This is a genomic window from Streptomyces sp. AV19 (genome assembly GCF_015999245.1).
Taxonomy (GTDB): domain Bacteria; phylum Actinomycetota; class Actinomycetes; order Streptomycetales; family Streptomycetaceae; genus Streptomyces.
The window spans coordinates 506,778-552,629 of record NZ_JAEAMR010000010.1; the positions used below are offsets into that span (position 1 = coordinate 506,778).

The 45,852-nt window shown below is 71.8% G+C and carries 42 protein-coding genes; 32 read left to right on the forward strand and 10 right to left on the reverse strand.

What is annotated here, in order from left to right; genetic code table 11:
* Nucleotides 1-192 precede the first annotated feature (192 nt).
* The 3 genes from I5Q34_RS20725 (at nt 193) to I5Q34_RS20735 (ending at nt 4,640) form a co-directional block, all read left to right on the forward strand.
* On the forward strand, nt 193-885 hold the full coding sequence (locus I5Q34_RS20725; RefSeq protein ID WP_199893811.1) for an HAD family phosphatase: 693 nt from the start codon (nt 193-195) through the stop codon (nt 883-885).
* Nucleotides 886-1,294: 409 nt separating this feature from the next.
* On the forward strand, nt 1,295-2,893 hold the full coding sequence (locus I5Q34_RS20730) for an ABC transporter substrate-binding protein (protein WP_199893812.1): 1,599 nt from the start codon (nt 1,295-1,297) through the stop codon (nt 2,891-2,893).
* Nucleotides 2,894-3,047: 154 nt separating this feature from the next.
* The gene (locus I5Q34_RS20735) at nt 3,048-4,640 is read left to right on the forward strand and encodes an ABC transporter substrate-binding protein (protein ID WP_199893813.1); all 1,593 of its coding nucleotides are present in this window, start codon (nt 3,048-3,050) and stop codon (nt 4,638-4,640) included.
* Nucleotides 4,641-4,710: 70 nt separating this feature from the next.
* Here I5Q34_RS20735 and I5Q34_RS20740 read toward each other — a convergent pair whose 3' ends face one another.
* Together I5Q34_RS20740 and I5Q34_RS20745 are read right to left on the reverse strand one after the other, a co-directional pair.
* On the reverse strand, nt 4,711-5,382 hold the full coding sequence (locus I5Q34_RS20740) for a response regulator transcription factor (RefSeq protein WP_199893814.1): 672 nt from the start codon (nt 5,380-5,382) through the stop codon (nt 4,711-4,713).
* Between the two features lie 15 nt (nt 5,383-5,397).
* Nucleotides 5,398-6,345 carry a RecB family exonuclease gene (locus tag I5Q34_RS20745; RefSeq protein ID WP_199893815.1) on the reverse strand — a complete coding sequence of 316 codons (948 nt, stop codon included), beginning with the start codon at nt 6,343-6,345 and terminating at the stop codon, nt 5,398-5,400.
* 178 nt (nt 6,346-6,523) lie between these two features.
* On the opposite strand from I5Q34_RS20745, the gene I5Q34_RS20750 reads away from it, so the two are divergent.
* The 3 genes from I5Q34_RS20750 (at nt 6,524) to I5Q34_RS20760 (ending at nt 9,408) form a co-directional block, all read left to right on the forward strand.
* Entirely contained in the window at nt 6,524-7,753 is a 1,230-nt protein-coding gene (locus I5Q34_RS20750) for a site-2 protease family protein (protein WP_199893816.1), read from the forward strand.
* A gap of 49 nt (nt 7,754-7,802) precedes the next feature.
* Nucleotides 7,803-8,702, forward strand: a complete 900-nt coding sequence (locus I5Q34_RS20755; RefSeq protein ID WP_199893817.1) for a tRNA (adenine-N1)-methyltransferase — start codon at nt 7,803-7,805, stop codon at nt 8,700-8,702.
* A 154-nt stretch (nt 8,703-8,856) separates the two neighbouring features.
* The gene (locus I5Q34_RS20760) at nt 8,857-9,408 is read left to right on the forward strand and encodes a hypothetical protein (protein WP_199893818.1); all 552 of its coding nucleotides are present in this window, start codon (nt 8,857-8,859) and stop codon (nt 9,406-9,408) included.
* A gap of 4 nt (nt 9,409-9,412) precedes the next feature.
* On the opposite strand, the gene I5Q34_RS20765 is transcribed toward I5Q34_RS20760, so the two are convergent.
* Nucleotides 9,413-9,745: a ferredoxin gene (locus I5Q34_RS20765; RefSeq protein WP_199893819.1), complete on the reverse strand. Its 333-nt coding sequence runs from the start codon at nt 9,743-9,745 to the stop codon at nt 9,413-9,415.
* 242 nt (nt 9,746-9,987) lie between these two features.
* Here I5Q34_RS20765 and arc point away from each other — a divergent pair, with 242 nt between their 5' ends.
* The 6 genes from arc to prcA all read left to right on the forward strand — a co-directional run bounded on the left by arc (nt 9,988) and on the right by prcA (nt 16,160).
* Nucleotides 9,988-11,754 (forward strand): proteasome ATPase, encoded by a 1,767-nt coding sequence (gene arc / locus I5Q34_RS20770; protein WP_199893820.1) that lies wholly within the window; start codon nt 9,988-9,990, stop codon nt 11,752-11,754.
* A 298-nt stretch (nt 11,755-12,052) separates the two neighbouring features.
* Nucleotides 12,053-13,564, forward strand: a complete 1,512-nt coding sequence (gene dop, locus I5Q34_RS20775) for a depupylase/deamidase Dop (RefSeq protein WP_347343465.1) — start codon at nt 12,053-12,055, stop codon at nt 13,562-13,564.
* A gap of 158 nt (nt 13,565-13,722) precedes the next feature.
* On the forward strand, nt 13,723-13,941 hold the full coding sequence (locus tag I5Q34_RS20780) for a ubiquitin-like protein Pup (protein ID WP_199893821.1): 219 nt from the start codon (nt 13,723-13,725) through the stop codon (nt 13,939-13,941).
* A gap of 37 nt (nt 13,942-13,978) precedes the next feature.
* Nucleotides 13,979-14,572: an endonuclease VII domain-containing protein gene (locus I5Q34_RS20785; protein WP_277965375.1), complete on the forward strand. Its 594-nt coding sequence runs from the start codon at nt 13,979-13,981 to the stop codon at nt 14,570-14,572.
* Nucleotides 14,524-15,369 carry a proteasome subunit beta gene (gene prcB, locus I5Q34_RS20790; protein WP_199893822.1) on the forward strand — a complete coding sequence of 282 codons (846 nt, stop codon included), beginning with the start codon at nt 14,524-14,526 and terminating at the stop codon, nt 15,367-15,369. The genes I5Q34_RS20785 and prcB overlap by 49 nt, the downstream gene beginning before the upstream one ends.
* A 38-nt stretch (nt 15,370-15,407) precedes the next feature.
* Nucleotides 15,408-16,160, forward strand: coding sequence for a proteasome subunit alpha (gene prcA, locus I5Q34_RS20795; protein WP_199893823.1), 753 nt, complete (start codon nt 15,408-15,410; stop codon nt 16,158-16,160).
* A 138-nt stretch (nt 16,161-16,298) separates the two neighbouring features.
* Here the strand turns inward: prcA and I5Q34_RS20800 are convergent, their stop codons facing one another.
* Nucleotides 16,299-17,420, reverse strand: a complete 1,122-nt coding sequence (locus I5Q34_RS20800) for a LacI family DNA-binding transcriptional regulator (protein ID WP_199893824.1) — start codon at nt 17,418-17,420, stop codon at nt 16,299-16,301.
* 54 nt (nt 17,421-17,474) lie between these two features.
* Here I5Q34_RS20800 and I5Q34_RS20805 point away from each other — a divergent pair, with 54 nt between their 5' ends.
* The 12 genes from I5Q34_RS20805 to I5Q34_RS20860 all read left to right on the forward strand — a co-directional run bounded on the left by I5Q34_RS20805 (nt 17,475) and on the right by I5Q34_RS20860 (nt 29,633).
* The gene (locus tag I5Q34_RS20805; protein WP_199893825.1) at nt 17,475-18,734 is read left to right on the forward strand and encodes an MFS transporter; all 1,260 of its coding nucleotides are present in this window, start codon (nt 17,475-17,477) and stop codon (nt 18,732-18,734) included.
* Between the two features lie 9 nt (nt 18,735-18,743).
* Nucleotides 18,744-20,105 carry a Pup--protein ligase gene (gene pafA, locus I5Q34_RS20810; RefSeq protein ID WP_199893826.1) on the forward strand — a complete coding sequence of 454 codons (1,362 nt, stop codon included), beginning with the start codon at nt 18,744-18,746 and terminating at the stop codon, nt 20,103-20,105.
* Between the two features lie 126 nt (nt 20,106-20,231).
* Complete coding sequence (locus I5Q34_RS20815) at nt 20,232-21,272, forward strand: FKBP-type peptidyl-prolyl cis-trans isomerase (protein ID WP_199893827.1); 1,041 nt, start codon at nt 20,232-20,234, stop codon at nt 21,270-21,272.
* Between the two features lie 58 nt (nt 21,273-21,330).
* The gene (locus tag I5Q34_RS20820; protein ID WP_199893828.1) at nt 21,331-21,705 is read left to right on the forward strand and encodes an FKBP-type peptidyl-prolyl cis-trans isomerase; all 375 of its coding nucleotides are present in this window, start codon (nt 21,331-21,333) and stop codon (nt 21,703-21,705) included.
* 122 nt (nt 21,706-21,827) lie between these two features.
* The gene (locus tag I5Q34_RS20825; RefSeq protein ID WP_199893829.1) at nt 21,828-22,817 is read left to right on the forward strand and encodes a YafY family protein; all 990 of its coding nucleotides are present in this window, start codon (nt 21,828-21,830) and stop codon (nt 22,815-22,817) included.
* 21 nt (nt 22,818-22,838) lie between these two features.
* Nucleotides 22,839-23,801 carry a YafY family protein gene (locus I5Q34_RS20830; RefSeq protein WP_199893830.1) on the forward strand — a complete coding sequence of 321 codons (963 nt, stop codon included), beginning with the start codon at nt 22,839-22,841 and terminating at the stop codon, nt 23,799-23,801.
* Between the two features lie 29 nt (nt 23,802-23,830).
* Entirely contained in the window at nt 23,831-24,079 is a 249-nt protein-coding gene (locus I5Q34_RS20835; RefSeq protein WP_234429312.1) for a hypothetical protein, read from the forward strand.
* A 35-nt stretch (nt 24,080-24,114) separates the two neighbouring features.
* A complete protein-coding gene (locus I5Q34_RS20840) occupies nt 24,115-24,330 on the forward strand; it encodes a hypothetical protein (RefSeq protein WP_199893831.1) in 216 nt (71 codons plus the stop codon).
* Between the two features lie 239 nt (nt 24,331-24,569).
* Nucleotides 24,570-24,845, forward strand: a complete 276-nt coding sequence (tatA, locus tag I5Q34_RS20845) for a Sec-independent protein translocase subunit TatA (protein ID WP_199893832.1) — start codon at nt 24,570-24,572, stop codon at nt 24,843-24,845.
* Nucleotides 24,846-24,895: 50 nt separating this feature from the next.
* On the forward strand, nt 24,896-25,849 hold the full coding sequence (gene tatC, locus I5Q34_RS20850; protein ID WP_199893833.1) for a twin-arginine translocase subunit TatC: 954 nt from the start codon (nt 24,896-24,898) through the stop codon (nt 25,847-25,849).
* Nucleotides 25,850-25,872: 23 nt separating this feature from the next.
* The gene (locus I5Q34_RS20855) at nt 25,873-26,766 is read left to right on the forward strand and encodes a diacylglycerol kinase (protein WP_199893834.1); all 894 of its coding nucleotides are present in this window, start codon (nt 25,873-25,875) and stop codon (nt 26,764-26,766) included.
* Between the two features lie 44 nt (nt 26,767-26,810).
* Nucleotides 26,811-29,633 carry an RNA helicase gene (locus I5Q34_RS20860; protein ID WP_199893835.1) on the forward strand — a complete coding sequence of 941 codons (2,823 nt, stop codon included), beginning with the start codon at nt 26,811-26,813 and terminating at the stop codon, nt 29,631-29,633.
* Between the two features lie 163 nt (nt 29,634-29,796).
* Here the strand turns inward: I5Q34_RS20860 and I5Q34_RS20865 are convergent, their stop codons facing one another.
* The 3 genes from I5Q34_RS20865 to I5Q34_RS20875 all read right to left on the reverse strand — a co-directional run bounded on the left by I5Q34_RS20865 (nt 29,797) and on the right by I5Q34_RS20875 (nt 32,613).
* Nucleotides 29,797-30,762 (reverse strand): hypothetical protein, encoded by a 966-nt coding sequence (locus tag I5Q34_RS20865; protein ID WP_199893836.1) that lies wholly within the window; start codon nt 30,760-30,762, stop codon nt 29,797-29,799.
* 14 nt (nt 30,763-30,776) lie between these two features.
* Nucleotides 30,777-31,640, reverse strand: a complete 864-nt coding sequence (locus I5Q34_RS20870) for a siderophore-interacting protein (protein WP_199893837.1) — start codon at nt 31,638-31,640, stop codon at nt 30,777-30,779.
* 67 nt (nt 31,641-31,707) lie between these two features.
* Nucleotides 31,708-32,613, reverse strand: a complete 906-nt coding sequence (locus tag I5Q34_RS20875; protein WP_234429313.1) for a 5'-3' exonuclease — start codon at nt 32,611-32,613, stop codon at nt 31,708-31,710.
* A 234-nt stretch (nt 32,614-32,847) separates the two neighbouring features.
* On the opposite strand from I5Q34_RS20875, the gene I5Q34_RS20880 reads away from it, so the two are divergent.
* The 3 genes from I5Q34_RS20880 to I5Q34_RS20890 are packed head-to-tail and all read left to right on the forward strand — an operon-like array spanning nt 32,848 to nt 36,457.
* Nucleotides 32,848-33,882, forward strand: coding sequence for a glycine betaine/L-proline ABC transporter ATP-binding protein (locus I5Q34_RS20880; protein ID WP_199893839.1), 1,035 nt, complete (start codon nt 32,848-32,850; stop codon nt 33,880-33,882).
* On the forward strand, nt 33,875-35,677 hold the full coding sequence (locus I5Q34_RS20885; RefSeq protein ID WP_199893840.1) for an ABC transporter permease/substrate binding protein: 1,803 nt from the start codon (nt 33,875-33,877) through the stop codon (nt 35,675-35,677). The genes I5Q34_RS20880 and I5Q34_RS20885 overlap by 8 nt, the downstream gene beginning before the upstream one ends.
* A 39-nt stretch (nt 35,678-35,716) precedes the next feature.
* Nucleotides 35,717-36,457 (forward strand): helical backbone metal receptor, encoded by a 741-nt coding sequence (locus I5Q34_RS20890; RefSeq protein ID WP_199893841.1) that lies wholly within the window; start codon nt 35,717-35,719, stop codon nt 36,455-36,457.
* Here the strand turns inward: I5Q34_RS20890 and I5Q34_RS20895 are convergent.
* A complete protein-coding gene (locus I5Q34_RS20895) occupies nt 36,379-37,638 on the reverse strand; it encodes a TDT family transporter (RefSeq protein WP_199893842.1) in 1,260 nt (419 codons plus the stop codon). The two genes, I5Q34_RS20890 and I5Q34_RS20895, sit on opposite strands and share 79 nt — an antisense overlap.
* A 70-nt stretch (nt 37,639-37,708) precedes the next feature.
* On the opposite strand from I5Q34_RS20895, the gene I5Q34_RS20900 reads away from it, so the two are divergent.
* The 3 genes from I5Q34_RS20900 to I5Q34_RS20910 all read left to right on the forward strand — a co-directional run bounded on the left by I5Q34_RS20900 (nt 37,709) and on the right by I5Q34_RS20910 (nt 41,224).
* Complete coding sequence (locus I5Q34_RS20900) at nt 37,709-38,731, forward strand: LysR family transcriptional regulator (protein ID WP_234429177.1); 1,023 nt, start codon at nt 37,709-37,711, stop codon at nt 38,729-38,731.
* Nucleotides 38,732-39,818: 1,087 nt separating this feature from the next.
* Nucleotides 39,819-40,331 (forward strand): RICIN domain-containing protein, encoded by a 513-nt coding sequence (locus I5Q34_RS20905; RefSeq protein WP_199893843.1) that lies wholly within the window; start codon nt 39,819-39,821, stop codon nt 40,329-40,331.
* 98 nt (nt 40,332-40,429) lie between these two features.
* Nucleotides 40,430-41,224: a GNAT family N-acetyltransferase gene (locus I5Q34_RS20910; RefSeq protein ID WP_199893844.1), complete on the forward strand. Its 795-nt coding sequence runs from the start codon at nt 40,430-40,432 to the stop codon at nt 41,222-41,224.
* Here the strand turns inward: I5Q34_RS20910 and I5Q34_RS20915 are convergent.
* Together I5Q34_RS20915 and I5Q34_RS20920 are read right to left on the reverse strand one after the other, a co-directional pair.
* Nucleotides 41,175-41,945 (reverse strand): gamma-glutamyl-gamma-aminobutyrate hydrolase family protein, encoded by a 771-nt coding sequence (locus I5Q34_RS20915; RefSeq protein ID WP_234429178.1) that lies wholly within the window; start codon nt 41,943-41,945, stop codon nt 41,175-41,177. The genes I5Q34_RS20910 and I5Q34_RS20915 overlap by 50 nt on opposite strands.
* 152 nt (nt 41,946-42,097) lie before the next feature.
* Nucleotides 42,098-42,808, reverse strand: a complete 711-nt coding sequence (locus tag I5Q34_RS20920) for a FadR/GntR family transcriptional regulator (RefSeq protein ID WP_199893846.1) — start codon at nt 42,806-42,808, stop codon at nt 42,098-42,100.
* 86 nt (nt 42,809-42,894) lie between these two features.
* Between I5Q34_RS20920 and I5Q34_RS20925 the strand changes: the two genes are divergently transcribed.
* Together I5Q34_RS20925 and I5Q34_RS20930 are read left to right on the forward strand one after the other, a co-directional pair.
* The gene (locus I5Q34_RS20925) at nt 42,895-44,262 is read left to right on the forward strand and encodes a glutamine synthetase family protein (protein ID WP_199893847.1); all 1,368 of its coding nucleotides are present in this window, start codon (nt 42,895-42,897) and stop codon (nt 44,260-44,262) included.
* A gap of 13 nt (nt 44,263-44,275) precedes the next feature.
* Nucleotides 44,276-45,640: an aldehyde dehydrogenase gene (locus I5Q34_RS20930; RefSeq protein ID WP_199893848.1), complete on the forward strand. Its 1,365-nt coding sequence runs from the start codon at nt 44,276-44,278 to the stop codon at nt 45,638-45,640.
* Nucleotides 45,641-45,852: the final 212 nt, after the last annotated feature.

Genomic DNA, 45,852 nt, shown 5'->3' on the forward strand with positions numbered 1-45,852 from the left:
GAGCCCCCGCCTCACCGCGCGGAGCGCGGTGCCGGGCCGAGGGGCGGAGCCCCGGGGAAACGGTGAAAGGGCGGGGCTGGGGCAACAAAAATGGAGGCGCGCTCCGCACCTCCGCGCCGTAGAATTGCTGTCCGGTGAAGGCCGGTCCGCATCATCGCGGGCCGGCCTTCTGTCCCCCCAGGAGGTGTGCGGATGACCAGCGGCATCCCCGCGCTCACGACCCCGTCCACAGGCAGCGCCCTGCAGGCCGTGCTGCTCGACATGGACGGCACGCTCGTCGACACCGAGGGCTTCTGGTGGGAGGTGGAGGTCGCCGTCTTCGCGGAGCTCGGCCACCAGCTCCTGGAGGAGTACCGCGAGATCGTCGTCGGCGGCCCCATGCACCGCAGCGCCGCCTTCCTCATCAAGGCCACCGGCGCCAAGATCGCCCTCGCCGAGCTCACCGCCCTGCTGAACACCCGGTTCTCCGAGATGATCGGCCACGGAGTACCGCTGATGCCGGGGGCCAAGCGGCTGCTCGCCGAGCTGGCCGCGCACGCCGTGCCGACCGCCCTGGTCTCGGCCTCGCACCGGGAGATCATCGACCGGGTGCTGCGCACCCTCGGCCCGGAGCACTTCACGCTCACCGTCGCCGGCGACGAGGTCGAGCGCACCAAGCCGCACCCCGACCCGTACCTCGCGGCCGCCGCCCGGCTCGGCGTGGAGCCGGGCCGCTGCGCCGTCGTCGAGGACACCATCACCGGAGTGACGGCCGCGGAGGCGGCCGGCTGCCGGGTGGTGGCCGTGCCGTCCGTGGGGGCGATCCCCCCGGGCATGGGCCGCACCGTCGTCGGCTCCCTCGAAGAAGTCGATCTCGGATTCCTGCAACGCCTGGTCACCAGCTGAAGATCACAAGCTGAATCGGCACTCTGGAATCCTCAAGGAACTCTCAGCGCCGGACCGACTGTTTTCCGTGACCGATCCCGCGGTAATTGCCAAGAGCCGCAAGGTCATTCACCGAGTGATGTTCATCACCGGACGTGACGCCTCCGGGGTGCCCTCCGCCCCGAGAGTCGCACCCTTGTGTCCGTATTCGATCCGTGGTGCACGAATCGTTCCGCCGTTCCGATATCGGGCAACGCCCCGTCGTTATCGCCACGTGATATCGCATCAGGCAGGCCGCGTTCCGGTCATGGTGGTGGTGCGCACTAATCTCTTCGCGAGTACTTCACGGCCGCCTCCGTGGGGCCCGTGCACAGTGCTTCCGTACGGGTTCCGACGCGCGCCGTTCGCACCACAGGGAGAACACCGCACAATGAACCGCAAGACGTTGGTGCTGCCGACCGTGGTGGGCCTGCTGGCCCCCGTGCTCGTCGCCTGTGGCGGCGGTGACGGAGCGGGCAAGGGCAAGGGCGCCATCGTCATCGGCACCACCGACCGGTTCGAGGAGACGACGGACGCCCCCGCGCCGTTCGACCCCGCCGCGGCCTACGACGTCGGCGTGTGGAACGTGCTGCACAGCACCTTCCAGACGCTGCTCCGGCTGCCCCGCTCGGGTGCCGAACCGGTCGCCGACGCCGCGGAGAAGTGCGGCTGGACCGACCGGCGCAACGAGCAGTACCGCTGCACCCTGCGCAAGGGCCTCACGTTCTCCAACGGGAACGAGATGACCGTCAAGGACGTCAAGTTCTCCATCGAGCGCGCCCGGGCGATCAACTTCGAAAACGGTCCGGTCTCCCTGCTGAGCAACATCGACCGGGTCGAGACGCCCAACGACCGCCAGATCGTCTTCCAGCTCAAGTCGCCCGACGCGACCTTCCCGCAGAAGCTCGCCACCCCGGCCGCGGCCATCGTGGACGGCAAGTCCTACCCCAAGGACAAGCTGACGCCCGACGCCTTCAAGGTCGTCGGCTCCGGCCCGTACACCGTGGAGACGGAGGAGCAGGACAACCGCGTCGTCAAGGCCGTCCTCACCAGGAACCCGGACTACAAGGGTTCGGTCACCGTGCAGAACGACAAGGTCGAGATGCGCTTCTACGACGACGCCAAGTCGATGGAGAACGCGCTCAAGGCCGGCGACATCGACGTCATGAACCGGACCCTGTCGCCGGACCGGATCGCCGGACTGCGCAACGCCGCCGGCCAGCAGGTCAAGCTGCTGGAGTCGCCGGGCCACGAGATCGGCTACCTGGCGTTCAACATGGACGACCCGGCCGTCAAGCCCAAGGCCGTCCGCCAGGCCATGGCCCAGCTCGTCGACCGCCAGGCGCTGGCCCGCGAGGGCTACGACCGCACCAGTGACGCGCTCTACTCGCTGGTCCCCAGCGGCATTCCGGGCCACCAGAACTCCTTCTCCAACCAGTACGGCGACCCCAGCGTCGAGAAGGCCCGCGCCCTGCTCAAGAGCGCCGGCATCAGCACCCCGGTGCGCTTCACCCTCTCCTACTCCTCCGACCACTACGGCGAGGCGACGGCACGGGCGTTCAAGACGCTGCAGAAGCAGCTGAACGGCAGCGGCCTGTTCGACGTGAAGATCCAGGACGTGAAGTGGGCGGAGTTCCGCCCCAACGCGGCCAAGGGCCAGTACGCCGTCTACGGCATGGGCTGGTTCCCCGACTTCCCGGACCCGGACAATTTCATCGCGCCGTTCTTCGGCAAGGACAACTTCCTCCGGTCCCGCTACCAGAACGCGAAGATCAACGACCTGATCCCGCGGAGCCGTCAGACCTCGCAGCGCGACTCGGCGGCCAAGCTCTTCCAGCAGGCGCAGGACATCGTCGCCGACGAGGTGCCGGTGCTGCCGCTGTGGCAGGGCAAGCAGTACGTGGCCGCCCGGAACAACGTCACCGGCGCGGAGTGGGTGCTCAACGCGGCGTCCGAACTCCAGCCGTGGGAGCTCGCCCGCGGCAAGTGACCCAGGGCCCGCCGGACTTCCCCTCGTAGGACCACGCATCACCGAGCAGCACCACGCAACACCAAAGCTCCACCTGCACCACCAGCACCACAAGAACGCCCCAGCGAGCGGACGCCCGTCCGCCCGGACGACTTGAACTGTGAGGAACGTGTACGTGAGGAAACGTGACCAGTGGCTTGCCGCCCCGCTCGGCGCGGGGCTCGCCGCCGCGCTGCTCAGCGGCTGCGGCTCGGACGACGGCAAGGCGGCGGGCACCGGTGAGTCGGTGGTCATGGGGATGTCCGACGAGGTCGTGTCCACCGACCCGGCCTCGGGTTACGACCCGGGATCCTGGCTGGTCTTCAACAACGTCTTCCAGTCGCTGCTGAGCTTCCCCAAGGGCAGCAACTCCCCGCAGCCCGAGGCCGCCAGGAAGTGCGGCTTCAAGGACCGGACCAGCAGTGTCTACGAGTGCGTCCTCAACGACGGGCTGACGTTCAGCAACGGCCACGCCCTCACCTCCGAGGATGTCGCCTACTCGTTCCGCCGCACCATCAAGATCAACGACAAGGCCGGTCCGGCCGCGTCCATGCTCTCCACGATCAAGGAGATCAGGACGCCGGACAAGAAGACCGTCACCTTCCGGCTCAAGCGGCCCGACGCGACCTTCCCGCTGAAGATCGCCTCGGGCGCCGGCTCCATCGTGGACCGCACCGAGTACCCGATGGACAAGCTCCGCACCGACGGCAAGGCCGCCGGCTCCGGCCGCTACACGCTGGACTCGTACGACAAGGACCAGGCCGTCTTCAAGGTCAACGGCTCCTACAAGGGCCCGGCGACCGCCCAGAACAGCGGCCTGACCCTCAAGCTCTTCCACGGCAAGCAGGACGAGCTCAAGGACGCCCTGCAGAAGGGCGACGTGGACCTCGCCTACCGTGGCCTGGCCACGGACGACATCGCCTCCCTGGAGGCGGCGGGCTCCCGCAACGAGCTCAAGGTCGTCCAGGGCGCCAGCGCCGAGGTCCAGCACCTGGTCTTCAACACCAAGGACCCGGTGGCCGGCAAGGTCGCCGTGCGCAAGGCCGTCGCCTACCTCGTGGACCGCAGCGCCCTGGTCCGCGACGTCTACAAGCGCACCGCCGAACCGCTGTACTCCGTCGTCCCCAGCGGGATCACCGCCCACCGCACGCCGTTCTTCGACGTCTACGGCGACCGCCCGCAGCCGGACAAGGCCGCCGGCGTGCTCAAGGACGCGGGCATCAAGAACAAGGTCAAGCTCACCCTGTGGGGCACCCCGATCCGCTACGGACCCGGCACCGTCCCGGAGTTGAAGGCCATCGCCAAGCAGCTCAACGCCAGCGGGCTGTTCGAGGCCGACGTGAAGAGCGTTCCCCTCGCCGAGTACCAGAAGGGCATCGAGGCGGGCCAGTACCCCGTCTACGTCAAGGGCTGGGTCCCCGACTACCCGGACCCGGACAACTTCACCGCGCCCTTCTTCGGTGAGGGCAACGAACTGGCCAACCACTACGAGTCGAAGGAGATCGCCGGCCGCATCCTCCCGGCCACCGCCGCGGAGAGCAGCCGCATCGCCACCGACGCCGAATTCTCCAAGCTCCAGCAGACCATCGCCCAGGACGTGCCGGTCCTCCCGCTGTGGCAGGGCAAGCAGTACGCCGTCGCCAACAACCGGATATCCGGCCTGCAGTGGACCCTGGACGCCTCGACCGTCTTCCGCTTCTGGGAGATCGGCAAGGGCAAGAAGGACTGACCCGCGCAACGACGGCGAAGGGCCCGCCGGTTCGCCCGGCGGGCCCTTCGCCGTACCCGTCGTACGCGGGTCACTGCGCGCCGGGACGCACCAGGCCGCTCTCGTACGCGTAGACCGCCGCCTGCACCCGGTCGCGCAGGCCCAGCTTGGTCAGCACGTGGCCCACATGCGTCTTGACCGTCGTCTCGCTCACGAACAGATCCGCCGCGATCTCCGCGTTGGACAGGCCGCGGGCCACCAGCTTGAGCACCTCGACCTCGCGGTCGGTCAGCGTGTTCAGCGTGTCCGGCAGGGGCTCCTCGCCGGACGGGAGGTGGGTGGCGTACTTGTCGAGCAGCCGCCGGGTGATGCTGGGCGCCAGCATCGCCTCGCCGCCGGCCACCACCCGGATCGCCTGCACCAGCTCATGGGCCGGGGCGTCCTTCAACAGGAAGCCGCTCGCCCCGGCGCGCAGCGCCTCCACCACGTACTCGTCCAGGTCGAAGGTGGTGAGCACCAGCACCTTGGCCGGGCCGTTCCGCTCCGGGCCGGTGATCTGACGGGTCGCCTCCACACCGTCCATGCGGGGCATGCGGATGTCCATCAGCACGACGTCGGGCTGGAGAGCGCGCACCTGGTCGAGCGCCTGGAGGCCGTCGCCGGCCTCCCCGACGACCGCGATGTCCTGCTCGGCCTCCAGGATCATGCGGAATCCCGTACGCAGCAGGGGCTGGTCGTCGACCAGCAGGACACGGATCGCCACAGCAAAACTCCTTCGCTAGACCGCGTCCATTCTGCCCTGACCGGCCCTGGACACGGACACGGGCAGCGGATACGGCGGGGGAGTGCCGCCGAACTCCGGGCACTGCGCCTGGTGGTCGCACCAGCCGCACAGCTTCGTCGGCCGCGGGCGCCAGTCACCCGTCTCCGTGGCCAGCTCGATGGCCTCCCACAGGGCGCGCAGCTTGCGCTCCACCGCCCGCAGCTCCTCCTCCACCGGGTCGTACGTCAGCACGTCGCCGCTGCCCAGGTAGACCAGCTGGAGCCGGCGCGGCACGACACCGCGCAGCCGCCAGATCACCAGCGCGTAGAACGTCATCTGGAACAGGGCGTCGCCCCGGTACCGCGGGGCGGGCGCCTTGCCCGTCTTGTAGTCGACGATCCGCACCTCGCCGGTCGGCGCGACGTCGACCCGGTCGACGATGCCGCGCAGCACCAGCCCCGAGTCCAGCGTCGTCTCCACGAACAGCTCGCGCTCCGCCGGCTCCAGCCGCGTCGGGTCCTCCAGCGTGAACCAGCGCTCGACGAGCCGCTCCGCCTCCGCCAGCCAGGCCGCCAGCCGCTCCTCGTCCGCCCCGCCCTCCTCGCCGGCGAACAGCTCCGCCAGCTCCGGACGGGCCGCCAGCAGCTTCTCCCACTCGCCGGGGACCAGCCCGCGCGCCCGGGGCGCCGTGCGCTCGGCCGCCGGGGCGTCGAAGAGCCGCTCCAGCACCGCGTGCACCACCGTGCCCCGGGTGGCCGCCGGGCTCGGCTTCTCCGGCAGGCGGTCGATCACCCGGAACCGGTAGAGCAGCGGGCACCGCATGAAATCGGCCGCGCGCGAGGGCGACAGCGAAGCCGGCCGGGCGGGGCCGGGCTGCGCCGGGACCATCGGGGACGGCGGGGCGCCGGCCGGTGCCGCGGCGCCCTGCGCCGCGTCGTCGGGAGCGTCGGGAGCGGATTCCATGGCACAGACCCTACGGCCCCCCACCGACAGCCGCTGCTCCTTCCCGGGGGTCCGGGGGTTGCCCCCCGGGAAGGACCAGCAGCGGCATACCATCGACGGCAGAAGCCCTCGCACTGCATGATCGTGGCAGGGCGCGCGCACCGGGCGGTGCGCGAGCGGCATCCGACGAGGGGACACCGTGGACAACACCGGGCAGGGCGGGTCCGGCACCGGGGGCGCCGGCCACCAGGCCGAGCAGCAGGGACCGGGGCCGCAGCGTCCGCGCGAGAGCGGCGGGGGCATCCTCATGGGCCGGCCCTTCGGCGTCCCCGTCTACGTGGCGCCCAGCTGGTTCCTCGTCGCGGCCCTGATCACCTGGGTGTTCGGCGGCCAGCTCGACCGCGTCCTGCCCGAGCTGGGACGCGCCCGCTATTTGGTCTCCCTCTTCTTCGCCGTCGCCTTCTACGCCTCGGTCCTCGTGCACGAACTGGCGCACACGGTCGCCGCGCTCCGCTTCAAGCTCCCCGTGCGCCGCATCCAGCTCCAGTTCTTCGGCGGGGTCTCCGAGATCGAGAAGGAGAGCGAGACGCCCGGCCGGGAGTTCGTCCTCGCCTTCGTCGGCCCGCTGCTCTCGCTGGTCCTCGCCGGCGTCTTCTGGCTCGGCCTGCAGGCCGTCGAGCCGGCCACCGTGCCCGGGGTGCTGCTCGCCGGGCTCATGGTCTCCAACCTCCTGGTGGCCGCGTTCAACCTGCTGCCCGGACTGCCGCTGGACGGCGGCCGGATGCTCCGCGCCGTCGTCTGGAAGATCAGCGGCCGGGCCATGACCGGCACCGTCGCCGCCGCCTGGGTCGGCCGCGCGCTCGCCGTCAGCGTCCTGATCGGCCTGCCGCTGCTCACCCAGGCCGACCGCGCCGAGAGCTTCGGCAGCGTGGACTCCCTCACCGACGCCCTGCTCGCCGCCATCCTCGCCGCGATCATCTGGACCGGGGCAGGCAACAGCCTGCGCATGGCCCGGCTCCGCGAGCGGCTGCCCGGGCTGAGGGCCCGCACCCTCACCCGCCGCGCCGTCCCCGTCGAGGCCGCGACCCCGCTCTCCGAGGCCCTGCGCCGCGCCAACGAGCAGGGCGCCCGCGCCCTGGTCGTCGTCGACGGCTCGGGCGCCCCCACCGCCCTGGTCCGCGAGTCCGCGATCGTCGGCATCCCCGCCCACCGCCGCCCCTGGGTGGCCGTCGGCACCCTCGCCCAGGAACTCACCGACGGCATGCGGGTCTCCGCCGAGCTCTCCGGCGAGGAGCTCCTGGAGACCCTGCGGCTGACCCCCGCCACCGAGTACCTGGTGGTCGAGGAGACCGGCGAGGTCTACGGCGTGCTGTCCACCGCGGACGTCGAGCGCGCCTTCGTCGCCGCCATGGCCCGCACCCCGTCCTGAGCCCGGGGCCGTGGTGCCGGGCCCTCCGTACGCCCGGTACGCTGGTCACATGTCCGAACCGACCGGTGCCGCCCGCCGTCGCGGGCCCTTCCAGGTCGGGGACCAGGTCCAGCTCACCGACCCCAAGGGACGCCACTACACCTTCACGCTCGAAGCCGGGAAGCAGTTCCACACCCACAAGGGTGCCTTCCCGCACGACGAGCTGATCGGTGCTCCCGAGGGCAGTGTTGTCCGTACCACGGGAAACGTCGCCTACCTCGCGCTGCGCCCCCTGCTCCCCGACTACGTCCTGTCCATGCCGCGCGGAGCCGCCGTGGTCTACCCCAAGGACGCGGGGCAGATCCTGGCCATGGCCGACATCTTCCCCGGCGCCCGCGTCGTGGAGGCCGGCGTCGGCTCCGGCTCGCTGAGCAGCTTCCTGCTGCGGGCCATCGGCGACCAGGGCATGCTGCACTCCTACGAGCGCCGCGCCGACTTCGCCGAGATCGCCACGCAGAACGTGGAGCGCTACTTCGGCGGCCCGCACCCCGCCTGGCAGCTCACCGTCGGCGACCTCCAGGACAACCTGTCCGACACCGACGTCGACCGCGTCATCCTGGACATGCTCGCCCCCTGGGAGTGCCTGGAGGCCGTGCGCAAGGCGCTCGTCCCCGGCGGCATCCTGTGCTGCTACGTGGCGACCACCACCCAGCTCGCGCGCACCGTCGAGTCCATCCGGGAGATCGGCTGCTTCGCCGAGCCGTCCGCCTGGGAGACGATGGTCCGCACCTGGCACGTGGAGGGCCTGGCGGTCCGCCCCGACCACCGCATGATCGGCCACACCGGCTTCCTGCTCACCGCCCGCCGCCTGGCGGACGGTGTCGAGCCGCCGATGCGCCGCCGTCGTCCGGCCAAGGGCGCCTACGGCGAGGACTACACCGGTCCGGGCGGGGCTCCCGCCGAGCGCTGACCCCCGCTTCCCCGCGACGGCGTCGTCGGCCGAGTGACGAACTCGGCGGCGGCGCCGTCGTGTTGGAACGGAGAGTCGCTGTTCCGCTTGGCCGGGGCGTGTGCGACGATGCCCATCGTCCCCCGCAATTCCGGCACTTCAGGAGCCAGCGCGCGTGCAGCCCCCGGCAGGACTCCCGCACACCCACTCGCGTCCCGTCCACTGGCTGCTGACCGCCGTGGCCGTGGCCGCCGTCCTGCTCGGCGCGGCCCTCGTGGACCCCGGTGACGACACCGCCACCGCGTCCGCGCCGACGTCCGCCGCGCCCGATCCGGCCGCCGTGCGCTACCCGTTCGACTGCGGCACCGCCGGCGTGGAGGTGGCGCACCGGGCCGCCGCCGACCTCGACGGCGACGGGCGCCCGGAAACGGTCGCGGTCGTGCGCTGCCGCTCGGGCGCGGGCACCGCGCCCAGCGGCGTCTACGTGCTGGCGCCCGCGGCCGAACGCGGCGCCATGCCACGGGTGACGGCGACCCTGGTCGATCCCGCGCAGCGGATGAGCGTCACCGGATTCGCGGTCCGCGGTGACGTGGTTTCGGCCACTCTGCTCGGCTACTCCTCGGCGAACGTGCCCCGCTGCTGCCCCGACCGGCGCCGGGACGTCCAATGGCGGTGGCACGACGGGAAGTTCGCGCTGACGGCACCGCCCGTCGCGGGGCGTGCCTGAACGGTCACTCGGCGTCGGGTCCGTAGACCTCGACCTTGTCCGAGACGCGGCGCACGTGGATGCAGTCGCCGGGACAGTCCTTGGCCGACTCGCGCACATCCACCAGCAGCGGCAGCGGTACGGGCGCGGTCGCCCCCGGTTCCTGCAGGAGTTCGTCGTCGAGGCTCTTGACGTAGGCCAGGCCGTCGATGTCGAGCTCGAAGACCTCCGGGGCGTACTGCGCGCAGATACCGTCCCCCGTGCACAGGTCCTGGTCGATCCAGACCTCTAGGGCCTCCGGGCCCCCGGCCGCCGGGTCCTCGGCGACGGTCGCACGGTCTTCGTTCTGGACGGTCATTGCGTTGCCGTTTCCTGCCTACGTGAATCAATTGGAGCCAGCACTGACGGGTGTTGACCGAGTTCGACAATACAACCGCCCGCTTTCCGATGTTGATGGGTGGGTATTCCCCTGTCGTGAGGACGTGCGCAAGGGTGAAGATCGGACACACTCCGACCGGGTTTGTGATCTAGGGGTTTCAACCTGCACCGGCCCAGGTAGGGTCTGGAAGCGTCCAGCTCCCCTTGGAGGAGGTGAGGACCGTGGCAGCCCACGACGACGACATGAACCGCGGCATCCGGCCGGGACGGGGCGGTGACGACCCCGCCGGCCAGGTTGCCTACCTCGAGCAGGAGATCGCCGTCCTGCGGCGCAAGCTCGCCGACTCTCCGCGGCACACGAGGATTCTCGAAGAGCGGATCGTCGAGCTCCAGACCAACCTGGCAGGGGTGTCCGCACAGAACGAGCGGCTCGCCAACACCCTGCGCGAGGCCCGCGACCAGATCGTGGCCCTCAAGGAGGAGGTCGACCGGCTCGCCCAGCCGCCGGCCGGCTTCGGGGTCTTTCTCCAGGCGAACGACGACAGCACGGTCGACGTCTTCACCGGGGGCCGCAAACTCCGGGTCAACGTCAGCCCGAGCGTCGACGCCGACGAGCTCAGGCCCGGCCAGGAGGTCATGCTCAACGAGGCGCTCAACGTGGTCGAAGCCATGGCGTTCGAGCGGGCCGGGGACATCGTCACCCTCAAGGAGATCCTCGAGGACGGCGAACGGGCCCTGGTCATCGGGCACACCGACGAGGAGCGCGTGGTGAGGCTCGCCGAGCCGCTGCTGGACGTCACCATCCGCCCCGGCGACGCCCTGTTGCTCGAATCCCGTTCCGGCTACGTCTACGAGGTCATCCCGAAGAGCGAGGTCGAGGAGCTCGTCCTCGAAGAGGTCCCGGACATCGACTACACGAAGATCGGCGGTCTGGGCAACCAGATCGAGCTGATCCGCGACGCGGTCGAGCTCCCGTACCTCTACCCCGACCTCTTCAAGGAGCACGAACTCCGGCCGCCCAAGGGCGTCCTGCTGTACGGACCGCCCGGCTGCGGCAAGACCCTCATCGCCAAGGCCGTCGCCAACTCCCTTGCCAAGAAGGTCGCGGAGGTCACCGGCAAGCCCGCGGGGAAGAGCTTCTTCCTCAACATCAAGGGCCCCGAGCTGCTCAACAAGTACGTGGGCGAGACCGAGCGGCACATCCGGCTGATCTTCCAGCGGGCACGCGAGAAGGCCGGCGAGGGCACCCCGGTGATCGTGTTCTTCGACGAGATGGACTCCCTGTTCCGCACCCGCGGCTCCGGCGTCAGCTCCGACGTGGAGAACACCATCGTCCCCCAGCTGCTCTCGGAGATCGACGGCGTCGAGGGCCTGGAGAACGTGATCGTCATCGGCGCCTCCAACCGCGAGGACATGATCGACCCCGCGATCCTGCGCCCCGGCCGGCTGGACGTGAAGATCAAGATCGAGCGTCCGGACGCCGAGGCGGCCAAGGACATCTTCTCCAAGTACCTGACCCAGACCCTGCCGCTGCACGCGGACGACCTCACCGAGCACGGCGGGTCGGCCCGGGCGACGATCGACGGCATGATCCAGTCGGTCGTGGAGCAGATGTACGCGGAGTCCGAGGAGAACCGCTTCCTGGAGGTCACCTACGCCAACGGTGACAAGGAGGTCCTGTACTTCAAGGACTTCAACTCCGGAGCGATGATCCAGAACATCGTGGACCGGGCCAAGAAGATGGCGATCAAGGCCTTCCTGGACCACAACCAGAAGGGTCTGCGCGTCTCCCACCTGCTCGCCGCCTGCGTCGACGAGTTCAAGGAGAACGAGGACCTGCCCAACACCACCAACCCCGACGACTGGGCCCGCATCTCCGGCAAGAAGGGCGAGCGGATCGTCTTCATCCGCACCCTCGTCACCGGCAAGCAGGGCGCGGACACCGGTCGCTCGATCGACACGGTGGCCAATACCGGTCAGTACCTGTAGCACTCCGTCCGGCTGCGGATGACTGTCTCCTCCCGGTTCCCGCCCCCCGGCGGGACCGGCCGGAAACAGTCCGTCCGCGGCCGGACGCGTTTTGCGCCAGATTTCCGCGCACGGCACGACCGTGCCGATGTGCCGCACGAACCGGAGCAATGACTGTAATGATCTCCCCAGGGCCGCAAAGCCGTTCTAGGCTCGTCGGTACCACCGCGACGCGCGTGGGGGATGCACACGGACCGGATGCGCAGCGGTACTTGAGTGGCGACCCCGCCCGGGGGCGCCACCGGGCAAGGAGGGCCGCATGACCGTACGGCGAGTAATGGGCATCGAGACGGAGTACGGGATCTCCGTCCCCGGTCACCCGAACGCCAATGCCATGCTCACCTCGTCCCAGATCGTCAACGCCTACGCGGCAGCGATGCACCGGGCACGCCGTGCCCGCTGGGACTTCGAGGAGGAGAACCCGCTGCGGGACGCCCGCGGCTTCGACCTCGCCCGCGAGGCGGCGGACGCCAGCCAGCTCACGGACGAGGACATCGGCCTGGCCAATGTGATCCTCACCAATGGCGCCCGGCTGTACGTGGACCACGCCCATCCCGAATACAGCTCCCCGGAGATCACCAACCCGCGCGACGCCGTCCTCTGGGACAAGGCCGGGGAGCGGATCATGGCCGAGGCCGCCGAGCGGGCCGCCCAGCTGCCCGGTGCCCAGCCGATCCACCTCTACAAGAACAACACGGACAACAAGGGCGCGTCCTACGGCACCCACGAGAACTACCTGATGAAGCGGGAGACCCCCTTCTCGGACATCGTGCGGCACCTGACCCCCTTCTTCGTCTCCCGCCAGGTGGTCACCGGGGCCGGCCGGGTGGGCATCGGCCAGGACGGCCGCGAGCACGGCTTCCAGATCAGCCAGCGGGCCGACTACTTCGAGGTCGAGGTCGGCCTGGAGACCACGCTCAAGCGCCCCATCATCAACACCCGGGACGAGCCGCACGCGGACGCCGAGAAGTACCGCCGGCTGCACGTGATCATCGGCGACGCCAACCTCTCGGAGATCTCCACCTACCTCAAGCTCGGCACCACCTCCCTGGTCCTCTCCATGATCGAGGACGGCTTCATCTCCGCGGACTTCGCCGTCGACCAGCCGGTCCGCACGCTCCACCGGGTCAGCCACGACCCCTCGCTGCGGCGCCTGATCACGCTGCGCAGCGGCCGCACGCTGACCGCGGTGCAGTTGCAGATGGAGTACTTCGAGCTGGCCCGCAAGCACGTCGAGGACCGTTTCGGGGCCGACGCGGACGAGCAGACCAAGGACGTGCTGGCGCGCTGGGAGGACGTGCTGGGCCGGCTGGAGAGCGATCCGATGAGCCTGGCCGGCGAGCTGGACTGGGTGGCCAAGCGTGAGCTGCTGGAGGGCTACCGCAGGCGGGACGGCCTGGACTGGGACGCGGCCCGCCTCCACCTGGTGGACCTGCAGTACGCGGACGTCCGCGCGGACAAGGGGCTGTACAACCGGCTGGTCGCCCGCGGCCGGATGAAGCGGCTCCTGGACGAGACCGAGGTCGAGCGGGCCCGCACGGCGCCGCCGGAGGACACCCGGGCCTACTTCCGGGGCCGCTGCCTGGAGCAGTACGCGGACGACGTGGCCGCGGCCTCCTGGGACTCGGTGATCTTCGACCTGCCGGGCCGCGACTCGCTCCAGCGGGTTCCGACCCTGGAGCCCCTGCGGGGCACGCGCAACCACGTCAAGGAGCTCCTGGACCGCTGCCGCACGGCGGAGGACCTGGTGCGGGTGTTGTCCGGGGGCTGAGTCCCGGGTCCGTCCCGGGACTGGAGGGGGCCCGGTCCGGGAATCATCACCATGGTTCCCGGGCGTTCCAGGAAGTACAGGGCCGATGTCGGACCCTGCTTGTAGGGTCAGAACAGATACGTCCGATCTTGTACGTCGAACCGAGCGGGGTGAGGGGTATGGCGACCAAGGACACCGGCGGCGGGCAGCAGAAGGCCACGCGCTCGACAGAGGAGGTCGAGGAGCAGGCGCAGGAAGCGCAGGCTTCGGAGGACCTCAAGGAGCGGCACGAGAAGCTGTCGGACGACGTGGACTCGGTGCTGGACGAGATTGATGATGTCTTGGAGGAGAACGCGGAGGACTTCGTACGCTCGTTCGTTCAAAAGGGCGGGCAGTAGGGTCGTTTTGCCTTCGAATCCGAGGGGGAGGGGTTGGGTGGCGGACGAGCCCAGACTGAAGCGCTGCGCGCGGTGCGGCGAGGAGAAGCCGCGCGCAAGCTTCGCAGCCAAGCGAACGAACCTGGATGGCCTGCGGCTCCATTGCCGTGATTGCGGCGCGGATTACTACCGCAAGCGTCAGGAGACCTTGGGGCGGAAAGTCAGGCCAAGACTGGATGTGCCCGAAGGGCACAAGTACTGCATGAGCTGTGAGGAGATCAAGCGGCACTCCGAGTGGCATCGCAATGCGACAGCATCCGATGGGCTGTCCACGCGCTGCAAGACGTGTCGAGCGGCCGAGGGCCGTGCAGGACACCTCAAGCGCAAGTACGGCATCACGGAGGCCGAGCGTGACGAGATGATCGCGTCGCAAATGGGTACCTGTGCGATCTGCCTGGCCGCCCCGGCAGTCCACGTGGACCACTGTCACGACACAGGTAAAGTCCGTGGCGTACTGTGCTTCAACTGCAATTCCGGCATCGGCAAGTTGAGAGACGATCTCGGCATCCTGCGCCGGGCCGTCGCATATCTGGAAGGAAACGTGTGGAAGCCAACCCTCGTAGCACCGGGCGTCTACCAGCTGCCTTCCTGACGCCGGGCTCGTCCTCGTTCATGGACTTCCTCGGCAGCCACGCGCCGGACCTGCTGCCGGGCAACCGGCCGCTGCCGCCGGTCAAGGGGGCCGTCGAGATTCCGCACGGCACGACCATCGTCGCGGTCACCTACGGCGGCGGGGTCGTGCTGGCCGGTGACCGGCGGGCCACGATGGGCAACTTCATCGCGCAGCGCGACATCGAGAAGGTCTTCCCGGCGGACGAGTACTCGGCCGTCGGCATCGCCGGCACGGCCGGTCTCGCCGTGGAGATGGTCAAGCTCTTCCAGCTGGAGCTGGAGCACTTCGAGAAGGTGGAGGGCGCCCAGCTCTCCCTGGAGGGCAAGGCCAACCGGCTCTCCACCATGATCCGCAGCAACCTCGGCATGGCCATGCAGGGCCTGGCGGTCGTGCCGCTCTTCGCCGGCTGGGACGTGGACCGGGGGAAGGGCCGGATCTTCTCCTACGACGTCACCGGCGGGCGCTCCGAGGAGCAGGGCTACGCGGCCACGGGCTCCGGCTCGATGTTCGCGCGGGGGGCACTCAAGAAGCTGTACCGGGAGGACCTCTCGGAGGAGGACGCCACCACGCTCGTCGTCCAGGCGCTCTACGACGCGGCGGACGACGACTCGGCCACCGGTGGCCCGGACCTGGCCCGCAGGATCTACCCGATCGTGACCGTCGTCTCCGACGAGGGCTTCCGCAGGCTCTCGGACGAGCAGCTCATCGGGACCGTCAGGGCGATCCACGAGCGTCGGCTGGAGGCGCCGGACGGCCCCCGCGCCGCCCTTCTCTAGCCATGCGTCTCCTACGAACAGAAAGGGATGGGTAGCCGGTGTCGACGCCGTTCTACGTCTCTCCCCAGCAGGCCATGGCCGATCGCGCCGAGTACGCCCGCAAGGGCATCGCGCGCGGCCGCAGCGTCGTGGTCCTCCAGTACAACGATGGCGTGGTCTTCGTTGCCGAGAACCCGTCCCGCGCGCTGCACAAGGTCAGTGAGATCTACGACCGCATCGCGTTCGCGGCGGTCGGCAAGTACAACGAGTTCGAGAACCTGCGCATCGGCGGCGTGCGCTACGCCGACCTGCGCGGCTACACGTACGACCGCGGGGACGTCACCGCGCGCGGCCTCGCCAACGTCTACGCCCAGACTCTCGGCACGATCTTCTCCAGCGCGGGGGAGAAGCCGTACGAGGTCGAGCTGATCGTCGCCGAGGTCGGGGCGGGCCCCGAGGACGACCAGATCTACCGGCTGCCGCACGACGGCTCGATCGTCGACGAGCACGGCTCGGTCGCGGTCGGCGGCAACGCGGACCAGATCAGCAACTACCTCGGGCAGCGGCACCGGGACGGGATGACCCTGTCCGAGGCGCTCAAGCTCGCGGTGGAGTCGCTCGCGCGCGACACGAACGGCGCGGAACGGACGCTGACGGCCGAGCAGTTGGAGGTCGCGGTGCTGGACCGGACGCGGCCGCAGCAGCGGAAGTTCAAGCGGTTGCTCGGGCGGCAGCTGTCGCGGCTTCTGGAAGAGGGGGCGGGTGCCTCCTCCTCGGACTCCGCCGAGCCGGAGGAAGGCGACGCGTCGTAGGGCCCCTTCGGGCGATGTCCTCAAACGCCGGACGGGCTGAATTTCAGCCCGTCCGGCGTTTGAGGACGAACGCGGCGCAGCCGCGCGAGAAACGGTGAAAGTGGGGGTACCCCCTCTGGGGGAGGGGCCGGGGCGTCTCTACTCCACCGCGGGCCCACTCGACCCGCGTACCACCAACTCCACCGGCAGCTCCCCGGCCCCGTCCCCCCGCCCCTCCAGCACCGCCATCAGCGCCCGCATCCCCGCTTCGCCCACCGCCTCGGCGGGCAGACGCACCGTCGTCAGCTCGGGGTCGACCGCCGTCGCCAGCGACAGGTCGGTGAAGCCCGTCACCGAGAGATCGGCCGGCACCCGCAGGCCCCGTCGCCGCGCGGCCTTGCACGCGCCCGCCGCCAGCATGTCGTCGTCGCAGACCAGCGCCGTCGGCCGTGGGCCGGGGGAGGCCAGTATCCGCTCCGCCGCCGCCCGTCCCGCGTCCACGTCGAGCGCCGACGGCTCGGTCCGTACCAGAACCGCGTCCGGGACGCCGCGCAGCACCTCCGACAGGGCCCGGGCCCGGACCCGGAACGTCCACGAGTCGACGTCCGCCGCCAGGTGCGCGAAGCGGCGGTGGCCGAGGGCCAGCAGGTGCTCGGCCACCTGCCGCATGCCGTCCGCGATGGGCGGATTGACCGTGGCCGCCGCGTCCGTGCCCGCCGGGTCGCTGTCGAGCATGACCAGCGGCAGGCCCCCGGCCCGCAGGTCCGCCAGCGCGTCGACCGCCATCGAGGACGCGATGACGCCGTCGATCGCCGAGCGCGCGGACGCGAAGGGGTCGCGCGCGGGCCCGATGCCCTCGGGGGAGGGGTAGAGCAGGACGCCCGCGCCCTGCTCGCCCGCGGCCCGCGCCGCCCCCGCGTAGACCCGGGCGAAGAACTCGTTGGTGAGGGCCGGCACCACCAGCAGCGCGGTCCGGGTGTGGCCCAGGCGCAGCTCGCGCGCGGCGAGGTTCGGTCGGTAGCCCAGCTCCAGGGCCGCCGCCCGGACGGCCTCCGCGCGGTGCTCCGAGACCCGTCCGCGCCATTTGTCCCCCATGACCAGGGATACTGTCGCCTGGGAAACACCGGCCGCGCGGGCCACGTCCCGGCTGGTCGCCCGGGCGGGCGTCGCGTGCGCGCCCCGCACCGTGGGCCATCGCCCACCGGTCTTCTCGCCCTTCGTCACCGCTGTGACGCCCCCTTCCGTGGCTTGTCCACGGGTGGACCCGTGAGCTACCGGCATGGTACGTATAACGGCCGAAGTTATACGTAAAACCACACCACCGAGAGGGACACGATGGCAGCCGGCTACGGCGACATGCTGAGGACGCGGTACGCGGCGCGACTGCTCACGGGCACCCTGGTGGGCCGGCTGCCCACCGCCACCGCCGCGCTCGCGATCGTGCTGTTCGCCCGCGCCGAGGGCGGCAGCTACACCCTCGCGAGCGCCCTGTCGGCCACCTACGGCGTCGCCAACGCCTTCGGGCAGCCGCTGCTCGGCCGGGCCGTGGACCTGCGCGGCCAGCCGAAGGTGATGCTGCCCGCGGCGATCCTCTCCGCGCTCGGCATGGGGCTCTTCGCCGTCGTCGGCCTGGAGCCGCTGCCCGTCGCCTACGCCGCGATGATCGTCGCCGGTTTCTTCACCCCGCCGCTGGAGGGCGGCCTGCGGGCCCTGTGGCCGTCCGTCCTCAAGGACGAGGGCCGCATCCACGCCGCGTACGCTCTCGACGCCGTCGCGCAGGAAGTCATGTACGCGGCCGGGCCGCTGATCGTGATGCTGATCGTCCACGAGTGGTCCGCGTCCGCCGCGCTGCTGGTCATCAACGTCCTGGGCGTCCTCGGCGCGCTGGCCGTCGTCACCTCGGCGCCCTCCCGCCGGTGGCGCAGCGAGCCCCGCGAGGCCCACTGGCTGGGCGCGCTGCGCTCGCGTGGTCTGCTGGTCGTGCTCGGCACCTTCTTCTTCGTCGGCTCGGCCCTCGGCTCCATAGCCGTGGCCGCCGTCGCCTACGCCGACACCCACGGCAACGAGATGATCTCCAGTTACATCCTCTCGGCCCTCAGCGCCGGAGCCCTGGTGGGCGGCGTCGTCTACGGCGGCCGGCAGTGGGCCGGCAGCCCGGAGAACCGGCTGCGGGTGATCGTCGGTCTGCTCGCGGTCGGCTACCTGCCGTTGCTCATCACGCCCGGCGTCGTCGCGATGACGGTCCTGGCCGGAGTGGCCGGCATCTTCCTCGCGCCCGCGCTCGCCTGTGCCTTCGTCGTCGTGGACCGGCACGCGCCGCGCGGCACCGCCACCGAGGCGTTCTCCTGGCTGATCACCTCCTTCGGCGTCGGCGCCTCCATCGGCACCGGCATCGTCGGCCCGGCCGTCGAGGCCGGCGGCGCCCGGGCCGGGTTCGCGGTGGCCGCGGGAAGCGGCGTGGCCGCCGTGCTCGTGCTGCTCGCCGCCCGGCGCGCGCTGTCCGCCCCCGAGGGCCCGTCGGCCGTCGTCGCGCGGTCGGAAAATGATCGGAACGCCGCTGTCGAACCCGGTTTCAGCGCAGGGCATCAGGCGTAGTGTTCAGGCATGGACCGCCGCATTTTCGGGCTGGAGAACGAGTACGGCGTCACGTGCACCTTCAGGGGACAGCGCCGGCTGTCCCCTGACGAAGTGGCGCGGTACCTCTTCCGTCGTGTCGTTTCCTGGGGCCGCAGCAGCAATGTCTTCCTGCGCAACGGCGCCCGTCTCTACCTCGATGTGGGATCGCACCCGGAATACGCAACTCCGGAGTGCGACAACGTGACCGAGCTGGTCACCCACGACAAGGCGGGCGAGCGCATTCTCGAGGGCCTGCTCGTCGATGCCGAACGCCGCCTGCACGAGGAGGGAATCGCGGGCGACGTCTACCTCTTCAAGAACAACACCGATTCGGCGGGGAACTCCTACGGCTGCCACGAGAACTATCTCGTGGCCAGACACGGGGAGTTCTCCCGTCTCGCGGACATCCTCATCCCCTTCCTGGTCACCCGGCAGTTGATCTGTGGTGCCGGCAAGGTCCTCCAGACTCCGCGCGGCGCCGTCTACTGCGTCAGCCAGCGCGCCGAGCACATCTGGGAGGGCGTCAGTTCCGCCACCACCCGCTCGCGTCCGATCATCAACACCCGGGACGAGCCGCACGCCGACGCCGAGCGCTACCGCCGCCTGCACGTGATCGTCGGCGACTCCAACATGTCGGAGACCACGATGCTGCTCAAGGTCGGGGCCACCGACCTCGTGCTGCGCATGATCGAGGCCGGCACCGTGATGCGCGACCTGACCCTGGAGAACCCCATCCGGGCCATCCGCGAGGTCAGTCACGACACCACCGGCCGGCGCAAGGTGCGCCTCGCCAGCGGCCGCGAGGCCTCGGCCCTGGAGGTGCAGCAGGAGTACTACGAGAAGGCCGTGGACTTCTGCGAGCGCCGCGGCATCCGCACCGGCACCGTCGAGCGCGTCCTGGAGCTGTGGGGCCGCGCCCTGGAGGCGATCCGCGACGAGGACCTGGACCGGATCTCCACCGAGATCGACTGGGTGATGAAGTACCGGCTGATCGAGGGCTACCGGGCCAAGAACAACATCACCATGTCCCACCCGAGGGTGGCCCAGATAGACCTGGCGTACCACGACATCCACCGCCGCCGGGGGCTGTACTACCTGCTGGAGCGGCGCGGCCAGGCCGCACGGGTGTGCAACGACCTGAAGATCTTCGAGGGCAAGTCCGTTCCCCCGCAGACCACCAGGGCCAGGCTGCGCGGCGATTTCATCCGGCGCGCACAGGAACAGCGCCGGGACTTCACCGTTGACTGGGTGCATCTCAAGCTCAATGACCAGGCACAGCGCACGGTGTTGTGCAAGGACCCGTTCCGGTCGGTCGACGACCGGGTGGAAAAGCTGATCGCCGGAATGTAGCGGAGCCATCGGTGCGCCGGGCCTTCACGCCCGGCGCACCGTCATGTGCGGAGGGAGTTGATCGGGCCGGTATTGGCCGTAGAGTGGCGGGCACTGTTCAGCCACCCCCTAGCCCGAGTTGGACCGATGCTGCGATTCACCGCGGGACGAATCCCGCACTCCCGTACCCGTTCGAGGAGCACGCACCGGGCGTCGCGCCGTCTGGCGACCGCGCTGGCCGTGCCCGTCCTGCTGCTGACCGCCGCCGCGTGCGGGTCCGACGACGGTGGCGGCGGTTCCGGTTCCGGGATCTCGGTGGAGGGGGCCTTCGGGGAGACGCCGAAGATCTCGGTCTCGAAGGACGCCGAGGTGCCGTCCGAGATGAAGGTCAGCACGCTGACCGAGGGCAAGGGCGCGACGGTGGCCAAGGGCGAGTTCGTCCGCTTCGACTACGCGGTGCAGGCCGCCAAGGAGGGCATGACGGCCCAGGGGTCGTGGGCCCCGACCCCTGGTGCCCCCGCCAAGGGGCCGCGCCGCTCGATGGTGCAGCAGGTGGGCGGCTCCGGTTCGGTGCCTCCCACGGTGTTCAACTCGCTGGCGGGCCGCAAGGTCGGCAGCCGGGTATGGGTCGAGGGCACGGTCAAGTCGCTGTACGGCGACCAGCTTCCGCAGGGGCTCAACCCCGACGACGGCCTGGTCTGGGTCCTCGACGTGGTGAACGCGGCGAAGATCGACCCGAAGGGCGAGGCCAAGGGCGAGCAGGCCAAGCCCGAGGCGGGCATGCCGGAGGTCAAGGTGGAGCCGGGGAAGGCCGCCGAGATCACGATCCCCAAGGGGGAGAAGCCGCCCAAGGAGCTCAAGGAGCAGGTGCTGATCAAGGGCGACGGCCCGGAGCTCAAGGCGGGCGACGGCCTGGTCGGCCAGTACACGGGCGTGTTCTGGGACGGCGGCAAGAAGTTCGACTCCTCCTGGGACCACAAGCCCGCGCCCGGCGCCACGGGCTTCCAGATCGGCACCTCCTCGGTGATCGCGGGCTGGGACAAGGGCCTGGTGGGCAAGCACGTCGGGGACCGCGTCCTGATGGTCATCCCGCCGGACCTGGCGTACGGCGACACCCCGCCGCCCGGCAGCAACATCCCCAAGGGGGCCACGCTGGTCTTCGTCGTGGACATCGTGGGCAAGGTCTGATCGCCGATCTGCGAAACTTGCACGGTTGTCCGCAGAATCCGTTCGTAGGAGCACTTACGTGAACATCGACAAGCCCGAGATCGACTTCCCCGAGGGGCCGGCCCCGTCCGACCTGGAGATCGTCGACCTCTGGGAGGGCGACGGCGCGGTGGCCAAGGCCGGCGACTTCGTCAAGGTCCACTACGTGGGCGTCGCCTACTCCACCGGTGAGGAGTTCGACGCGAGCTGGAACCGGGGCAACCCGCTGGAGTTCCAGCTGGGCGCCGGCCAGGTCATCGTGGGCTGGGACAAGGGCATCCAGGGCATGAAGGTCGGCGGCCGCCGCCGGCTGACCATCCCCGCCCACCTCGCGTACGGCGACCGCGGCGCCGGCGGCGGCCGCATCGCCCCGGGCGAGACGCTGATCTTCGTCTGCGACCTGATCGCCGTCTGAGTCCCGGCAGCACCTCCCCGAGGGCCCGCGCTTCGTGCGCGGGCCCTCGGCTTTTGCCGTGCGACGCCCGAGCGGTACGGTCATCGGTTGAAAGAACATGAGAAGAGGGCGAGAGGGCGTCGATGGCGATTGCCAAGGCCGAGCGGCTGATGAACCTGGCGCTGTGCCTGCTGGGGACGCGTCGTCCGCTCAGCAAGCGGGAGTTGCGGGCGTCCATCGAGGCTTATATCGAGGCCTTCGGGGTTGACGTTCACGACGCGGTGGCGCCCGGCGGCAGTGACGACGCCTTCAACCGCATGTTCGAGCGCGACAAGGAAGACCTCCGCGAGCTCGGCCTGATCATCGAGACCGTCGAGGGCGTGGACGGCGAGACCGGCTACGTGGCCCGCCGCGACAGCAACCGGCTCCCCCCGATCACCCTCGACGCCGAGGAGGCCGCGGCCCTGGGCCTGGCGGCCAAGGTCTGGCAGCAGGCCCGGCTCGCGGCCGCCGCCAGCGGCGCCCTGCAGAAGCTGCGCGCGGCCGGCATGCCCGAGGCCGAGGACGCGTACGAGGGCCACGGCGCGCTGGAGCCGCGCATCCCCGTCCACGAGGCCGCTTTCGAGCCGCTGATGCTCGCGGCCCGCGACCGGCGCCCCGTCGTCTTCGACTACCGCAAGGCCAACGCCGCCGAGCCCGAGCAGCGGCACGTCGAGCCGTGGACGCTGGAGTGCTGGCGCGGCCACTGGTACCTCGCGGGCTGGGACCGCGACCGCGGCGCCGAGCGCGTCTTCAGGCTCTCCCGGATCACCGGCCGCGTCCGCTCCCGCGCCCTGCCCTTCACCGCGCCCGTCCCCGACCACGTCACCGTCCGCGAGACCGTCGAGACCTGGGCGGGCGAGACGGCCACCGGGACCGCGCGGATCAAGGTCCGGGCCGGGCACGGCTATCCGCTGCGCGCCCGCGCCACCGCGCTGCACGACCTCGGCGGCGGCTGGGACGAGCTGGAGATCCCGTACGGGCACGGGCTGGACGCCTGGCTCGTCGAGTTCGGCCCGGACGTCGTCGTCCTGGAACCCGCCGAGCTGCGGGACGGCGTACTCGACCGGCTGCGTGCCGTGGCCAAGGGCTGAAGGGATCGGGAGCGACTTCTCATGGCAGGAAACGCCATCGACCAGACCCGGCGCATGCTGTCGCTGGTCACCTATCTGCGCGAGCGCCCCGGCGCCCGCGTCGCCGACGTGGCGCGCGCCTTCGGCATCACCGAGGACGAGCTGATCGGCGACCTCGACGTGCTGCCGATGTGCGGCACCAGCTTCCGCGGCGGTGACCTGCTGGACATCGACACCGACGGCGACCGCATCTGGTGGCACAACCCGGACGCGTCCGGCACCAGCACCGGCGAGCCGCTGCGGCTGGCCGCCGACGAGGCCACCGCGCTGCTGGTGGCCGCGCGGGCCGTGGCCACGCTGCCGGGCCTGCGCGAGGGCGACCGGAACGCGCTGGTCCGCGCCACGGCCAAGATCGAGGCCGCCGCCGGGGAGACGGCGGGCGCCAGCTCCCGGCTCTCGGTGACCTTCGAGTCCGAGGGCGGGGTCTTCGCCGACGTCGACCGGGCCATCGCCGAGCGCCGCCGGCTCTGGGTGCGCTACTACTCGCCCGCCCGCGACGAGCTCACCGAGCGCGAGGTCGACCCCGTCCGGCTGTTCGCCGTCGGCCACACCTACATGGAGGCGTGGTGCCGGCTCTCGGAGGCCCGGCGCACCTTCCGCCTCGACCGGGTGGCCGAGATCCGGCTGCTCGACGAGCCCGCCGACCCGCCGCCGGTCGAGCCGCGCGACCTGTCCGCGGGGCTGGTGCAGCCGGCCGCCGAGGACCCGGAGGTCGTCGTCGAGGTGGGACCGGGCGGCCGCTGGGTCGCCGAGTACTACCCGCACGACAGCGCCGAGGAACTGCCCGGCGGCGGCCTGCGGATCACGCTGCGCACCCCCGACCCGGCCTCGCTGCGCCGGCTGGCGCTGCGGCTCGGCCGGGACGGCCGGATCGTCTCCCCGCCGGAGCTGGCCGCGAGCGCCCGGGAGGCGGCGCGCGAGGCCCTCGCGGCGTACGGCGAGTGAGGAGGGCGAGGGGGCGCGTGACGGACGCCATGTCCAATGCCATGGACAACGCCATGGACGCGGCGGTCTTCAAGGCCGCCTGCCCCGACTGCCGGGGCTGCTTCGAGCTGACGGCGGGGGCGCTGCGGCTGGCGATCGGCGCGAGCCGGCGCACCACGTTCTACTCGTTCACCTGCCCGGCCTGCGGCGCGGCCGTCCGCAAACCGGCGGGGGAGCGGATCGTCGAGCTGCTCACCGGCGGCGGGGTGCGCACCCTGCGGCTGTACTCGACCGCCTGACGTGCCGCTCCGTCCGCCCCGGTAGGTTGGCCCCCATGCTCTACCCCATGCTCGCCGTCGCCCTCGCCTTCTGCGGCATCGCCGTCCTCGGCGTCCTGTCCGCCCGCGTCCTGGCGGAAGTGCGGCGGCTGGCGCGGCAGGTCGAGGAGAGTTCGCACAGGATCACCCGGGCGAGCGAGGACCTCGAACGGGCCGCGGTGCCGCTCGCGGCCGAGGCGGCACGGGTCGCGCAGGGCGTCCGGGGGGAGTGACGGGCGGGCCGGGAGCGGCCGGCGCCCGTCTCCTGCGCCGGGAATCCGGGCGGTACGCTGGTGCGGGTGACCCTGCCGACGAAGCGGAGGGTCGCAAGCGGGAACGCGGGAAGGACGCGCGGGGATTGCCGGGCGTTCACCCCTGCGCGTTACGATCGCTGCCGTGCGACTGATGGACATGTGTCCGTACTGCGGCAGTCCCACACAGCCCATACCGCTTCGGTGAGAAGGTAGAAATCATGTTCGGACGGATCGGGGCTCCCGAGATCATCCTCATTCTCGTCGTGGTCGTTCTGCTGTTCGGTGCCAAGAAGCTTCCCGACATGGCGCGTTCCCTCGGCAAGTCGGCGCGCATCCTCAAGAGCGAGGCCAAGGCGATGAAGTCCGAGGGCCAGGACAACGCCGCGGCGCCCGCCGACCCGCCGGCCGAAGCGCCGCGTACGATCAAGGCCGCACCCGGTGACGTGACCTCCCGGCCGGTCCAGGAGACCGCCGACCGCACGACGCAGCGCTGATACACCGAACGAGTCGCGGTTAGCCGCACCGCACGAGATAGGGACGTGGGTTGCCCAAGTCTGCCCGCAAGAAGGTGAAGGACCCCGAGGGGCGGATGCCGCTCGCGGAGCATCTCCGCGAGCTGCGCAACCGGCTGGCGAAGTCGGTCATCGCGATCGTGATCATCTCGGTCGCCTCGGCCGTCTACTACCGCGAGATCATCGAGATCTTCCAGCGCCCGATCCAGGACGCCGTCGGCTGCGACTTCTCCCTCTCGGAGCTCCTCAGGAAGAAGTCCGACACCACGGTCCCGTGCGCCACCCTCACCATGTCGGGGCTCACCGGGCCCTTCGCCCTGGTGATGAAGGTCTCGCTGGTCTCCGGCCTGGTGCTGTCCTGCCCGGTCTGGCTGTACCAGCTGTGGGCCTTCCTCGCGCCCGGCCTGCACCGGAACGAGAAGAAGTACGCGCTGGGCTTCGTCGCGGCCGGTGTCCCGCTCTTCCTGGCCGGCGGCTGGTTCGCCTACACGGTCCTTCCCGCGGCCGCCAAGGCCCTGATCGGTTTCACACCGTCGGGCGTCAACAACCTTCTGCCGCTGGACGACCTGCTCGACCTGATCATGCGGCTGGTCATCGTCTTCGGCCTCTCCTTCGAGCTGCCCCTGCTGCTCATGCTGCTCAACTTCGGCGGCATTCTCACCGGCCGCCGGATGCTGGGCTGGTGGCGCGGCATGATCATGGGCGTCACGGTCTTCGCGGCGGTGGCGACGCCGACGGTCGACCCGTTCTCGATGTTCATGCTCGCCGGCCCGATCGTCGCTCTGTACTTCATCGCCGTCGGCGTCGCGCTGCTCAACGACAAGCGCCGGGCTAGGGCCAACCCCGACCGTCTGCTCGACGACGACGAGGCCGCACCGCTGGACCTCACCCCGGAAGCGGTCGGCGACGTGGAGCCGCTGCCCGCCCTGGACAAGCCCGCCGACGGACAGCCCGTCCGCCGCTCCGGCTACGACGACATCACCTGAACCGGACCCGGTAGGGTCCGCGCGTGACCAGCGACATCACGCTCTTCGTCAATCCCACGGCCGGCCGTGGGCGGGGTGCCCGGGCCGTCGGGCCCGCGGCGCGGGTGCTGCGCGGCGCCGGGTACTCCGTCCGTACCGTCCTGGGCACGGACGCCGCCGACGCCCTGCGCCGGGCCCGCGCGGCGGTGGCCGGCGGGACCGGGGCGCTGGTCGCGGTCGGCGGGGACGGGCTCGTCTCGCTGGCGCTGCAGGCGGTCGCGGGGACGGACGTGCCGCTCGGCGTCGTGGCCGTCGGCACCGGCAACGACTACGCCCGCGCCAACGGCCTCCCCGTCCGCGACCCCGAGGCCGCCGGGCGGCTCGTCGCCCGCGCCCTCAAGGAGGACGGCGGGCGGCCCCGCGACCTCGGCCGCGTGGCCGGCCGGTACTTCGGCACCGTCCTCGCCTCCGGGCTCGACTCCCGCATCAACGACCGCGCCAACCGGATGCGCTTCCCCACCGGGCGGCTGCGCTACGACCTCGCCCTGCTCGCCGAACTGGCCGCCCTGCGGCCCGTCCCCTACCGCCTGCGGCTGGACGACGGGCCGGTGCGGGAGGTCGAGGCCACGCTGGTCGCGGTCGGCAACACCGACTCGTACGGCGGCGGGATGCGCATGTGCGCCGGGGCGCGGGCGGACGACGGGCTCTTCGGCGTCACCGTCGTCGGCCCGTGCAGCCGGACGACCCTGCTGAGGGTCTTCCCCCGGGTCCACCGCGGGACGCACCTCACCCACCCCGCCGTCACCGTCCTCAGCGCGGCGCGTGTGACGCTGGAGGCGTCCGGGGTGACCGGCTACGCGGACGGCGAGCCGCTCGGGCCGCTGCCGCTGACCGCCGAGACCGTGCCGGAGGCCGTGCGGCTGCTGGGGGCTCGTTAAAGATCAGGTGCCTGTCAGAGCTCACCGGTAGGCTCGTAGACAAGATGACCGAGGACATGTCCCCTGCTGAGCGCTACGCCCTGGCGAAGCGGCGCGCCGCGGAGCAGGCCACCGCGCTGGCCCCCTTCCGCGAGATGTACGACTTCGAGCTGGATCCCTTCCAGATCGACGCCTGCAAGGCCCTGGAAGCCGGAAAGGGCGTGCTGGTAGCGGCGCCTACCGGTTCGGGCAAGACCATCGTCGGCGAGTTCGCCGTCCACCTGGCCCTCACCCAGGGCCGCAAGTGCTTCTACACCACCCCGATCAAGGCGCTGTCGAACCAGAAGTTCAACGACCTCGTCAAACGCTACGGCGAGGGCAAGGTCGGCCTGCTGACCGGCGACAACAGCATCAACGCCGACGCCCCGGTGCTCGTGATGACCACCGAGGTGCTGCGCAACATGCTCTACGCGGGCTCGCAGGCCCTCAACGGCCTGGGCCACGTGGTCATGGACGAGGTGCACTACCTCTCCGACCGCTTCCGCGGCGCCGTCTGGGAAGAGGTGATCATCCACCTCCCGGACTCCGTCACCCTGGTCTCGCTGTCGGCCACCGTCTCCAACGCCGAGGAGTTCGGCGACTGGCTGGACACCGTCCGCGGCGACACCGAGGTGATCGTCTCCGAGCACCGGCCCGTCCCGCTGTGGCAGCACGTGCTGGCCGGGCGCCGGATGTACGACCTCTTCGAGGAGAAGACCGGCCCCGACGGCACCCCGGTCACCGGCCGCCGCGAGGTCAACCCCGACCTCGTCCGCCTGGCCCGGATGGAGAACAGCCGCCCGCTGGGCCGCGACCGCCGCCGCGGCAAGATGCTGCGCGAGGCCGACCGCGAGCGCGAGCGCCGCCAGCGCAGCCGTATCTGGACCCCCAGCCGGGTCGAGGTGATCGAACGGCTCGACGCCGAGGGCCTGTTGCCCGCCATCACCTTCATCTTCAGCCGGGCCGGCTGCGAATCCGCCGTCCAGCAGTGCCTGTACTCCGGGCTGCGGCTCAACGACGACGACGCCCGCCGCCGGGTCCGCGAGATCGTCGAGGAGCGCACCGCCGCCATCCCCGACGAGGACCTGCACGTCCTGGGCTACTTCGAGTGGCTGGAGGGGCTGGAGCGGGGCATTGCCGCGCACCACGCGGGCATGCTGCCGACCTTCAAGGAGGTCGTCGAGGAGCTCTTCGTCAAGGGCCTGGTCAAGGCGGTGTTCGCCACCGAGACCCTGGCCCTGGGCATCAACATGCCCGCCCGCTCGGTGGTGTTGGAGAAGCTCGTCAAGTGGAACGGCGAGCAGCACGCCGACATCACCCCCGGCGAGTACACCCAGCTCACCGGCCGGGCCGGGCGCCGCGGCATCGACGTCGAGGGGCACGCGGTCGTCCTGTGGCAGCGCGCCATGGACCCGGGCGCCCTCGCCGGCCTGGCCGGCACCCGGACGTACCCGCTGAGATCGAGCTTCAAGCCGTCCTACAACATGGCGGTCAACCTCGTCTCGCAGTTCGGCCGGCACCGCTCGCGGGAACTGCTGGAGACCTCGTTCGCCCAGTTCCAGGCGGACCGCTCGGTCGTCGGCATCTCGCGCCAGGTGCAGCGCAACGAGGAGGGCCTGGCCGGCTACCGCGAGGCGATCACCTGCCACCTCGGCGACTTCGAGGAGTACGCGGCGCTGCGCCGCGAGCTCAAGGAGCGCGAGAACGACCTGGCCAAGCAGGGCGCCGCCCAGCGCCGGGCGGCCGCCGCGGTGGCCCTGGAGAAGCTCAAGCCGGGCGACGTCATCCACGTGCCCGCCGGCAAGTTCGCCGGCCTCGCGCTGGTGCTGGACCCGGGGCTGCCCGGGCGCGGCGACCGGCACCGCGGCTACGACCCGTACGACGGGCCGCGCCCGCTGGTGCTCACCGCGGAGCGGCAGGTCAAGCGGCTGGCGGCGATCGACTTCCCGGTGCCGGTGGAGCCGCTGGAGCGGATGCGCATCCCGCGCACGTTCAACCCGCGCAGCCCGCAGTCCCGCCGCGACCTGGCCTCCGCGCTGCGCACCAAGGCCGGGCACATCGTGCCCGACCGGCACCGCAAGGCGCGTTCGGCGGCCGCGGACGACACCGAGATCTCCCGGCTGCGCTCGGCGATCCGGGCCCACCCCTGCCACGGCTGCGACGAGCGCGAGGACCACGCCCGCTGGTCCGAGCGCTACCACCGGCTGCAGCGGGACACCCGCCAGCTGGAGCGGCGCATCGAGGGCCGGACGAACACCATCGCCCGCACCTTCGACCGCATCTGCGCGCTGCTGACCGACCTCGACTACCTGCGGAACGAAGAGGTGACCGAGCACGGTAAGCGGCTGGCCCGGCTCTACGGCGAGCTGGACCTGCTGGCCTCGGAGTGCCTGCGCGAGGGCGTCTGGGACGGGCTGGGCCCGGCCGATCTGGCGGCCTGTGCGTCGGCCCTGGTCTACGAGGCCAGGGCGGCCGACGAGGCGGTGGCGCCCAAGCTGCCGTCCGGGGAGGCGAAGGCGGCGCTGGGCGAGATGGTCCGCATCTGGGGCCGGCTGGACGCCCTGGAGGAGCAGCACCGGATCAACCAAGCGGAGGGCGTGGGCCAGCGCGAGCCGGATCTCGGCTTCGCGTGGGCGGCCTACCGCTGGGCGTCCGGGCACGGCCTGGACGAGGTGCTGCGGGAGATCGAGATGCCGGCCGGCGACTTCGTCCGCTGGTGCAAGCAGCTCATCGACGTCCTCGGCCAGATCGCCGCGGCCGCGCCGCACGGCAGCCCGGTGGCGCGCAACGCGCGCAAGGCGGTGGAGGGGCTGTTGCGGGGGGTTGTGGCGTACTCGTCGGTGGGGTGAGGCGGGTCGCCGTTTCGGCGTGAAGGTGCCCCCGCCCCGCCCTTTCACCGTTTCTCGCGCGCTGCGCGCGGGGGCAACGCGGCTGCGCCGCGTTCGTCCTCAAACGCCGGACAGGCTGAATTTCGCGCCCGGGCACGAAGTCAGCCCGTCCGGCATTTCCGGCTCACCAGGACTCCGGCTCCCGCTTGCGCCTCCGGACCACCAGGAAGTACGTCACCGACGCTGCCACCAGGGCCGCCGCCGACGAGATCCCGACCACCGCTCCGGTGCCGAATCCGTTGTCGCCGGAGTCCTCGTCCTCGTCGGGGGCCGTCTCGCTCGTCCGGTCGACGATTTCCTTGTACGCGCGGGGGCCCGCGCAGAAGTCGCGGTTGGCCGGGTCCATCGCGGCGGGCACGGTCAGTTTCGCCGAGGTGAGCGGGGAGTCCGCGTCCTCCCCGGTGAGGTCCACGGCGTAGGTGCCCGGCTGGATGTCGCAGCGCACCATTCCCGCGAGCTCCGTCCAATAGCCGTTCCCCTTGCCCTCCTTGAAGCGGCTCGCGTCCCGCTTGACCGGCTTGACGAAGGCGGGGGAGCGCAGGGTGAGCGCGTCGTGCTCGTCGAGGAGGGCCCGGCCCGTGGTGATGGTGAAGACGGCCTCGTCGCCGCGCTGGGGTTCGCGGCCGGAGTTCAGCGACAGTTCGGGTCCGTCGGAGGCGTCGGCGGGAGCGCCGTGGCCGCAGGCGGCGCTGCCGGCCGACGTCACGGTCAGCTTCGTGGACGCGGCCGGCTTCTTCGCGCCGTCGAGCCGGACGGTCACCGGGTACGTCCCGGGCCGGACCTCGCAGCCCACGCGGCCCTCGGCGTGGATCACCGCCTCGTCCGCCTTGTTGTGGCCGAAGTTCCGCTTCGCGACCTCGATCTTCTTGGCGAGGGCGGGCGATTCGACGGCCATGCGGCCGATGCCGTCCGCGACCTCGTCCCGGATCGAGACCGTGAGGTCGACGGTGCCGCCCTGGCGGGCGGTCAGCGGTCCGTTGATGACGGTGTCTTCGAAGTCGGCCGCCGCCGGTGTGGGGGCGGCGAGCAGCAGCCCGGCCGCGGCCAGACCCGCGAGCGCTATTCGGACAGGACGTACAGAAGAGGACATGCGCCGACGATACGTCAGCCCGCCTGGGGCGTGGCCCCCTCCTGCTCGACCTCGATCCGCTGGTTCCACGCCCGCTTGGACGCCTGCCAGCCGTCCTCGTCGTGCCCCCGGCGCCAGTAGCCGGAGATCGACAGCCGCTCGCGCGGGATCTCCCGCTCCATGCGCAGGTGACGGCGGAGCTCCTTGACGAAGCCGGCCTCGCCGTGGACGAAGGCGTGTACGTCGTCGGAAGGGAAGCCGAGCGCGCGCACGGCCGCCACCAGCTTCTCGCCCACCGGCGCCGTCCCGCGGTGCAGCCAGACGATCTCGATGCCGGGCGCGAGGTCCAGCTTCTGCTCCTCGCCCGGGTCGGCGATCTCGACGAAGGCGACGACCGTCGCCCCGGGGACCTCGGCGGTGAGCCGCTCCAGAGCGGCGGCGATCGCGGGCAGCGCGCTCTCGTCGCCCGCCAGCAGGTGCCAGTCCGCGGCCGGGTCGGGCGCGTAGGCGCCGCCGGGGCCCTGGAAGAGCAGCTCGTCGCCCGGCTCGGCGCCGGCGGCCCACGGCCCGGCCAGACCCTCGTCGCCGTGCACGACGAAGTCGATCGCCAGCTCGCGGGCCGTGCGGTCGAAGGATCGCACGGTGTAGGTGCGCGTCCGGGGCCACTGGTCGCGCGGGTACTCCGCGCGCACGGTGTCGATGTCGAACGGCTCGGGGTAGGCGACGCCTTCCAGCGGGAAGAGCAGCTTGACGTAGTGGTCCGTGAAATCGCCGGCGGCGAACGCGTCCAGTCCCTCGCCGCCCAGGACGACCCGCACCATGTGTGGGGTCAGCCACTCCGTACGCACCACGTGCGCCCGGTGCAGCGGACGCTTCTTCGGGACCGGACGGTCTGCCATTGGAGGTCTCCCCTGAGGGCCGAGGGCCCACTGAGCTCGAAAAAGTTAGGACTGCCTAACCTAACATCTAGCCCGGCAGGGCGGTCAGCAGCCGCTGCAAAGATCCACCCAACCCCCATCGCTCCGCGAGCACCTCCAGCGCCCGCGCGTCGCGCGGCCCGGCCGGCAGCGCCGCGCCGAACGGCGGCAGCGGCACGTCGGCGGCCACCCGGACCACCTTCGGCGCCACCGCCAGATACGGCCGGGCCTCGTCCAGCCGCCGGCGCTGCGCCGGGGTCAGCTTCGCCGCCGGGTCGTCGACGGCGGCCATGATCCCCGCCAGGTCGCCGAAGGAGGCCAGCAGCTTCGCCGCCGTCTTCTCGCCGATGCCGGGCACGCCCGGCAGGCCGTCGCTGGGGTCGCCGCGCAGCAGTGCCAGGTCGGCGTAGCCGGGCCCGTCCACGCCGTACTTCTCGCGCAGCACCGCGCCGTCCACGAGCTGGAGCGTGCCGACGCCCTTGACCGGGTAGAGCACCCGCACCCCGCGGGCGTCGTCCACCAGCTGGTAGAGGTCGCGGTCGCCCGTGACGATGTCCACCGGGCCGGGCGCCCGGGCGGCGAGGGTGCCGATCACGTCGTCCGCCTCGTACCCCGCGGCGCCCACCCGGGCGATGCCGACCGCGTCCAGCACCTGCTCGATCACCGGGACCTGTGGCGAGAGCGTGTCGGGCACCTCCTCCTCGTCCGTCCCCTCCGGGACCTCCTCGGCGACCCGGTGCGCCTTGTAGGAGGGGATCAGGTCCACCCGCCACTGGGGGCGCCAGTCGGCGTCCATGCAGGCCACCAGCTCGTCCGGGCGGTGGTCCTGGACCAGGCGGGCGATGAAGTCGAGCAGGCCGCGCACCGCGTTCACGGGTGTGCCGTCGGGGGCCCGGACGGACTCGGGCACGCCGAAGTAGGCGCGGAAGTACAGGGAGGCGGTGTCGAGGAGCATCAGGCGTCGCGTCACGGCACCGATCATGCCGCACGCCACCGACATGTCCCCGCCGGAGTGTGAAGTGGGCCACTGTTCCGTTTGCCCCGAATGAACCAGGGCAGGCGCGGTCCCGGAGCGAACCCGCCCGTGATGTGCACGGTGCCCGGGGGACGCGGGCCGGATGCCCGTACCGCTCCACGGCCGCCCGCCGGGGGGAGGCGGGCGTCACCAGGTTCGACCCGTGAGGTGTATGTGTCCAGGCTGAAGGCCGAGCATCTGTACAAGGTGTTCGGCAGACGACCCGAAGCCGCCGTCAAGCGGCTCGAAGGCGGCGCGAGCCGCGACGAGCTGCGCGCGGACGGCACCACGGCCGCCGTCATCGATGCCTCGTTCGAGGTGGAGGCGGGCGAGATCTTCGTGGTGATGGGTCTCTCCGGCTCCGGCAAGTCCACGTTGCTGCGGATGCTCAACGGGCTGCTCGACCCGACCTCGGGCACCGTGTCCTACGACGGCCGCGACCTGACCGCGCTCACCCCCCGTGAGCTGCGCGACGTACGCTCCCGGAACATCAGCATGGTCTTCCAGCACTTCGCGCTCTTCCCCCACCGCAGCGTGCTGGAGAACGCCGGCTACGGCCTGGAGGTGCGCGGGGTGCCGCGCGCCGAGCGCGAGCGGCGCGCGGCCGAGGCCCTGGAGCTGGCCGGCCTGGGCGGCTGGGAGCGCTCCTGGCCCGACGAGCTGTCCGGCGGCATGCAGCAGCGCGTGGGCCTCGCCCGGGCGCTGGCCACCGACGCCGACCTGCTGCTGATGGACGAGTCCTTCAGCGCCCTCGACCCGCTGATCCGCCGCGACATGCAGGACCAGCTGCTGGACCTGCAGAAGCGCCTGAAGAAGACCATCGTGTTCATCACCCACGACCTCAACGAGGCCATGCGCCTGGGCGACCGGATCGCCGTCATGCGCGACGGCCGCATCGTCCAGAACGGCACCGCCGAGGACATCCTCGTCCGGCCCGCCAACGACTACGTCGCCTCCTTCATCCAGGACGTGGACCGCTCGCGGGTGCTCACCGCCGGTTCGGTCATGGACAAGGGCGGGATCACGGACGAGATCGCCGCCACGGTGAGCGCCGACACGCCCCTGGCGGAGCTGTTCGCCCCGCTGGCGCTCGGCACCGCCTCCGTCGCCGTCACCGGCGAGGACGGATCCGTCGCGGGGGTGGTCACCCGGGAACGGCTGCTGGCCGCGCTCGGCGAGCAGCCGGCGGGGGTGACCGCCGGTGCCTAGGATCAACCTCGGCTCGTGGGCCCGGAACGCCGTGGACTGGCTGCAGTCCCACCTCTCCTGGCTCTTCGACGCCGTCAGCACCGTCCTCACCGGGATGTACGACGGTGTCCACGCCGTCCTGTCCGCCCCGGACGCCCTCCTCATGGCGGGCATCCTCGCCGTCGTCGCGTGGTGGCTGCGCGGTCTGCTCGCCGCGGTCCTCGCCTTCGCCGGCCTCGCCCTGATCGACTCGTTCCGGCTGTGGGACCAGGCGACCTCGACGCTCTCCCTGATCCTCGTCGCCAGCGTGATCACGCTGGTCCTGGCGGTGCCGCTGGGCATCTGGGCCGCCCGCGACCAGAAGGTCAGCAAGGCGCTGCGCCCGGTGCTGGACGTCATGCAGACGATGCCCGCCTTCGTCTATCTGATCCCGGGCGTCATGTTCTTCTCGATCGGTCCCATGCCGGGTCTGATCGCCACCATCGTCTTCTCGATGCCGCCGGGCGTGCGGATGACCGAGCTGGGCATCCGGCAGGTGGACGGCGAACTGGTCGAGGCCGCGCGGGCGTTCGGCACCACCCCGCGCGACACCCTGCTGCGCGTCCAGCTGCCGCTGGCGCTGCCCACCATCATGGCGGGCGTCAACCAGGTGATCATGCTCGCGCTCTCGATGGTCGTCATCGCGGGCATGGCCGGCGCGGGCGGCCTGGGCGAGGCCGTGTACTCGGCCGTCACCCAGGTCGACATCGGCGCCGGCGTGGAGAGCGGCCTCGCCGTGGTCGTCCTCGCCATGTACCTGGACCGGATGACCGGCGCGCTGGGCACCCGGGTCTCCCCGCTCGGCCGCCGCGGCGCGGCCAAGGCGGCGTCCCCGGCCCGCTCCGCGGCCTTCCTGCGCTACCGGCCCGGCACCGCCGTGGCCACCGTGGGCGTCGTCGTCCTCGCGCTCGTCGCCGGCGGCATGCACCTGGTGCGGGGCGGCGACCGGGAGAGCGTGGCGGCCGGCAAGGACGTCGGGCAGGGCAAGGCCGTCAAGATCGGCTACTTCCCGTGGGACGAGGCCGTCGCCTCCACCTACCTGTGGCAGAACGTCCTGGAGGCCCGCGGCTACCGGCCCGAGGTCAAGCAGCTCGACCCCGGTCCGCTGTACACCGCGCTGGCCCAGGGCCAGATGGACGTCCAGTTCGACTCCTGGCTGCCCACGACCCACAAGCAGTACTGGGACCGCTACGGCGGCAAGCTGAGCGACCTCGGCTCCTGGTACGGCCCCACCTCGCTGGAGCTGACCGTCCCCTCGTACATGAAGGACGTCAACTCGCTGGAGGACCTCAAGGGCAAGTCCGGTGAGTTCGGCGGCAAGATCGTCGGCATCGAGGCCAGCGCCGGCATGATGGGCAAGCTCAACGGCAACGTGCTCAAGGACTACGGGCTCGACGGCGAGTACAAGGTCGTCTCGTCCTCCACGTCCACGATGCTCGCCGAGCTGGACCGGGCGATGAAGAAGAAGGAGCCCATCGTCACGACCCTGTGGTCGCCGCACTGGGCCTACGGCACCTACGACCTCAAGAAGCTCAAGGACCCCAAGGGCGCCTGGGGCAAGGGCGAGGAGCTGCACGCCATCGGCAAGAAGGACTTCGCCAAGGACTTCCCGCGGATCGCGGAGTGGGTGAAGGGCTTCAAGATGTCCGAGAAGGACCTCGCCTCGCTGGAGGCCGAGATCCAGAAGGGCGGCAAGGGGCACGAGAAGGACTCCGCGCGTCGCTGGCTGGACGCGCGTCCGGGGCTGCTGGACAAGCTGGCACCGGTCACGTCCTGACCGGGTTCCGGTACGCATGACGCGGCGTACGGTGGGGCGGTGACCAGCCGTCGTACCGTACGCCGCGTCGTCTCCCTCGTCCCCTCGCTGACCGAGGCGGTGGCCGCCACCGCGCCGGAGCTGCTGGTGGGGGCCACGAACTGGTGCGAGCACCCGCCCGGTCTGGACGTCGTCCGGATCGGGGGCACCAAGAACCCCGACGTCCGGCGGATCGCCGCCCTCGCCCCCGACCTCGTGCTCGCCAACGAGGAGGAGAACCGCGCCCCGGACCTGACCGCCCTGCGCGCGGCGGGACTTGAGGTCCTGGTGACCGAAGTCCGCACCCTGGAACAGGGATTCGCCGAGCTGGAGCGGACGCTCGTGGCCGGGTGCGGGCTGGCCTCGCCCGGCTGGCTGGCCGACGCGCGGGACGCGTGGGCCGACGTGGACGTCCTGAGGCCGGAGGTACGGGCCGTGGTGCCGGTGTGGCGCAGGCCCTGGATGGTGCTCGGCCGCGACACCTTCGCGGGGGACGTCCTGGCCCGGCTCGGGGTCTCGCACGCGTACGAGGGGCACGCGGAGCGCTATCCCCGCGTGCCCCTCGGCGAGTTGACCGCCTGCGGCGCCGACCTGGTCGTCCTGCCCGACGAGCCGTACCGCTTCACCCGCGACGACGGGCCCGAGGCGTTTCCGTCCCTGCCCGCCGCGCTGGTCAGCGGGCGTCATCTGACGTGGTACGGGCCGTCGTTGGCGGAGGCGCCGGGGGCGCTGGGCGAGGCGTTGCGGGCGGCGCTTCGCTGACCGGGCCGGGCCCGGCCGGGGGCCGTTCCCCGGGGGAACGCGGTACGGGCCGTCGTCGGCGCGGTCGCGGGCGCCGGGCGGGGTGCCGCGAGCAGTTGTCCGCCGACCAGGCCGGCCAGGGTGCGGGCCCCCGCGACGGCCCAGGCGGCGACCAGCAGCGCGTACAGCGCCACCGCGAGCCAGGTGAAGGCGTGCAGGTGGGTGTGGCGGGCGAGCGCGGCGGTGCCGGTCACGCAGGTGCCTATCGGGAAGGTGAACGCCCACCAGGTCATCGCGAAGCCCATCCCGCCGCGCGCGGCGCGCACCACCAGCGCGGTGGCGAAGGCCAGCCACAGCAGGGCGAATCCGATGACCGGCACGCCGTAGAGGACGGCGAACGCGGCCATCCCCGCCGGGTACGGGGCCGGGAGCGCGCCCCGGACCGCGTCGGCCAGGTTGTTGACGGCCGTCGTCGACTGGCCCAGGGGGCCGAGGACGAGGAACAGGGTCGGGGTCAGGGCGAGCGGCAGCGGGCCGTGGTGGATCAGCCGCGAGAACACCAGCGGCAGCAGCGTCATCGTCATCAGCAGGCTCAGCCCGAACATCGCGTAACAGCCCAGGAGCATGGCCTCCCGGCCCTGCCCGGCGGGCAGGTGCCCGGCGAGCGCCGGGCCCAGCGCGGCCGACACCATCGGGGCGACGATCGGCAGCAGCCACACCGGGGAGGCGGTGCCGGGGGTGACATGGTGCCGGGTCACCATCAGGTACGGGATGCCGGCCGCGGCGACCAGGCCGGTGATCGTGCCCGCCGTCCACAGCACGGCGTCCACGGCGACGGCCGGGCCCTCGCCGATCACGCCCGCCCCGACCGAGAGCGTCGCGCCGCCGACCGCCAGCAGGGCCATCGCCAGGCAGCCGTAGAACGGCGCGACGGCGGGGTCGGCGAGGTGGCGGCGCGCCTGGTCGCGGTGGCGGGCCCAGTGCGCGGCGCGGGCGGCGAGGAGGACGGCCAGGGCCGCCGTGGCGAGCGCCCACACCGCTTGGAGAGCCACGGCGGGCGGCGGCGACGGCAGCGCGGCGCCCGCGCTCGCGACGATCGCGGTGCCCATGACGGTGGCGTACCAGTTGGGTCCGAGGTGGCGCACGCCGGTGCGAGGGGGGCTCGTCGTCGCGTGCGCGCGGGGCGGGGTGATGGTGCTCATGTGTTCACCTTCGCCCCTCGGGACGTCCCTCACCAGGGACGATATGGCTATGAGGGCATAAGCTGGACTGATGAGCACGCCGAGCACGTCGAGCAGGCCCATAGCGGAGCGGGTGCCGGACCTGGGGTCGCTGGAGCTGCTGCTGGCGGTGGCCCGGCTCGGCAGCCTGGGCCGCGCGGCCCGCGAACTGGGCATCACCCAGCCCGCCGCGAGCGGCCGCCTGCGCGGAATGGAGCGGATGCTCGGCGTCGCCCTCGTCGAGCGCTCCCCGCGCGGCTCCCGGCTGACGCCCGCCGGGGCCCTCGTCACGGACTGGGCTCGGCGGATCGTGGAGGCGGCGGAGGCGTTCGACGCGGGCGCGCGGGCGTTGCGCGGGCGCCGCGACTCCCGGCTGCGGGTGGCCGCGAGCATGACCATCGCGGAGTACCTGCTGCCCGGCTGGCTGATCGCCCTGCGGAGCGGGCGTCCGGACACGGCCGTCTCGTTGTTCGCGGGCAACTCGGCGGCGGTCGCGGAGCGGGTGCTCGTGGGGGAGGCGGACCTGGGGTTCGTGGAGGGGCTGGAGGTGCCGGCCGGGCTCGACGGGGCCGTCATCGGACACGACCGGCTGGTGCTGGTCACCGCGCCGTCCCATCCGTGGGCCCGGCGGCGGTCCCCCGTCGGGCGGGACGAACTGGCGGCGACGCCGCTGGTGCTGCGCGAACGGGGCTCGGGCACGCGCCAGGTCCTGGACGCGGCACTGTCCACCCCGGCCCGCCCCCTGCTGGAACTGGCCTCCACGACGGCCGTGAAGGCGGCGGTGGTGAGCGGGGCGGGGCCGGCGGTGCTGAGCGAGCTGGCGGTGGGGGAGGAGCTGGCGGGGCGGCGGTTGGTGGAGATTCCGGTGGAGGGTGTGGAGGGGGCTGTGGGGGGCGAGGGGGCGACGGGGGCCTCGGTGGACGGCTCCGGGGGTGCCTCCGGGGGAGTGCCGGGTGCCCCGGGGGCCGTCTCGTTGCGGCGGGATCTGCGGGCGGTGTGGCCGCGTGGGCAGCGGCCGGTGGGGCCGGCGTGGGAGTTGCTGGGGCTGACGCGGGTGGGGGTGTCTGTGGGGTGAGTTTGCCCCTGGCCCGCCCTTTCACCGTTTCTTCCGGGGCTGCGCCCCGGGGCCCGGCACCGCGCTTCGCGCGGGGTGGGCGAGGGCTCCGCCCCCTGCACCCCCACCGGGGCTCCCGCCCCGGACCCCGCAACCGCGCTTCGCGCGGTTGTCCTCAAACGCCGGACAGGCTGAGTTCGCGGCTCCGCCGCTCGTCCTCAAACGCCGGACGGGCTGAATGCCACGCCCGGGCTGGATATCCGGTGCGGGCGACACCCGGTGCCGACGGTATCCGGTGCGGGCGCGAAATCCAGCCCGTCTGGGGGTTGCCCCCTCCGGGGAGCTTGAGGACAGCGCCCGAATTGCCCCCTCCGGGGAGCTTGAGGACAGCGCCCGAAGGGCGCTTCGGGGGCGCAGCCCCCGCCCACCGTGCGAAGCGCGGTTCCAGGGGGCCAGTAGGCAAAGCCCCGGAAGGGATCCAGGAGGCAAAGCCCCAAAAGGGGTCCGGGGGGCGCAGCCCCCGGTGGGGTGCAGGGGCGAAGCCCCGCCCGGGGTGCAGAGGCGGAGCCCCCGCTCACCGTGCGAAGCGCGGAGCCGGGGTCCAGGGGGCGGAGCCCCCGGTCAACGCGGCGAAGCCGCGTTCCGGGCCCGGGGCGCAGCCCCGGAAGAAACGGTGAAAGGGCGGGCCAGGGGCAAGGTCACCCCGCCGTCCGCCACGCCCAACTGCCGCCGTCGTAATCCCCGTTCCAACGAATCGCGCCACGCGATTCTCATCGGTAACAGGCCGAGGGGACCCGCGATCCCCGCCCCACCCATGGCCGGAAGCGCCCGCGTCCTGAATGCGGATACGGACATGGCACGTTCCGCACCCCCGCCGCCCGCCTGCGGCAGGGCCGCCGCAACGGCCCCGCCGCGAAGGGGAATTGCGGCCACCACCGCGCTGGCTGCTTCGCGCACTTGCCAGGGGCCTATTGATCGCGGGAATGTAAAAGGGTTGAAGCCGGGACTTTCAAATCATCGAGTGACGCGATTCTCCCTGGTTCGCCGGTGACGCGAGCGCCTAGGTTTCCGGGCGTAGGCCAAAGACTTCCTAGGGAAAGGAAGACACATGCGGGCAATGAAGCGCATCGCCCTGGCAACCGTCGCGGCGGGTCTGGCCGCGGGCGCGTTCACGGCCACCGCGGGCCCCGCGATCGCCGCGACGCAGGCCGAGGGGTTCAAGGCGTCGGTCCAGTCGTACCGGGACGACACCAACCTCGACGAGTACTACGGCCGTGAGAGAGGCGCCCAGGTCCTCACCCGTGACGCCCGCGAGTACTACCAGAACTTCAAGTTCGAGCGGGTCGGCTCGACCCCCGGCACCTACACCATCAAGGGCGAGCGGTTCGGGCTGTGCCTCACGGCCCAGGGCCTCGACAGGCCGATCGTCCAGCAGGCGTGCGACTCCGGCAAGCTGTCGCAGCGGTGGCAGGTCGACACCGTCAACCAGCCATCCGTGATCAAGAGCATCAAGTACACCAACCAGGTCATCCAGGCCAACGGCCTCGACCGCGCGGTGACGCTCGAGCACGTCCAGGCGGGCAAGACCAACCAGCTCTGGACGCTCTACACCAAGGACTGAACACCAAGGACTGAACGACCGGCCTCCTCGTTCAGGAAGGGCCCGGTGCGGACCGCCGCACCGGGCCCGTTCGCGTGCCCGCGGCTACAGTCGGCCGCATGAAGGTGATCTCCCTCGGCTTCCGCACCGATCTGATGCTGCGGGCCATGGCGGGCTCCGTCCTCTACGACCGCCCGGACCACCTGGTCGTCCGGACTCCGGCCAACCCCGCGTTCCGCTGGGGGAACTTCGTGCTCCTCGACCGGCCGCCGGGGCCGGGCGACGGCCGCCGCCGGGAGGCCCTGTTCCACGCGGAGTTCCCCGGCGCCGCGTACCTCGCCCTCGGCGTGGACGGCACGGACGGGGACACCGGGGACGCCGCCGAGCTCGCGCGGCTCGGCGTGACCGCCGAGGTGAGCACCGTCCTCACGGCGGCCCGCCCGGCACCGCCCGGACGGCCCCTGCCCGCCGGCGCGGAGGTCCGCCCGCTGGCGGGGGACGAGGACTGGGCGCGGGCGGCGGAGCTGCGCGCGGCGATGGACGGGCCCGAACCCACGGCCGAGCACCGGCAGTTCGTCGAGCGGCGGGTCGCCGAGCCGCGGCGGCTGTGCGAGGCGGGGCACGGCACGTGGTTCGGGGCCTTCGTCGGCGGACGGATGCGGGCCGGCGCCGGGATCTTCGCGGACGGCGGCGGGACGGCGCGCTACCAGAACGTCGAGACGCACCCCGGCTTCCGCGGCCGGGGGCTGGCCTCCCACCTCGTCCATCTCGCCGGCCGCCGGGCCCTGGACGAGGGTGCCCGCGCCCTCGTCATCGTCGCCGACCCGGACTACCACGCGATCCGGATCTACCGCGCCCTCGGCTTCACGGACACGGAGCGGCAGGTGCAGTTGACGCGGCTGCCCGGGGAGTGAGGGAGCCGCGCCGCCGGCCCGCCATCTCCACCAGGCCGCGCACCAGCCGCAGGTCGTCGCGCATCTCCGGGTGCCACTGCACCCCGATCGCGAAACACCCGTTGCCCCACGGGTGTTCGAGTGCCTCGACCGTCCCGTCCTCGGCGTGGGCCGAGGCGATCAGGCCCGTACCCAGCCTGCCCACGCCCTGGTGGTGGTGGGTCGCCACATCGCACGGGGTCGGCATCAGATGGCCGGTGACGGTGCCCTGGACCGGCTCGACCAGATGGTCGGGGAACGTGCCGACGCGCGGGTTGTGGCCCTTGTGCCCCACCGTCTCCGGCAGGTGCTGGTTGAGCGTCCCGCCCGCCTGGACGTTCATCAGCTGCATGCCCCGGCAGATGCCGAGCAGTGGGACGCCGCGCTCCAATGCGGCGGCCAGCAGGGCGAGTTCCCAGCGGTCCCGCTCGGGGACGGGCGCGTCCGTACGCGGATGGGGCTGCTCGCCGTAGAGCGCCGGGTCCACGTCCTCGCCGCCCGCCAGCACCAGGCCGTCCAGCCGCTCCACCATCGCCCCGGCCAGCGCCGGGTTGTCGGGCGGCAGCAGGACGGTCAGGCCGCCGGCGCGCTGGACGTACCGCATGTAGGAGGTCGGCAGCAGGGAACAGTGCCGGTTCCAGGCGGCCCCCCAGCGGGCCCGGGTGGAGTAGGTGGTGACCCCGATCAGCGGCTGGCCGGTCAATGTTCCTCGCGTCCTCTCGGAAATCAGGCGATCAGGCGGATCGGACGGATCAGGTGGATCGGGCGGATCAGGCAACGTCGCAATGGTCGCTCTCTGTACCATTGCCGCTCCGCGGGCCGTGGCGCAACCCCCGCACGCCACGCGCCCCTTGCTCACCCCAAGAACCCCCGTACGAGCGCCGCCGTCCCCGCGCAGTGTTCGCGCATCACCTCGCGGGCCCCGGCGACGTCGCCGGTCAGGACCGCCGTCATCAGCACCGTGTGCTGCCGCTGCGAGTGCTCCAGATTGCGCACCAGCAGCGGCATGCAGTCGAGGAGTCCGTTGACCGCCGCCCGCACGCCGGCATAGTGCGCGGCGAGCGAGGGCGAGCCCGACAGTTCGGTCAGTGTCAGGTGGAACAGGGTGTCCCGGCGGCGGTAGTCCTCCGGCGCGGCGTCGCGGGTCGCGGCCAACGCGGCGCGCAGTCTCGCGACCTGATCGCGCGTCAGCTCGCGGGCCGCGCACAGCTCGGCCGCGCCCAGCTCCAGCACCTCCCGGAAGCGCAGGGTGTCCTCGATGTCGATGCCGGTCACATCGGGCGCGGCCGTCCGCCGGCACACGAACGTCCCGCCGTAGCGGCCGCGCCGGCTCTCCACGAGACCCTGCTCGTGCAGCACCTTGAGCACCTCCCGCAGCGTCACCCGGCTGATCCGCAGCCGCTCCGCCAACTCGCGCTCGGCGGGCAGCCGTTCGCCCTCCGCCACCAGGCCCAGGCGTATGACCTGGAGTATCTGCTCCAGGGCCGCCTCGAACCCGTGGCCCGCGTGGACCGGCCGCAGGACCGGTGACAGGTGGTCGGCCGCACTCCCGTTCGTCGGCTTCATCGGCACCCTTCCCAACCAATGGTCTACCGGCATACCTTAAGTCTCCGGTCGCACCACCAGGACCCGCACCGTCAGGGAGGAACTCCGTGGCAGACCGCACGCCCCCGCTCACCGTCGACGAGCTGCGCCGGCTCGTCGAGGCAGGGGAGATCGACACCGTCGTCCTGGCCTTCACCGACATGCAGGGACGGCTCCAGGGCAAGCGGTTCGCCGCCCGGTTCTTCCTCGACCACGTCCTGGAACACGGCGCCGAGGGCTGCAACTACCTGCTCGCCGTGGACGTCGACCTGCGCACCGTCGGCGGCTACGCCATGGCCTCCTGGGAGCGCGGCTACGGCGACTTCGCCCTGCGCGGCGACCCGGCCACCCTGCGCCGCACCCCCTGGAACCCCGGCACCGCCCTGCTCACCGCCGACCTCGCCTGGCACGACGGCTCGCCCGTCGTCGCCTCGCCCCGGCAGATCCTGCGCCGCCAGCTCGACCGGCTCGGAGAGCACGGCTGGACGGCGTACGCCGGCACCGAGCTGGAGTTCATGCTCTTCAAGGACAGCTACGAGGACGCCTGGACCGGCGGCTACCGCGGCCTCACCCCGGCCAACCAGTACAACGTGGACTACTCCGTCCTCGGCACCGGCCGCGTCGAGCCCCTGCTGCGCCGCATCCGCAACGAGATGGCCGCCGCGGGCCTCGTCGTCGAGTCAGCCAAGGGCGAGGCCAACCTCGGCCAGCACGAGATCGCCTTCCGCTACGACGAGGCGCTGACCACCTGCGACCAGCACTCCGTCTACAAGACCGGCGCCAAGGAGATCGCCGCGCAGGAGGGCGTGGCGCTCACCTTCATGGCCAAGTTCGACGAGCGCGAGGGCAACTCCTGTCACATCCACCTCTCGTTGCGCGACGAGGCGGGGCGGCCGGTGTTCGCCGACGATGCCGGGCCGCACGGGATGTCGGCCACCATGCGGCACTTCCTCGCCGGACAGCTGGCCGCCCTGCGGGAGTTCACCCTGCTGTACGCCCCGAACATCAACTCCTACAAACGCTTCCGCGCCGGGTCGTTCGCGCCCACCGCCGTCGCCTGGGGGCCGGACAACCGCACCTGCGCGCTGCGCGTCGTCGGCCGCGGCGCCGGGCACCGCTTCGAGAACCGGCTGCCCGGCGGGGACGTCAACCCCTACCTCGCCGTCGCCGGCATGATCGCCGCCGGACTGCACGGCGTGGAGCACGAACTGGAGCTCCCCGGCCCCGTCACCGGCAACGCCTACACCGGCGACGCGCCGCACGTGCCCGGCACGCTGCGGGAGGCCGCCGAACTGTGGGAGAACAGCGTCCTCGCGCGGGCCGCGTTCGGCGACGAGATCGTCGAGCACTACCGGCACATGGCGCGGGTCGAGCAGGAGGCGTACGACACGGCCGTGACGGACTGGGAGCGGTTCCGCTCCTTCGAGCGCATGTGAGGGACACGTAGAAGTGGAACTGGAGATTCTCGATCCGGCGACCGAGGAGGTCGTCGCCACCGTGCCCGCCGCGACGGCCGCGGACGCGGACTCCGCCGTCCGGCGGGCCGCCGCCGCCCAGCCCGCCTGGGCCGCGCTCGCGCCCGGCGACCGCGCCCGGCTGCTGCGCCGCTTCGCCGCCGTCGTGGACGAGCACGTCGACGAACTCGCCCGGCTGGAGGTGCGCGAGGCCGGGCACCCCGTCGGCAGTGCCCGTTGGGAGGCGGGCAACGTCCGCGACCTGCTCGACTACGCGGCGGGGGGAGCGGAGCGGCTGCTCGGGCAGCAGATCCCCGTGGCCGGCGGGCTGGATGTCACCTTCCACGAACCGCTCGGCGTCGTCGCCGTCATCGTCCCCTGGAACTTCCCGATGCCCATCGCCGCCTGGGGGTTCGCGCCGGCGCTCGCGGCCGGCAACGCGGTCGTCGTCAAACCGGCGGAGACGACGCCGCTGACCGCCCTGCGGCTGGGCGAACTCGCCCTGGAGGCCGGGCTTCCGGAGGGCGTGCTCCAGGTGCTGCCCGGGACCGGGCCGGTGGCGGGCGACGCGCTCGTCGGGCACCCGGGGGTGGCGAAGGTCGTCTTCACCGGCTCCACGGCCGTGGGCAGGAGCATCATGGCGAAGTGCGCCGCGCAGGTGAAGCGGGTGACCCTCGAACTCGGCGGCAAGAGCGCGAACATCGTCTTCGCGGACGCGGACGTCGAGCGGGCCGCGGCCGCCGCGCCCGCGTCCTTCCTCGACAACGCCGGCCAGGACTGCTGCGCGCGCAGCCGTATCCTCGTCCAACGGTCCGTCCACGACCGCTTCATGGAACTCCTGGAGCCCGCCGTGCTCGCGGTCGCCGTCGGCGATCCGGCGGACCCGGCGACGGGCATGGGCCCGCTGATCTCCGCCGCCCAGCGGGAGCGGGTGCGCTCGTACGTGCCGGAGTCCGCGCCCGCCGCGATCCGCGGCACGGCGCCGTCGGGGAAGGGCTTCTGGTACCCGCCCACGGTGCTCGAGGCCGCCCCGGACGACCGCGTCTCCCGGGAGGAGGTCTTCGGCCCGGTGGCCGTCGTCATCCCCTTCGAGGACGAGGCGGACGCGGTGCGGCTGGCGAACGCGACGGAGTACGGGCTGTCCGGCTCGATCTGGACGCGGGACGTGTCCCGGGCGCTGCGGATGTCGCGGGCGGTGGCGGCGGGGAATCTGTCGGTCAACTCGCACAGCAGCGTGCGTTACGCGACGCCGTTCGGCGGCTTCAAGCAGTCCGGGCTGGGGCGGGAGTTGGGGCCGGGGGCGGTGGCGGCGTTCACGGAGGTGAAGAACGTGTTCGTGGCGGTGGAGGGGGGTGGGTGAGGGGTGTTGTGCCCCGGACCCGCCCTTTCACCGTTTCTTCCGGGCTCCCGCCCGGGCCGGGCACCGCGCTCCGCGCGGTGGGTGCGGGGGCTTCGCCCCCTGGACCCCTGCCGGGGCTGCGCCCCTGGCCCCTTTGCGGGGCTGCGCCCCCTGCACACCGCTTCGGGGCTCCGCCCCGGGCCCCGCAAAGCGGCTGCGCCGCTTTGTCCTCA

Excerpts from the sequence above, each read along its gene's own strand:
- I5Q34_RS20725 (WP_199893811.1), top strand. The coding sequence starts at position 193 with ATGACCAGCGGCATCCCCGCGCTCACGACCCCGTCCACAGGCAGCGCC.
- I5Q34_RS20730 (WP_199893812.1), top strand. The coding sequence starts at position 1,295 with ATGAACCGCAAGACGTTGGTGCTGCCGACCGTGGTGGGCCTGCTGGCC.
- I5Q34_RS20745 (WP_199893815.1), bottom strand. The coding sequence starts at position 6,345 with ATGGAATCCGCTCCCGACGCTCCCGACGACGCGGCGCAGGGCGCCGCG.
- I5Q34_RS20755 (WP_199893817.1), top strand. The coding sequence starts at position 7,803 with ATGTCCGAACCGACCGGTGCCGCCCGCCGTCGCGGGCCCTTCCAGGTC.
- I5Q34_RS20765 (WP_199893819.1), bottom strand. The coding sequence starts at position 9,745 with ATGACCGTCCAGAACGAAGACCGTGCGACCGTCGCCGAGGACCCGGCG.
- dop (WP_347343465.1), top strand. The coding sequence starts at position 12,053 with ATGACCGTACGGCGAGTAATGGGCATCGAGACGGAGTACGGGATCTCC.
- I5Q34_RS20780 (WP_199893821.1), top strand. The coding sequence starts at position 13,723 with ATGGCGACCAAGGACACCGGCGGCGGGCAGCAGAAGGCCACGCGCTCG.
- I5Q34_RS20800 (WP_199893824.1), bottom strand. The coding sequence starts at position 17,420 with ATGCCGGTAGCTCACGGGTCCACCCGTGGACAAGCCACGGAAGGGGGC.
- I5Q34_RS20805 (WP_199893825.1), top strand. The coding sequence starts at position 17,475 with ATGGCAGCCGGCTACGGCGACATGCTGAGGACGCGGTACGCGGCGCGA.
- pafA (WP_199893826.1), top strand. The coding sequence starts at position 18,744 with ATGGACCGCCGCATTTTCGGGCTGGAGAACGAGTACGGCGTCACGTGC.
- I5Q34_RS20815 (WP_199893827.1), top strand. The coding sequence starts at position 20,232 with ATGCTGCGATTCACCGCGGGACGAATCCCGCACTCCCGTACCCGTTCG.
- I5Q34_RS20825 (WP_199893829.1), top strand. The coding sequence starts at position 21,828 with ATGGCGATTGCCAAGGCCGAGCGGCTGATGAACCTGGCGCTGTGCCTG.
- I5Q34_RS20830 (WP_199893830.1), top strand. The coding sequence starts at position 22,839 with ATGGCAGGAAACGCCATCGACCAGACCCGGCGCATGCTGTCGCTGGTC.
- I5Q34_RS20835 (WP_234429312.1), top strand. The coding sequence starts at position 23,831 with ATGTCCAATGCCATGGACAACGCCATGGACGCGGCGGTCTTCAAGGCC.
- I5Q34_RS20840 (WP_199893831.1), top strand. The coding sequence starts at position 24,115 with ATGCTCTACCCCATGCTCGCCGTCGCCCTCGCCTTCTGCGGCATCGCC.
- tatA (WP_199893832.1), top strand. The coding sequence starts at position 24,570 with ATGTTCGGACGGATCGGGGCTCCCGAGATCATCCTCATTCTCGTCGTG.
- I5Q34_RS20860 (WP_199893835.1), top strand. The coding sequence starts at position 26,811 with ATGACCGAGGACATGTCCCCTGCTGAGCGCTACGCCCTGGCGAAGCGG.
- I5Q34_RS20865 (WP_199893836.1), bottom strand. The coding sequence starts at position 30,762 with ATGTCCTCTTCTGTACGTCCTGTCCGAATAGCGCTCGCGGGTCTGGCC.
- I5Q34_RS20870 (WP_199893837.1), bottom strand. The coding sequence starts at position 31,640 with ATGGCAGACCGTCCGGTCCCGAAGAAGCGTCCGCTGCACCGGGCGCAC.
- I5Q34_RS20875 (WP_234429313.1), bottom strand. The coding sequence starts at position 32,613 with ATGCTCCTCGACACCGCCTCCCTGTACTTCCGCGCCTACTTCGGCGTG.
- I5Q34_RS20895 (WP_199893842.1), bottom strand. The coding sequence starts at position 37,638 with ATGAGCACCATCACCCCGCCCCGCGCGCACGCGACGACGAGCCCCCCT.
- I5Q34_RS20900 (WP_234429177.1), top strand. The coding sequence starts at position 37,709 with ATGAGCACGCCGAGCACGTCGAGCAGGCCCATAGCGGAGCGGGTGCCG.
- I5Q34_RS20905 (WP_199893843.1), top strand. The coding sequence starts at position 39,819 with ATGCGGGCAATGAAGCGCATCGCCCTGGCAACCGTCGCGGCGGGTCTG.
- I5Q34_RS20910 (WP_199893844.1), top strand. The coding sequence starts at position 40,430 with ATGAAGGTGATCTCCCTCGGCTTCCGCACCGATCTGATGCTGCGGGCC.
- I5Q34_RS20920 (WP_199893846.1), bottom strand. The coding sequence starts at position 42,808 with ATGAAGCCGACGAACGGGAGTGCGGCCGACCACCTGTCACCGGTCCTG.